The organism is Epilithonimonas hungarica, from assembly GCF_900102265.1.
GTDB classification, from domain to species: Bacteria; Bacteroidota; Bacteroidia; order Flavobacteriales; family Weeksellaceae; genus Epilithonimonas; species Epilithonimonas hungarica.
Genome location: NZ_FNBH01000003.1, coordinates 230687 through 288228, shown reverse-complemented (window position 1 = coordinate 288228; position 57542 = coordinate 230687). Strand labels below are relative to the sequence as shown.

Genomic DNA, 57542 nt, shown 5'->3' with positions numbered 1-57542 from the left:
ATGGTATTTTTTAGCTTTTTTTCGGTCGAACTAAATCCTTCTTCATAAATGTGGATATCAGTTACTCTGTTTAAATCTTCGTTTTCAATAATCTCGTCCAGCCAGTGGAGAGCATCTATAATAAGCGCACTTCTAATAGCTTCTTTTTCTAAGATTAACTCTGCAGACATCAGAATTTTTTTATAAATAGCGTCATCTAACTCCTGCCTTTCCATAATATTTGATATTTTATATTCTCTCAAATATAATTAAAATTTTTAGGCATAATTCTACTTAATTACTTTTCCCCATATTTGTAAAATAAATCATTACATAATGCAGGCATTACTTTTAGAGGACGATTCTGTCCTATCATCGGAAATTGCACTTTTTTTGGAGTCTCGGTCAATCAAAACGGATAAAGCGGAAGACGGAGAAATATTCTTGGATATTTTCTCGAAGAAGCATTATGATATTTTTCTTTTGGACATCAATGTTCCGAAAATCAACGGACTGGAAATCTGTAAAACCATTCGAGAAACCAATTCCGAAACACCAATTATCATTATTTCGGCTTATGATGGAATCGAGGAAAAAAAAGAAGCTTTCCTGAGAGCGGCGGATGATTATCTTGTGAAACCATTTTTGTTGGAGGAATTGTTGTTGAGAATCAACTCTCAAATGAGAAGACTGACTCCAAAAACAGAAGAGAAAGAGAAGATAGTTGTCGAAGATTTGATTATTTATCCGGAAGACAGCAAGGTTTTCCGTTCAGGAGAAGAAATCAATTTGACCGTGAAAGAATTTCAGTTGCTGGTTTTATTGGCAAGAGCAAATGGAAGGACGCTTTCTAAACAATATATTTCAGACGAAGTTTGGAAAAATCAATTCCAATCTACAAACAACGCTATCGAAGTTTACATCAACTTTCTCAGGAAGAAAATCGATAAAAATTTCAAAACAAAACTCATCCACACAAGACCTGGCTTCGGATATTACCTTAGTCCATTATAATAAATCTAATTTCTAAAACCTAACATCTTCCCAAAAATGTCTCTGAAACGTAGAATAGCAATTGGTCTAAGCATCGCATTTTCCCTTATTTTTGGGATTATGATGTTTATCGTTTATGTTTCTTTCAATGATTTTAGAAAAGATGAGTTTAAAGAAAGATTTCAGAAACGTTTGGTTTTCACGGTCAATTTCATTGAGAAATCAAAAGATTTTGAAAAAGAAGCGCCCATTTTTTTCGATGAAAATTCAGATAATGTTCTTCTGAATGAGAATATCATGATTTTCGGAGCAGAAAAAAACTTGGTTTACAGTACTTTAAAAGATAAAAAAATCACTTGGGATGAGGGTTTATTGAAAAGACTGGATACAGAAAAAACAATTTATAATGAACATTCGGTTCCAGAAGTTTATGCGACTCTTCGAAAAATAAATGGTGAGAATTATTACATTTTGACGAGTGCTCAGGATGTTACAGGGCAGTCAAAGCTTGACTTTTTAAAATATACTTTGATTTTTTCTTATTTCGTAAGTATTATATTGATTTGGTTTTTCAGTTATTATTTGGTTTCAAAATTCCTCGAACCATTGGAAATTCTCAAACAAGAAATCTCGGATATCAGCGTTCATAAGCTTACTTCGTCGGTTAGTGTTAAGAATTCTAATGATGAGATTGGCGTTTTGGCAAAATCATTTAATCTAATGACCAGTCGATTGGACGACGTTTTCCAGTCACAGAAAGATTTCAATTCCAGTGCGGCGCACGAGATGAGAACACCTTTGACAAGAATGGCTTTTCAATTGGAGAATCTGATTCAACTGGAGAATCATTCTCCGAAGACCACAACTACTTTGCAACAGATGTTACAGGACGTTTATCAGTTATCCGACCTTACAAAATCCTTGCTTTTACTTTCCAAATTTGATAAAGAAGGAATTGCAAGCGTTTACGAAGAAGTGAGAATCGATGAGGTGGTTTTCGATGCATTTGAAACGGTTCATCGTAATTTTCCTGAATTCAAAATGGATTTTCTAATTGATGAAGAAAGTGTTGAAGATTCAATTTTAACAGTAAAAGGAGTCAAATCTTTATTGGAAATTACGTTCATTAATTTGTTCAAAAATGCAGCTTTATATTCGGACAATCAGGAAGTTGATATTTCTATCAAGGAAACTGATTTTAGAATTATTGTGAAAGTCTTTTCCGTAGGGACTACCATTCCGGCTGAGGAAAGAGAAAAGCTCTTCGAAGCATTTATGCGAGGAAGCAATTCTCATAACAAAACAGGTTCCGGGCTTGGTCTGCGCATCGTAAAACGTATTCTGGAATATCACAGAGCAGAAATTTCCTACACATCACTTTCCGACAAAGAGAATCTCTTTACCGTGATTTTCAACAAGTAAAATATTAATTTCTCTCACATATTTTGCTAGTTCAACAGATTCCTTTTAATATTTGCAAAATCTGCGAGAGATTATTCTATCAAAATCTTTCATCTATCCGTCTATTATCTCTTATCTCAACAAACAATTAAGCTTTTTTTAAGTCCTATTTAAGTCCGTTTTAATCTCGGTAAGCCATTTTTGCAAAACCAAAACGAGATAAGAATGAACAAAATTACAACGCTGGTGTTATCCGTTTCGGCATTTGTTTGTCTTTCCGGACAACAGCAGATGTCTCTTCAGGACTGCGAACTGGCATTTCAAAAAAATAACCTCCAGCTTCTCGCCGCACAATACAATATCAATATGGCAGATGCCGATATTATTCAGGCAAAGATTTGGGAACTTCCTCAGATCAGTGGTTATGTCAATGCTGTTAATCCGCAGGACAAAAAGGTTTTCGACGTCGGGAGGGCAAAAGGCGCAGAAATCACACAATTGATTTACTTGGGCGGAAAAAAGAAAAATGAAATCCAATTTGCAAAGTCCAACAAAGAACTTTCGCAATTGCAGTTCAATCAATTGTTGGTTGACCTTCGTTCACAGCTTCGCGAGACGTATTACAACCTTGTTTACGAACAAAAAAAGCAAATCAGTATTGATGGTCAACTGAAGTATATGAATGAACTTTTAGCCGCTTATAAAATTCAAACAGATAAAGGAAATATTTCACTTAAGGATTTTGTAAGACTTCAAAGTATTGTCATTCAATTGAATAATGATAGAATCGAGATCAATAATAATATTCTTGGTTTCCAGCAGAATATGAAAGTTCTGACAGGAAGTTCAGAAAGGATCATACCTAGTTTATCAAAACCGGAAGAAAATGAAATTTTAGTTTCCCAGCCTTTCGGAGATTTGGAGATCCTTCAGGAAAAAGCTTTAGCAAACAATGCAGATTACCTCTATAATCTGAAATTGATTGATAACAGCAAGCTTTACGCACAATGGCAAAAATCACTTAATACGCCAAACCTTAATCTAGGAGCAGAATACGACCAGGCTTCCGGAACTTTCAATAATGAAATCAATCTGAAAGTAGGAATTCCAATTCCGCTTTGGAAAGTAAATAAAGGTAATGTTGAAAAAGCAAAATACGCCATTCAGCAAAACGAAAAAAACTCAGAATACCAAAAACTGAATCTCCAGACACAAGTAGAATCTGCATATCAAACCTGGAAAAATCAATATGACCAATATTTTGAATTGAAGCCAATTGATTTGGAAAACCTGGAAACGGTTTACAATGGGATTCTCAAAAACTTCCGAAGCGGAAACGTGAGTCTGATAGACTTTACAGACTTTATGGAGAGTTACAGACAAACCGTTTTGCAGGTTTATGAGATGAAAAAACAGATTATGATTTCTGCAGAACAGCTGAACCAATTAGTACAAACCAAAATCTTTTATTAATGCAACTTGAAATGAAAAAAATAATTATACCAATTATCCTATCAGCAATATTGCTTTCCTGTTCCAAAAAAGAGGAAGCAACACCGGAAGTAACAAAAGGTTTTGAGCTAAGCAATACAATGCTGAAAAGCACAACGTTCGCAAAAGTAGAAAAGAGATTTATCGAAGACGAATACAGTTTCTATGGAAAGATCTCTGCTGATAAAAATAAATATATCGACATTTTTCCTTTGGTTGGCGGTAACGTTCTCAGCGTGAATGTAGAACTAGGAGATTATGTCACCAAAGGTCAGGTTTTGGCAACGATTAGAAGTACGGAGCTGGCAGAAGTTCAGAAAGATGTCAGCGATTCCAAAACCGATTTGATAGTTGCAGAGAACAATCTTCGTGTTGCAAAAGAGATGTACGCCGGGAAACTGAATACGGAAAAAGACGTTCTGGAAGCTGAAAGCCAAGTCAAAAGAGCGAAAGACGCTTCAAGACGTTCCAATGATGTCAGTACAGTTTACAATGTGAAGAAAGGAAATATCTACAGTGTGATTTCGCCAATCAACGGTTATATCGTTCACAAGGACATCAACAAAGATATGGAGCTGAGAAGCGACAGAAGCGAGAATATCTTTGATGTTGCCAACACCAAAAATGTCTGGGCAATAATGAACGTCAATGAAGCGGATATCGATAAAATCACGCTCGGGATGAAAGCTCAGGTTTCCACATTGTCTTATCCTGACAAAGTTTTTTATGGAAAAATTGATAAGATTTTCAAGATCATAGACCCGGATACTAACGCAATGCAGGCGAGGGTAGTACTGGACAATTCGCAGGGACTGTTGATTCCTGACAGCAAAGCGACCATCAGAGTTTCTTCTTCGGAAAATGCGAAGGCATTGGCAATCCCTTCCAAGGCTGTGATTTTCGATGACAACAGGTATTTCGTGGTGGTTTACAGATCTCAGACGGATATCAAGGTCAAAGAAATTAAAATTCTCAAGCAGAATTCGGAGACGACTTACGTTTCAGAGGGACTTTCCGAAGGAGAAAGTATCGTGACAACCAATCAATTATTGATCTATCGCTCTTTGAATAACTAATATTTAAAGCTTTTCTAATAAACCCATCGGGTTTAATATCAGTAGCTGTAGGTGCAACCTATGGATAAGAATCAACATATCTTAAAGAATCCGAAGGATTCAATTTTAATAACCACAGTATTATCTGTGATTAAATATAAAATATGAACAAATTCATCAAAAATATCATAGCATTCTCGCTCAAGAACAAAGCTTTCACATTCATTTGGGTATCGATTTTGGCGGTCGCGGGATTCATCAGTTTCAAGAATATGCCGATTGAAGCATTTCCCGATGTTACCAATACCCAAATCGTCATCATCACCCAATGGAACGGGAGAAGCGCCGAAGAAGTAGAACGTTTCGTTACCACACCAATAGAGCTGGCAATGAGTCCGGTTCAGAAGAAAACCAGTGTCCGAAGTACCACAATGTTTGGACTTTCCATTGTCAAAATATTATTTGAAGACGGCGTGGATGACATCTTCGCCCGAAACATGGTCAATAATCAGCTAAGGACTGTAAGCTTACCGGAAGGTATTGACCCGGAAGTTCAGCCACCTTATGGACCAACAGGAGAAATTTTTCGATATACATTGGAAAGTAAAGGCCGAGATTCAAGAGACCTTTTAACATTACAGACTTGGGTTGTTGATAGAGCACTTCGAAGTGTTCCCGGCGTTGCCGATATCAATGTTTTCGGAGGTCAGGATAAAGTTTTTGAATTGAGTATCGACCCAAGAAAATTAGACAAATACAATCTTACACCTTCCGAAGTTCTGGATGCTGTAACCAACAGTAACCTGAATGTCGGTGGTGATGTTATCGAGAAAAGCGGACAAGCTTATGTCGTTCGTGGAATTGGTCTGGTAAAATCGATTTCGGATATAGAAAATATTACGGTTCATAGTGACGGTGGAAACCCGATTCTGGTAAAATATGTAGCCGATGTTCACGAAGGTTCTCTGCCGAGGGTTGGTCAGGCTTCATTGGATAACGAAAAAGATACAGTTGAAGGAATCGTAGTAATGCGAAAAGGCGAAAATGCACAAGAAGTGCTTCTTGCTGTAAAAGCCAAAATCGATGAGCTGAACAACAAGATTCTTCCGAAAGATGTGAAGATGAAAACCTTCTATGACCGTCAGAATTTAATGGATTTTACCACCAAAACGGTAATGCATAACCTTTTGGAAGGGATTATTCTTGTAACGGTTATCGTTCTGATTTTTATGGCAGATTGGCGAACCACTTTGATTGTTTCTATCATCATTCCATTATCATTGCTATTTGCATTTTTCTGTCTCAGAATGGCAGGAATGAGCGCTAACTTATTGTCATTAGGAGCAGTCGATTTTGGAATTATCATAGACGGCGCTGTCGTAATGGTCGAAGGATTATTCGTAATGCTTGACCACAAAGCCCACAAATACGGAATGGAACGTTTCAACAAAATGGCAAAAGCCGGTTGGATAAAACAAACCGGAACCGGACTCGGAAAAGCGATTTTCTTCTCAAAACTGATTATCATTACATCACTTTTACCAATCTTTTCTTTCCAGAAAGTAGAAGGTAAAATGTTCTCTCCATTAGCATTTACACTAGGATTTGCATTGTTAGGTGCATTGATTTTTACACTGACCTTAGTTCCGGTAATGTCGCATTTACTATTAAAGAAAAATGTAAGAGAAAAGAACAACCCATTTGTGAATTTCTGGGATAAGAGTGTAATGAAAGGTTTCAAATTCACTTTTAGAAATAAGAAAATAAGTCTTCTGGTTTCAACTGTAATCTTAGCTATTACACTATTCTCTGCCAAATTCCTGGGAACAGAATTCCTTCCTCAATTGAATGAAGGTTCACTTTGGATAACTGCAGAAATGCCGATGAGTTCATCGCTTAAAGAATCTCTGAAAACGGCTGACGTTCTCAAAAAAGATATAATGAGTTTCTCAGAAGTAACGGGCGTTCTGGCGCAAACCGGTAGAAGTAATGACGGAACCGACCCGAACGGTTTTGGTTTCGTACAGTTTGCCGTAAGTCTGAAACCAAGAGAAGAATGGAAAAGAAAAATCACTTATGATGAACTAGTGGGAGAGATTGATAAAAAGCTGAAGAATTATCAGGGAATCACCTTCAACTATTCTCAACCGATTTCCGATAATGTTGCTGAGGCTGTTGCAGGTTTCAAAGCAGAGAACGGAATCAAAATATACGGAGACAATCTTCATACGTTGGATAGATTGGCGGAAGAAGTTCTGGCTTCTATTAAGGATGTGGACGGAGTAAAAGAACCTGGAATCATAAAAAATATTGGACAGCCGGAAATAAGTGTAGTTCTTGACAGAAACAAAATGGCCGCTTATGGGGTTTTGCCAGCTGATGCACAAGCGGTTTTGGAAATGGCATTCGGTGGAAAAACAGCGTCTGAGATGTTTGATGGCGAAAGGAAATTCCCAATCCGTCTTCGTTATGCGGAAGATTACAGAAAAAATGAAGAAGACATCGCTTCTCTGATGGTTCCAACGCAGGATGGCGCCAAGATTCCGTTGAAGGAAATCAGTACGATTGAAAAAGAAAATGGTGCTGCGTTTATTTACCGAGATGATATCAAACGTTATATCGGGGTTAAGTTTTCGATTCGCGACCGTGACCTTGGAGGAACGATTGCCGATGCTCAGAAGAAAGTGGCTAAAATTAAATTGCCGGACGGTTACTCGATTGGATGGACTGGACAGTTTGAAAATCAGCAGCGTGCGACACAACGATTAGCTCAGGTGGTTCCTATCAGTATCCTGGGGATTTTCTTCCTCTTGTTCATTTTGTTTGGGAATATGAAGGATTCACTTTTGGTATTGGCTAATGTTCCTTTTGCTTTGATCGGTGCTATCATTGCACTTCATTTGACGCATATGAATTTCGGGATTTCTGCAGGAGTCGGGATGATTGCCTTGATTGGGATTTGCATCCAGAACGGTGTGATTCTGATTTCGGAGTTTCATCAGAATGTAAAGAATGGCTTATCTCTGGATACATCGATAATGGAAGGCGTGAAAGTGAGGACCAGACCGGTCGTGATGACGGCTTTGATGGCTTCGATTGGTTTGCTTCCGGCTGCATTGTCTACGGGAATTGGTTCTGAATCTCAGAAACCTTTGGCGATTGTGATTATTGGTGGACTGATTACCGCAACTGTTTTGACGCTTCTTATTTTCCCGATTATTTTCTGGATTTTTAACAGAAGAAAGAATGAGGTTATTAGCTAACACTTCGAGAGCCTCTGGATGACAGTTAAAATGCGAGATGTTTAATCAGAATTTGTCAGACCGAGGCTCTCGAAGCCATATAGAAAATTGAGTTATAGTTGTTACATTTTCTCTCTATTATTTGCGTTCCTCTAGGATTTTTCCAGAGGAACGTTTTGTTTGTCCTGAAGAAATTCAAAAAAGGTCTTGATGTTTTGATAAAAACAACTTGACCTTTTTGTGAAAACACCAAGTTGTTTTTAATGCCTTGTGCAAACGCTCTGTTCATCGGACTTTGCAAAGGTCATTTTTTGAATTTTTAATTAACTTCAATTTGGTTGAAAAGTTGATTCGGATTTGTCGGTTTCTGTTGAGCGAAGCGCACCCCGGCCTGAGTGGAGCTCTTTTTGTTTTTCTTTGGAAAAACAAAAAAGCGGGAACGGAGGACGGATAAAGGTGCCCAAATCATAAAAGTCATTGCTCAAATTCTTATCTTTGATATTAAAATTAAACAATGCGGAATTTTACTTTCCTTTTATTGCTTCTGATAGGCTTTTACGGGTTTTCTCAAAAATTTTCTAAAGAAGAAAAAGCACTCATCCTGGCAGGCGACGTGAAGACGGCACTGCCAATCTACCAAACGGATAACGAAGAGCAACACAAGGTTCTGCTGGCGCAATCAGAAGAGATCTCTCCAAAAGATAAAATACTGCCGATCTTGATTGAAAGAATGAGATTGGCTTTGGCTGGAACTGGCGGTGGTGTGGGGATTGCTGCGCCTCAGGTTGGGATCAACAGGAGAGTGGTTTTGGTTCAACGCTTTGATAAAACAGGACTTCCTGTGGAATATTTTATCAATCCGACAATCGTTTGGCGTTCGGAACTACTGAACAAAGGTCCGGAAGGCGACCTTTCCATCGAGAATTTTCGCGATGCTTTCTACAGAAGTTATGTCATCCGTCTGGAATATTATGACCTAGAAAACAAGAAACACAACGAGATGGTGGAAGGTTTCACTGCTGTGATTTTCCAGCACGAGATAGACCACCTGTCAGGAATTTTGATACCGGATAAACTGGAAAAAGAAAAGGGATCACAGTACAAAGAAATAAAAGTTTACCAGAGATCTAAATAATTAATCAGTCAAAAAACCAATTGCCAAAAATCAGTTAGGTCTGGTTTTTGAATAGAAAATGCCAATCAATAAAACCATACAACTATGAACTTTATTATCCGTTTGCTGATAACCGCCATTTCAGCATTTTTACTCAGCAAGATCCTTTCAGGTGTACATTTTGAAAGCTTTGGTGCTACTATTATTTTCGCTATCGTTTTGGGAATCCTAAACGTATTCGTCAAACCGATCCTATCGATTCTGTCATTGCCAATTACGATTATCACATTAGGATTATTTTCCTTCGTTATCAATGCATTGATGATTCTTTTGACCGATTATTTTATGGACAGTATGCAAGTGGATGGCTTCCTTTGGGCATTGCTCTTCAGTATTTTGCTATCACTGGTGACATCAGCTTTCTCAACAATATTTGAAAGCAACGATTAAAAAACAGAAAGAGTTTCAATTTCTTGAAACTCTTTTTTATTGGGCTTTTATCTCTCGTAGATTTAATTAAGCGGATCAAAGAATTTGCTCAGTTAGCTAAATCTGCGAGAATTTTTTATGTATATCTTTTATCTTTACAAAACCGTTTTCAGAATATTCCTTCGGACACGTGACAAGGTCTCTCTGGAAAGTCCTAAATAAGAAGCCACCATATGCAAAGGAACTCTATTGAAGATATCAGGATAAGTATTGATAAAATCCAGATATTTCTCTTCCGGACTGCTGCTGATGTTCATCAAGAGGCGTCTGTGGATTTCCATTGATTTTCTTGTCAGGATGTTTTCTACAAAAATATTAAGTTCAGGAATTTGTTCTCTCAGTTCGGCAAAATCTTCAAGATTGAAAGTAAAAATTTCTGAGGCTTCCATTGCTTCGATGTTGAGTTTTGAAGGCGTGCTGTTATAAAAACTTTCGGGGTCGGTTGTCCAGGACATTTCATTCACGAACTGGAGAATATGTTCGTTGCCATCTTCCGAAGTAGAATAAGTACGCAAAAGTCCTTTTGCAACAAAGATTTTCAAATTGCAAACATCACCTTGTTTACAGACGATTTCCTTACGTTGAAGTTTTATCAATTGACTTTTATATAAGATGAAATTGAACTTTTCATCTGTGAAATCGGGAAGAACTTTATGAAAGTAATTTTTAAGAATCTCTGACATTTTCAAAACTGAAATTATATTTAAAATTAATTCTTTTTATTGAATTAATATAAAAATTGCGTCAAATGACCTCGTTTTTGCTATTGATTCAAAGCTAAATTTGTATTAGAAATTTTAAAAAAAACAAAATTAAAAATATGAAAGTATTTGTAACCGGAGCTTCAGGATTTGTAGGCTCAGCAGTCGTAAAAGAATTGTTAGCAAATGGCCATCAGGTAGTTGGATTGGCGCGTTCAGAGGAATCTGCAAAGTCTGTGAGAGAAGCAGGAGCAGAAGTTTTGATGGGAGATTTAGACAGTCTTGATATTTTACAAAAAGGCGCAAGAGAAGCGGATGGCATAATTCACACGGCTTTTATCCACGATTTTTCAGATTATCAAAGCAATGCGATTAAAGACCAGAAAGCAATCGAAGCAATGGGAGAAGTTTTGAAAGGAACCGATAAACCAATTGTTGTAACTGGCGGAACTTTAGGATTACCATTGATTGATGGAAAAATTACGGAAGAAAGTAAAGCACCAGCAGAATCAATTAGATTCTCCGAAAAAGCCTTTCTGGATTTGTCCGAATCTGGAATTAATGCATCAATCGTTCGTCTTTCACCAAGTGTTTACGGAAATTCAGAACTTGGTTTCAAAGGTGGTTTTGGTGTAATGCTGGCAGAAATGGCTAAAGCTAAAGGATTTTCAGCATATATCGGTGACGGAAGTAATGTTTGGCCAACTGTTCATCGTTTAGACGCAGCGAAGTTATTTCGATTAGCTCTTGAAAAAGGTGAAAAAGGAGCGAGATATAATGCTGTAAATAATGATAAACAATTGTCAATGAAAGAATTTGCAGAATTGATTGGTGAAAAACTTGATATTCCCGTAAAATCTTTATCTGCGGAAGAAGCTCCAGAATATTTTACTTGGATGACGTTTTTTGTTGGTACAAATTGTCCGGCGACAAGTTTGCAGACTCAGGAAGCATTAGGATGGAATCCTACTGGGAAAAGTTTTGTTGAGGAATTGAATCAATATTTCTTCTAAAAAAATAAAAGCAGTCTTACTTTTTAAGTAAGGCTGCTTTTTTATTAATTCTTTACACTTTTAATAAAGTTCTCTGATTTTGCTTCCCAATCTTTATTCTCAAGAAGAATCTTCACAAAAGCGGTTCCGATAATGCCGCCTTGTGCTTTCTCGGTCACATTCTCAAAATCCGATTTATCTTTGATTCCAAATCCGATGAAAACTGGATTTTTCAAATCTAAAGAAGCCAATCTGTCAAGATAATTCTCATTTTTTAAAACTGCATTTTCGTTTCCCGTTGTTGAAGAAGAACTGACTGCATATAAAAATCCCGAACTCAAAGAGTCCAGATATTTGATACGCTCTTCCGAAGTTTCGGGCGTTACTAGGAAAGTGAAATTCAGATTGTATTTCTTTAGAATTTCTCCGTATTTATTTTCAAATTCAATAGGAGGCAAATCAGGAATAATCAATCCTGAAACGCTGACCTCTGCACATTTCTGACAAAAGTTTTCAAACCCAAATTGAAGAACAGGATTCAGATAACCCATTAATATTTTAGGAATCGTAACAGAATCTTTGATCTCTGCCAATTGTTCGAATAGTTTTTTGATAGACATTCCGTTTCTCAAAGCCAAAGAATGCGCATCCTGAATTACTGGCCCATCCGCAACAGGGTCAGAATAAGGAATGCCAATCTCCATCATATTAGCTCCCGATTCCTGAATTAGCTTGGCAATTTTTCCAGTATCTTCCAAAGATGGAATCCCTGCTGTGAAATATATGTTTAGTTTTTTCATATTTTTTTTGCTAAATGTATTCCTCCAATTTTATAAGCTAAATCTATTGGAATTATTTTTTGATTTAAATAAAAATTATTGTCCTGATACTTTACAATCCTTTCATCAACTAGAAAAATATAATATTCTCGGTCGTTCAGATTATGAAAACTATCATCTGTTATATCTTCAATATTGAGGTATTGGATGATGTTACGTTTCTCCAAATCTTGAATTTCCAAACGATTTTCATTTTCTGTAAAGCAGAACTTGGTTCCTAATCCAGGCATTCCAAACCAAGGCATTGCTTGTGCAGATTGCATTTGTATAGTTTGGCTTTCTCCAACAATGATAAAGTATTTTACAGGCATTTTTTCAAAATGAGGAGGAAGTGATTTTTTCTCGAAAGTTTCTTCTGCATTCCAAAAGAAAACAGTTTGATTTTCTCTTTCAGGATGATGGATATCTAATTGTTCAACATTGTCAGACAAATAATGTGAATATAATTGTCCTACAAATAAAGGAATTGTTGACTGCACAATTTTTTCGCTCAAATCTGGTGATAAGCTTCTTATTTCCTTATAGAAAGTTTCATTGTCAGCTGAAACAAGAATTTCACCTTTTCGTAAAGTTTCCTTTTTATCTTTGTTAAAGATATTATTAATGAATTTTTTGAACATAATTTATAGATTATAAATGTTTCAAATAAGTCTCCATATCCTTATCGCCACGACCAGAAAGGCAAATCACGACAATATCATCTTTTTCAAATTTCTTTTTGTCCAGAACTGCCAAAGCATGTGCGCTTTCCAAAGCTGGGATAATACCTTCAATTTTTGTCAGTTCAAAAGCCGATTTCAAAGCTTCGTCATCATTAATACTGAAAAATTCTGCTCTTTTTTGGTTGAAAAGATTGGCGTGCATCGGACCAATTCCCGGATAGTCCAAACCAGCAGAAATAGAATGCGGTTCAATCACTTGTCCATCTTCTGTCTGCATTACCAAACTTTGACTTCCGTGCAAAATTCCTAAAGTTCCAAGAAAAGTAGTCGCAGCAGATTTCCCTGAATCAACGCCAAAACCACCAGCTTCCGCTGCAATGATTTTTACACTTTCTTCATTTACGTAATGATAAAAAGTTCCTGCTGCATTACTTCCGCCGCCAACGCAGGCAATCACATAATCAGGATTTTCTCTACCGATTTTTTCGTTCAGTTGTTCTTTGATTTCTTTCGAAATAATACTCTGAAATCTCGCTACCAAATCCGGAAATGGATGCGGACCAACCACACTTCCGATAATATAATGCGTCGTAGAAGGATTATTGATCCAATCTCGCAAAGCTTCATTCACAGCATCTTTCAATGTTTTTGAACCGGATGTTGCAGGAATTACAGTTGCACCAAGCATTTTCATTCGGGCAACATTTGGCGATTGTCTTTGGATGTCGATTTCGCCCATATAAACTATGCATTCCAAGCCTAACAAAGCACAAGCTGTTGCCGTTGCGACGCCGTGTTGTCCGGCTCCGGTTTCTGCAATGATTCTGTGTTTTCCTAATTTTTTAGCCAATAAAGCTTGTCCTAAAGCATTGTTGATCTTGTGCGCTCCGGTGTGATTCAAATCTTCTCTTTTCAGATAGATTTGAGTCTGATATTTTTTGCTCAGATTTTTTGCGAAATAGAGTGGAGTAGCACGCCCGACATAGTTTTTCAGCAAATCCTGAAATTCATTTTGGAATTCTTCAGATTCGATGATCTGTAAATATTTTTCCTGTAATTCTGCAACGTTCGGATACAGCATTTCTGGAACGAAAGCGCCTCCGAAATCGCCGTAATAACCGTTTTTATCTGGGGTTTGAAAGTTCATTTATTTTTAAGTTTTCTAAATCGTTATATTAAAATTGCTTTATTCTGTTCATTCAGATTTTGCAAAATATTGATGTTTTCTTCAGAAGTATTGATGATTAAAATATCATCGTCGTCAGAATCTATCCATTCATTATTTTCAAATTCTGTTATGAAAATTCCCTTTCCATACAGGATTTTTATGTTATTTTTTTCATAGAATTGTCTTAAATCCATTTTGCAAAAACCTATGGTTTCAATTTTTCTTTCAGTTAGATTCGCTACTATTTTATTAAGCAAAAAACTACCATATCCTTTCATTTTTTCTATAGAAACAAATCCTACAAATTCAGCAAAGTTGTACAGATTCTTTTGGATTTCAAGTTTAAAATCAAAATTGATTCTTGCCAACGAAACAATTTTGCTATCAATTTCTAAAAGATGAAATTCAGAATTTTGAAATTTTATTTTAAAACTCGAAGCATCTAAATCAAGCCAATTTTCTATTTCCCAAGATTTCAAAATTAACTCAATTTCTTTGTCTGATAAATCTTTTGAGCGTTTAACAGAATATCGCATTTTCAAACTTATTTTGCTGTTATTTCTGGCTGATGCTCCACTTCAAAGTTCAAAGAATTGGCAATGAAACAATATTCATTCGCTTTCTGATGAAGTTCAACCGCTTTTTCAATCATTTCTTTTTCAGCAACAATAATCTTTGGTTTTAAAGTAATTTCACTGAATTTTCCACTTCCGTTTTCATTCTCAACCATTGTTCCTTCTGCAAAATCTTCATATTCCAAAACCAAAATTTTGTTCACAGAACAAAGATGAAGATACCACAATAGATGACACGAAGAAACCGAAGCCAACAACAGATCTTCAGGATTGTGAAGTTCTGGATTTCCTAAAAATGCTGGGTCTGATGAACCTAAAATATCACTTTTCCCATCAACTGAAATCGTATAATTTCTTTGATATGAACGATAGTTTTTTGTGGATTCGCCGGTGTTTCCAGTCCAGACTATTTTACTTTTATATTGATGATGTTTCATTTTTTATTAATAATAAAAATTCTTTTACTTTTTCTAAATCTTTTTTTCCCGGCTCGATTTCAAATTTTGAATTAATATCAAGAGAAAATGGTTGATAATTGAGGGTTGATAGTTGATGGATATTTTCGGTTGAAATTCCACCACTTAAAAAATATGGAAATGGAATTTCTATTTCATTCAAGATATTCCAGTCAAAGGTTTTTCCTGTTCCGCCAAATGCTTTGGAATCTGTGTCGAATAGGATATAATCGATGGTTGATGGTTGATGGTTGATGGTTTTTTGCAATTCATCAGGAGTTTGATTTCCTATTCTAATGACTTTTATAATCTTAATGTTCTCACCTATTATTTCTCTTAGGCGCAATATGAATTTATCATCTTCATTACCGTGTAATTGAATGATATCAAGTTGAGCTTCCGAAGCAACTTCAACAATTCCTTTAACACTTTCATTCACAAAAACGCCAACTTTCCTCTGATGATTGATTTCAGAAATCTGCTTTAAACTCAAATGATCCAGAACATATCTCGGAGATTTTTCATAGAATATAAATCCCAAGAAATCAACATCCAAATTAATCAGTTCCTGAATCTGATCAAGTTTTGTTAATCCGCAAACTTTTAGTTTTAGTTGAGTCATAAATTCATTATTAATAAAGAGTGTTTTTCGGATTTGAGCATTTCAAATCGAATTGTTGACAGATCTTGATAATCTCATCTGTATTTTTTTTATACACCAAGAATAGTGTCAGATCATCACCAAAACTTTTTCCAATTTCAAGAATTTCTTCGTTGCTTTCGGACAAAATATCATCTAACCAGATAAAGTATTCTTTGGCAGTCATTTTTTTGTCAAAAGGAAACTCGGGTAAGTCCTCAATAATATCACTGATTTGGTCGTGTATTTCATCTATTTTATCACCAATTATTACTATTTCATTAATTTCCAACGGAATTATATAGTCCAATGAAAGCGGATTGATCTCGTTCTCCTCATAAAGCCATAATAGGTCATTTTTTTCAGCGTAGTCATATGGATGATGAATTGCATGACCCAAATTAGATACAATATCGTTTAAATGTTCTACTTCATAACCTTCGGTTATTAGTTCCACCAACTTTTTAATATTCTCACTTCTTTTATTTTCCATAGCAATTATTGAATAATTAAATTCTCATTTTTGAAACAAATTCTCCGAATTTCTCTCCAGGATTTTCATTCTTCATAAAATATTCGCCCATCAAAAATCCATCAAAACCTTTTTCTTTCAGGAATATGAAATCTTCTTCATTGTAAATTCCGCTTTCTGCTATTGAGAAAATATCTTTTGGAAGTTGATTTTTCAAATCTACTGAATGTTGCAGGTCTACTTTGAAATCTTTCAAATTTCGATTGTTGATTCCAACAAAATCAACATTTTTATTAATATGTTTTAATTCTTCTTCAGAATGGATCTCCAGTAAGACTTCGAGATCTAAAGAATGTGCTAATTCTGTAAATTCCGAGACCTGAGTTGGCGAAAGACAAGAAGCGATCAGCAAAACAACGTCTGCTCCAATTGATTTTGCCTCATAGAATTGATATTCATCAATCATAAAATCTTTTCTCAAAATCGGGATATTAATGTGATTTCTGACACTCAAAATATCTTCAAAACTTCCACCAAAAAAATATTTATCTGTCAAAATAGAAACCGCACTTGCTCCGAATTTTTCATATTGGGAAACAACTTCCAAAGGTGAAACTTTATTGTTGATAATGCCTTTGCTCGGTGATTGTCTTTTGAATTCGGTAATGATTCCGGATTTAGATTTCAAAGTTTTTTTCAGGGAAAGAGTTGGTCTTCCGAAAAACTCCGAATCTTTCAGTTGTTCAATGGAAATTTTGGATTTTGCTTCTGTAACTTCCTGTTTTTTTCGTTCTATGATTTTATCGAGAATGTTCATTTTGTTTATTTTTTGGATTTTGTCATTCAGAGCGAAACGTAGTATAGCGAAGAATCTTTTTAGATTTTACACTTTGTTCGAAATGAAATTATATTGACATTTTTATTAGAAATTTATTCAATTTTATCATTCCAAAAATCCCAATTAGGATTAATATTGTTAATGAGATTTTCTTTCTTCATTCTTGAATAACCTTTTATTTGTTTTTCTCTTGCAATTGCTTGGTCTACATCTTGGAAAAATTCGTAATAAATTAAAAAGAAGCATTTATATTTATAAGTGAAGTGATTAGTATGAGATTCAGGATTAATATGCCAAAACAATCTGCCTTTCAAATCATTAGTTATTCCTGTATAAAGAACTGTTTTGTTCTTATTTGTCAGTATATAAACGTAATAATTATGTGTTCCTAAAGTTTTCATATTTTATTTAAAAGATTCTTCACTCCGCGATGCTACGTTCTGAATGACAAACTTTAAAGTTATTTAATAATACTTTTTAAGCAATTCAACGCCTTTCCACTTTCCAGACTTTCCTTTGCTAACTCAAGACAATCGTCATAACTTCCATATTTTCCAGTATTTTCCAAAGCAATAGAGGCATTAACAAGAACTACTGAATTTTGTTCTTCGGTTCCATTACCTTCCAAAATATTGATAAATAATTTCGCTGCGTCTTCTTTAGTTTCACCTCCGAAAATACTTTCTGGAGATACATTTTTGAATTTCAAATCTTCTGCGGAATAGATTTTTTCTCCAATTTTGCTAAAGATTTTAGTGTCTCCAGTCAAAGAAATTTCGTCATAACCATCCAAAGCGTGAACGATCATAAACTCGCTTTTCTGCTTTTGTAAAAGATATTGATAAACGCGTGCAATTTCCAGATTCGCCACGCCAATCATAGTGAAATTTGCACGAACCGGATTAACTAAAGGCCCGAGAATATTGAAGAAAGTTTTCAGACCAAGCTGTTTTCTGAGAGGCGCAACCGATTTCAAAGCGGGATGGAACAACGGTGCATGAAGAAAACAGATATTTCCTTTTTCCAGATCGGTTTTCAAATCCTCGGAATTATCCTTGAATTTGTAACCCAATTCTTCCAAAACATTAGACGAACCAGAAATAGATGAAGCTCCATAATTGCCTTGTTTCGCAACTTTTTGTCCAGTTCCGGCAACAATAAAACTTGCTAAAGTCGAAATATTGAACGTGTTTTTTCCGTCTCCACCAGTTCCAACGATGTCAACCAAATCTTTGGTTCCCAAATCGACAGGTTTTGCCAATTGCAAAAGTGCTTCACGAAAGCCTTCGAGTTCTTCCAAAGTAATTGTTCTCATTAGGAAAACGGTGATGAACGAAATGACCTCGCTTTCGTTGAATTTATTTTGTGAAATTTCAATCAAAATGGCTTTGGCTTCGGCTTTCGTCAAAGTCTGATGATTGAAAAGATATTGTAGGATTTGTTTCATAATATTGGTCCGAAGTCATATGTCTGAAGTCGGAAGTATTTGTGCGTTATTTTTATTCTTCTGACTTCTGACTTCCAGCATTCAACTTCAAAAAGTTCTCTAAAATTTGTTTTCCATTCGGAGTCAGAATACTTTCCGGATGATACTGAACCGCGTGAACATCGTACGATTTATGTTTTAAACTCATAATCATTCCATTTTTATCAATGCTTGTGATTTCTAATTCGGCAGGAAAATCATCGGGATTCACTGCCCAAGAGTGATAGCGACCAACTTCCAAAGTTTCCGGTAAATTATTGAAAATTTTATGCTCATTGGTTTGATTGGCCTCGGTCGCAACACCGTGATAGATTTCTGAAAGATTAATCAAACTTCCGCCGAAAGCTTCCGCAATGGCTTGTTGTCCCAAACAAACTCCGAAAATAGATTTTGTAGGGGCATATTTTTTTATCACATCTAATAAAATCCCTGCTTCCTCGGGAATTCCGGGACCAGGAGAAAGAATGATTTTATCATATTTTTCGATGTCTTCCAATGGGATTTGGTCATTTCTGTAAACATCTACTTTTTCGCCAACAATCTGCTCAATGATTTGAACAAGATTGTAAGTGAAGCTATCGTAATTATCAAAGACTAAGATTTTCATTTTCAAATTTTTTTAACATTTCTAAACCCTCTTTCCATTCTCCAAACCCGGAATCAGCATTGATATGTCCTGCATTTCCAATGTTTATAAATTCACTTCCCCAATTCTCAGCCAAAAATTTCGCTTTTTCCAAACTTACCCATATATCATCAGAACTAGCGACAACTATGGATGTAAAAGGTAATTTTTCTAAAGGGATAGGAGAAAAACCTGTTGCTGGAAAAGTATAAATAGGGGATTCTATATCACTTGGAGCAACCATTAGAGCTCCTTTAATTTGTTTTTTATATTTTTCAAACCATTTTACAATTGTCGTACAACCTAAGCTATGACCTATTAAAACGACATTTGAAGTTTCAAATCTTGAAATTGTTTCTTCTATATTGTCAATCCAATCTGTACAATCTGGTGCATCCCATTCCTTTTGATTTATTCGGTGAAAATTTTCACCGAATGTTTCGAAATAACTTTGCCAATGTTTTGGCCCAGAATTTCCCAATCCGGGAATAATGAAATATTGTATTTTATTTTCCATTTTTTAAATGTTATTAGCTTTTAATATTGCTTTCTTCAGAGCACCAAGTTTGTTATTCACTTCCTGCAATTCGCTTTCAGGATTAGATTTTGCTGTGATTCCGGCTCCGGCCTGATAGAATAAAGTGTTGTTTTTACTTAAAAAAGTTCTTATCATAATCGCCTGATTACAGCTTCCGTCAAATCCAACAAACCCGATACAACCTGCGTAATAACTTCTGGAAGTTTTCTCGTGTTCATCAATCAATTGCATTGCCCGGTATTTTGGAGCGCCGCTCAAAGTTCCTTGTGGGAAAGTGGTTGCAATCATTTCGTAAGGATTTTGGTCTTCTTTGACATCGGTCACCACTTCAGAAACCATATGAATCACGTGTGAGAAAAAGTGGATTTCTTTCAATTTTGAAACCGTTGTATTTTTCCCGTGGATGCTCAAATCATTTCTTGCCAGATCCACCAACATCGTGTGTTCCGCATTTTCTTTCGGGTCTTTTTTGAGCTCTTCTGCAGATTCCAAATCTCTTTCTATGTTTCCGGTTCTTTTGAAAGTTCCTGCAATGGGATGAATAATCGCTTTTCCATTTTTGATTATCAATTGGCTTTCCGGACTGGAACCCATTAATTTGTAATCGCCGTAATCGAAAAAGAACAGGTAAGGAGAAGGGTTGATATTTCGCAAAGCACGATAAACATTGAACTCGTCACCCTGGAATTTCTGTTCAAATCTTCTGCTCAAAACCAACTGGAAAACATCGCCGCGGAAACAATGTTTCTTCGCAAATTCTACCGATTCCAAAAACTCTTTATCAGTCAGATTTGAAGTTTCTTCTGAAGTAATTTCAAACGGAAAAACGGGTGCGTTTTTTTGATTGATGATACTTTCAAGTGTAGAAAGCTCTGATTTTAAACCGTTGATTTTGTTCTCGATCAGGAACATCTCATCATTGTGATGATTGATTGCAATCACGTATTGATAAAGGCGATAACGCATCAATGGAATTTTATTTTCCTCCGATTGTTCCTTGAATTTGATATTCTCAAAAAACGGAATCGCATCATAACTTGTATATCCGAAAAATCCCTGTGCTTGCTTTCCAATCTCGTGGTTTGGTTTTTCACATTTGAAACAATTGGAGAATTCCTGCATCAAATCAGATAATTTCTCATTTTCTAAATCGATTTTCTGAGGATTTTCAAGAGGGAATTTCAATTCAGCTTCGTCATAATTTCGAATTTCTATTCCTGCGATTGCATTGACACAAATAAACGAAAACGAATTTTCAGAATTCTGATTTCCTGCGCTTTCCAGAAGAATCGTGTCACGAAACTGGTCACGAAGACGAAGATAAATTCCAATCGGCGTGTAAAGATCTGCTAAACGGGATTTAACAGAGGTTTTTATATTGATTATATTATTTAATTTCATACGATTTAATTTTTTCCTAAAATCCTTCGACTCCGTCCAGGATGACAATTTTTAAAGCTAAATTCTGTCAGACTGAGACTCTCGAAGCCTTAAAATAAAAAAGACTTCAACAAAATTTGTCAAAGTCTATTATGATTGAGTTATAGTTAGTTCACAATTTAGAACACCGATAATCCTTTCAGACCCGACAAAGAGTTTGAAAGCCACCACCAGTTTTTGTTGTTCGTTATTTTCATAAGAGCAAATTTAGAAATGATTTTTAATTCTGCAACTATTTTTTTTCAAAAATCTAAAAATTGTAACCTAACTATTTGAAAATTATTTTATAACCTTCTGACTTGTAACCGATTCGTTGGTCTCAATTTTTACCAAGTAAGAACCTTTCTGATAATTTCTGAAATCAACTTTATTGTTATTTCCTTCAACTTTTTTGATTAATTTTCCGTCGATTGCGTAGATTTCTACAGATTTAATTGTATCATCAGTCTTGATATTCAAGAAATCAACAACTGGATTTGGATAAGTTTTGATATTATTTTGATTAACATCAGTTACTGCCAAATTGCTTTTTGTGAAACTAACATTATCCAGCCTCAAAGCAGTTGTCGTAGTAACTTTTTCTGTGGTATTACCGAATCCGATATAATAGACTTGGTCGGCAGTTGCTGTGTAAGTAACTGTATGCTCACTGTATGTTTGTTGGGAAACGGTGTGTATACTTAGATTTTCAATGATGTTATTTTTGTCCGGAGCACTTGCTACAGCAACTTTCAAAATTGCTGGGTCTGCAGATTCGTTTCCAATCGACGTGTAATATTTTGCCGTAACCGTTTCGCCATTTTTCAGATAGATTGGATAAGAAAAAATCCAGTCATTTTTTCCAGCAGCAGAAGTACTTGTATTGTTATAAGCGTAACCACTTCCGTTTTGAGCAACAGCTCCATTTTCTCCCATCAACCAAGTTGTAGAAGTCCAACCGTCTGAGTCATATTCGCCATAGTTCTCAACTGTTTTTTCGAAATCATAGGAATAGGGAAGTTCTGTAGGTGTCCAAACCGATTTTGGTCCGGCCCAGCCAGAACCACAATCTGCATTTTTCAGGAAGAACTGATATCTTTTTCCAGACTGCAAATTATCAAAATTCTTAGTCGTAGAAGAAGTAATTCCTTTGGAAGATACAGTTGTATCGAATGTCGTTATACCTGTATCATAATTGTTAATTCCGCTGGTTGATGACCAATCGATTTTTACGGAGTTTGGTTTAAGGTCAGAAACTGAAAATCCATCCAATAAAGGCATTACACAATTTGCAGATTGGCTGATATACAAATCATCCAAAGCCAGATAAGTTCCGCTATTGGTATTATTAACGAAAGCTAAATAAATTGTTTTTCCTTTATAATCAGAAAGGTCCAAAGAATGACTTGCATAATCGAAAGGCTGTTCCGCATCAATCTGGGTCAATGTTGAAAAAGATTCCATATTGTCATTCGTTTCCGAAATTTTGACGGCATAAGAATCCGTGTATTCGAAATCATAAGATTTTCCTTTCCAGTAAAGCGTTGGTGTTCCTGTATTTGGAATGGTGATCGCAGGTGTGATCAACCAATCGTTGGCCTGACCTTCTGGGACGTAATAAGACGTACTGAAAGCAATTTTGTTGTCATAACCATCATAGAACTGAATCCACGCTTTCTCATTAAAATCCTGGACCTGTGCCCATTCCGGAACTGTTAATCCGTCTGCATTGATTGTTTTGAATTGTGATAAAGGTGTGCCGTTGTTGTTCTCGAAACCTGCATTGAAAACCTGCGCATTGATATTAACCACTAATGATAAGGCTAATAAACTGATAATTTTTTTATTCAATTTAATAAATTTATAGATCCAAGGCAAAATTATGTATTGTGGTTCGGATATAATAAATCAGTTTATCAAAATGTATTCAATTTATAACGATTATGAATTGATATTCTTCAAATTATCAATTGTTAAATAACAAATCTCATTTTTATAGAAATGGTTTCATCTCGTCTTCTATATCCCGACGGAGGTTCATTAGTTTTATGGCGTATTCCTGCATTTGGATTTCCTGTTCTGATGTTGGAATCCATTTCGGAACCTGAACAGATTTTCCGTTTTCGTCAACGGCTACAAAAACAATGATGCAATGTGTTTTCTTTTCGAAGGTCTTTTCTTTGATATTTCGGGAATAGACATCTATGGCAATATGCATACTTGTGCTTCCTGTGTAAATCACCTTGGATTCTAACTTGACAATTTCTCCAATTTTAATCGGTTGGTAAAAACGGATTCCGCCAACGTAAACTGTCACACAGTAACTGGATGACCAATTGCTGGCACACGCATAACCAACCTGGTCTATCCATTTCATCACGCTTCCACCATGAACATTGCCTCCGAAGTTGACATCGGTAGGTTCGGAAATAAACTGGAAAGTAATAGGTTTGTTGTCCATTTTCTGAAATTTTGTATCAAATGTAAGGTTTTTGATGGGATTAGAAACTTCGATCAGAAGACAAATCGTGGTTTTATGCAGAATCTGCAACCTGGCCTGAACGGACTCTTCGAGAGCCTCAGAGTGACAAAGCGAGAGTGGAGGACAGATAAAGTTGCCTAAATCAAATCCTTAAAGAAAGTTAAAGTTTTGTGTTTAAAGCACAGCAGATGAGAACCTGCTTTGGGCGTAATATAAGATAAGTCCGCGACATAGCCAAGATGTGGAAGATAAAACGTACTTTTGCAAAATGAAAAAAGTATTTTATCTTAAAACTTGCGATACTTGTAGAAAAATATTAGGACAATATGATACAAGAAATTGGGAACTGCGTGAAATAAAAACCAACCCGATCACTGAGGAAGAAGTTGAAGATATGTACAAACTTTCTGGTTCTTATGAAGCACTTTTCAATAAGAAATCTACGCAGATAAAGTTGCAGGAAATTGATCCAAAAGCCTTGCAGGAAAAAGATTACAAAGAATTACTCCTTGACCACTATACGTTCCTGAAACGTCCTGTTTTCTTGACCGGGAACGAGATTTTCATTGGTAACGACAAAGCCAATCTTGGTAAATTAAAAGAATACTTCTTCTCTCTAAAAGAGGATTGATTATAAAGAATTTTTGCTTAAAATCATCTTATTTCTTGGCTTTGGCTTGAGGAATAAGATTTTTTTTTGCTTAAATTTATCATTCAAAAATAGAAAATGAAACGTTCCGGAACTGCAGATTTGCCACTTCATTACGGTCAGGTTCCGCCCTGGCTTTATGAGCGTATGTCCACACTTGGGCTCGCCATCGTGGAAGTGATTCTTGCAGATTACGGAAAAGATGAAGTCCTACGACGATTGGCCGACCCGTTTTGGTTCCAGAGTTTTGGAGTAGTGATGGGAATGGATTGGCATTCGTCCGGCATCACGACCTCTGTGATGGGTGCTTTGAAACGAGCCATTAATCCGAATTCTAAATCTCTAGGAATCTATATTGCAGGAGGAAAAGGAAAATTCTCCAAAGATGCACCGAATGAACTGTTGAAAATTGCAGATTCAACCGGACTTGACGGGAATGAGTTGGTGCGTTGCAGTAAGTTGTCTGCGAAGGTTGATAACACGGCAATTCAAGATGGTTACCAGCTTTATCTGCATAATTTTATTTTGTCTGACCAAGGGAATTGGGCGGTTGTTCAGCAAGGGATGCACGATTCTGATGGAACGGCGAGACGTTATCATTGGCTTTCTGAGAATGTCAGTTCTTTTGTGAATGAGCCTCACACAGGGATTTCCGGCGTGAATCGTGGGAATATTCTTAATCTGACTTCTGCCCAAGCGGAACAAAGCAGAAACGGCATTGTTGATATCACAAAAACCGATTCTGAGAAGTGGATGCAGGATTTCCAACGGTTGATTTTGCCGGCGCATCACGAGGTTTTGGCAAGTGATGTGGATATGAAAAAGCTCGGAAATATTCTTTGGCTGGCGAGGGAAAATCAGCCTGAGAATTTTGAGGAACTGCTGATGCTGAAAGGTGTTGGTCCGCGAACGATGCAGTCTCTGGCTTTGGTGAGTGAAGTGATTCACGGTGCGCCATCACGATTTACAGACCCGGCTCGTTTTTCTTTTGCGCACGGGGGAAAAGACGGTCATCCGTTTCCTGTTCCTACCAAAACTTATGACGAAACGATTTCTATTTTGCGAACCGGAATTGAGAAAGCCAAGTTGGGGAACACGGATAAGAACCAAGCGATTAAAAAGTTACACGAGATTGCCGTAAAAACTGAAGAGAATTTCACGCCGGATTTTAGTGTTGAAAAAGTAATAGAAGAGGAGCGACAAAACTCCTGGCGATTTGGTGGGAAAACTGTTTTTGGTGATGCTAAACCGCCGAAACCGAATGACGGGATTCAGTTGAGTTTGTTTTGATTTTCAATTTTTTGTTTTAATATTCTAAAACATTTTATTCTTTTTGTTTCACTTTAGTGAAACTTTGTTATTTTTGTATTGTAAACACAAATATGAAATACAGAAGAATAACATTTTTCAAAAGCTACTTTCAAGATTTCTTCGACAAACAAAATTTAAAAGTAAAAACCAAAATTGTTTGGACTTTTGAGTTGATAGAAGATTTGCAAAGAGTTCCGGAAACTTATCTTAAACATCTGGAAAATACGGATGGACTTTACGAAATCCGTGTGCAAGTAGCAAGTGATATTTTTAGGATTTTCTGTTTTTTTGACGAAGGTAAACTGATTGTTGTTGCAAACAGCTTTCAAAAGAAAACTCAGAAGACACCTAAGAAAGAAATAGAAATGGCATTAAAAATCAAAAAGGAATATGAAGACAGCAAATAAAAATCTAACTACTCTGGAAGACTTCAAAGAGAAGAATTTTGGTAAGCGTGGAACCAAAGAACGTGATGAATTGGAAGCTGGTTACGACAATTTTAAAATTGGTGCGCTCATCCACGACACCCGTTTGGAGTTAGGAATGACACAAGAAGAATTGGCGGAAAAAGTTGGAACAAGCAAATCTTATATTTCTAAAATTGAAAATAATCTGAAAGAAGCAAGGATTTCTACACTTCAAAAGATTGTTGAATTGGGGTTTGGTGGTAAGCTGGAGTTGAGTATTAAGATATGATTTTTTTACTCTTTAGTGTAGGTACGAGCAAGATGCTCGCACCAGCGTGTGGGGAAGATTCTTTTCAGCTTAATAATGATAATATTATTCTAAAAGATATTACTGGAACGAGATATATCATTTTTGATGGTAGAATATTATAGATTTAAGTTTTTTATTTATGAAATATTTTTAATTGCTTTTATGAAAACAAACTTTGTAGAACTGGACTTGAATCAAGAAAATATTAAAAATATTTCTGTTGATAGTTTTAATAATTTCATTGCAATAACTTCTCAAAATAATATTATTGGGAATGATTTCAAAATTTCGTTAAATCAAAATTTTGGATTTCCCTTGATAAGAATAGTTGATAATGAAAAATTTTTAATTGTTGACGATAGCTCAAAACTAAAAGAAAATGCTTTTTTGATTGATTTTTTTGGAAATGTTTTATGCAAATTTTATGTTGGAATATGCATTCAGGAAATTAAAATTGCTAAAAATAAAATTATTGTTTCTTATTTCGATGAAGGTGTATTAGGAAAATCAGGACCAAATAATGATGGGATTTCTGTTTTTGATTTTAACGGAAATCAGATTTTTGGATATAAATCAAAATTTTCTAACAATAAATTCATAGATTGTTATTGTATGACAAATTATGGAAATAATAAAATTATATTTTATGGTTATAGTGATTTTCAACTTCACGAATTAAATTTAGAAAATCTAACAATTTCTGATTTTGATTGTCCATCAGATTTTTAGGTGCAAGTTCGATTTCAACAAAAGGCGAGAACATTATTTTTCATTCTTCTTATCGTGATAAAACTTCATTTTTCGTTTGGAATTTGAAGCTAAAGACATTAGAGAAGATTGAATCAAATGAAAAAAGTCTTATAGGAACGGATAATGGAACATTTTTCAAGTTCAATAAAAAATCTTTTATACTTATAAAACCATTAGAATAGTTATATACAATAAAAAAAACCTCAGAGATTCTGAGGTTTTTATTTCAATTAAATTGATTCTTAGTAAGAACCTTTCTCAATAAAATGAGCGGCAATTTTTCTGTCAATGCAATTGATGATGGACAGAAAATAGGCTTATTTTTGGTATTAAATCATTTACCGTTTTCTACAAAAAAGGAGGTGTAAGTTTATGTTTATGAGATAATAAAACCAATCCTGTTTTTGAGCTGATATTGAATTTTTCGAACAGATTATTCCGATAATAGTCTACGGTTTTTATACTGATATTCATTTTGGATGCGATTTGTTCATAAGTATATTCTTCTTCACAGCAAATCCATTTTATCAGTTCCAGTTCTTTTTTACTAAGGAAGAAAATCGGACTGAATTCAGGGTCATTTTTTCTCAATGTTTTAATATTTTCCTGAAGATTGAAATATCCGGTGTTGATGATTTGTTCAATAGCTTCTTTTAGTTCTTCTCCTGTGCAGGTTTTAGATAAGAAGCCTCTGGCGCCCAATTTATAAAATTGGGATTTGATATTTACAGAATCATTTTGTGTAAGGATAAGAAATTTTTCTTCGTTAATTATAGGTTGTAGCTCTGTGAGGATTTCTATTCCGCTTTTTTTAGGAAGAGAGTGGTCTAATATAAAGAGGTCTGTTTTTTCTTTGAGAGTCCCGAAATTCCGAAGCAGTTCTTCACCATCATTAAGTTCAGCGAGAATATTGTAATCGCCGAGGTTTTTTAGAAGTTTTATAATGCCTTGTCTCAGAATTTTATGGTCATCAGTGATTACTAGGTTTATCATTTTTGTAAATTGAGATTTTGGTTCCTTTTTCCGGATTAGATTGTATTGTACAAGAAAATCCAATGAGAGTTGCTCTTTCTTTTATATTCTTGATGCCGTTTCCGAATTGGTTGTTGACATCAAAACCATTTCCATTGTCTTCAATGCTAATCGATATTATATTTGTGTAATCTATTATTATATTTATTTGAGAAGCATTAGAATGTTTTAGGATGTTATTAATACTCTCCTGAAAACATCTGTAAAATATAATGTTTTCTTCTGTACTGGTTCCATAGTTTTCTGAGGAATTATTTATTTTTTCAAAATTAATTTTTATAATGTTTGTTTTTCTGATACGTTCCACCTCATTCAGTATTATTTCATCAATGGTATTTTTACCAATACTGAAGTCATTTAGCCAATGACTAAGGTCTCTTACAGAATCCGATATTTCCAAAATAGAACTTCTTATCTCGTTAATTGATTCTTTAGAGGACACTGCAAATCTTAGATTCTCCACAGAGAAATTAATAATGCTTAGCTTTTGCCCTATATCGTCGTGTAGGTCTTTGGAAAGGCTTTTTAGAAGATGCTCTTGAGATTCCAGGATGCTTTGCTTGATTTTTTCTTCCTCCATTTGTTTTATTTTGCTGTTTTCTTCTTCCAGTTTCAGCTTATCTTCCAGAGTTGATATATATTGTGATTTGATTTTGCGATAGCTGTATGCTATGGCAATTCCCATTATAAAAATCTCCAGCAACAAAACATAATAAAAGTAATTGGGATGGCTAATTTCATATATTGTCAAAATTCGGGAATAATTAAAAAAATAAGTTACAGGATTGATCAAGCCGAATAATACTGCTGCCAGAATACCTAGCGATGGTCTCTTATTTTGTAATCCCAGCCAGATTAATATTGTTATCTGTATCAGAACCGCCAGAGCAGAGAGCCCAATTGAAATATCCCAGATACCATTATAGATAGGATTGTCAAAGGTTGTATTGGCGTAATCTATATAAAACCAAAGACTGGCAAGAATCCCAAATGTAACATAAAAATCAAAAATTGTATTGAGTATTCTGAACTGCCCACCATTGTTTTTTCTAAAATCCAGAAAGCCTGTCATAATCTTCATACTCAGCCCCATTGCGATGACAAGCAAAAAGAGAGAATTGGTTTTCAGAATTGAATAGTATAAGAAAGGAACTTTGATAATGTTAATAAAAAATTCTTCCCTGACTACAATTATAGCAATCAAAACAAGATATAAAGAATACAAGAAATAAAATCTCCGCCTCAGAATAATGCCCACCACTAAACTTAAAACCGCAATTATAAAGGTAACACCAATGACAAAACCTATTTCCCAATAAAATCCATTCTCCCAAAAGAGGTTTTCAACAGGTGTGGTAAAATCCGAATAAATATTTTGATAGTAACGTGGATTCCGTATCTCCATATAGATTTCTGCAATTTCGCTCTTATTAAGTACGAAGGGAACATAATGAAACCGAATATCCGGAATATCCTGCTTATTAGCGTAAGAAATATTATATTTTTTTAAAAGTACAATACCTTGTTCTGTTTTTCTATATACATTAAGAATATCCAGTTGAGAATATATTCCCAGCCAATAATCTTTTCTGTTACCAGTATTTTTTATGTAAGCATGTACCCAAACTGTTTTGGTCTGCTTTTTCAGAATAAGATTGGAAGGATGGTCTACTTTTCTAAAATTATTATTGATTTGACTAATCTGAAAAACATTTTTTGAGTTGCTGCTGTCAATATAGTATGAGGACTTAGAAAAAAGAGGAATCCAGTTACCACCATTTACAAACATTGTATCGGCTTTCATTTGGGAAGTAATCCAAATTCCAATAAACAAGAACATTACAATAAGTAGATTTTTCATCATCAATCAAATTTACAAATAAATTTTTCGTGGACGACTAGGAAAAATCCTAGGATTTTTTTAGGATTTTGTATCAAATGATAAATAAGAAGGTGAGGTAATTTTGGAGCATTAATCAAAAATTACAATAAGATGAAGACAATTAATTCAATACCACATTTTGGGGATAAATCAGAAGATGTGAAAACGATTCAACAAATCCTAGCAGAAAAAGGAATTGCTAATTTAACCATTGACGGAATATTTGGAAATCAAACCCTTAAAGCCCTAAAAAAACTCCAAGAAAAAGAAGGCTTAGTAATAGATGGTATCATTGGCAAAAATACAATGAGGGTGATGGAAGTAGAATTGAGAAAATATATTGACCATAGTGGCAAAGTAACACTTTCCTGGGACAGGCAAGGCATTGACAGAAACTGGACGGAAATTACCTTAAGGAGTATTGAAGAACTATTTGATACTTCCTTTTCCAAATGTGATGATATTTCCGATTTCAGAAAGGACTATTATAGTTTATCAAAAGAACAGCGGATTATAGTCTGGGGTGAGCTTATTTGTGCAATGGCAAAATTTGAAAGCAATTGGAAAACGATCTGTAGATATCAGGAAACAACACAAGGTATTGATAGTGTAACAAAAAGACCAGTATATAGTGAAGGGTTGCTACAACTTTCTTATCAGGATAAACCAAATTATCATTTTTTGCAGTGTGATTTTAATTGGGAGCAAGATAAAAATCTAAAGGATAATGATCCTGCAAAAACAATTTTTAATGCCCAATACAATCTGGAGTTTGGAATAAGAATTCTTGCCTACCAAATCAGAAGAAAAAACAGTATTGCTCTTAGTAGCGGACTGTACTGGGCGGTTTTGAAAAAAGGAGGAGAAAGAATCTCCCAAATAGCAGCAATGGTAAATAATTTAAATTTTTAAACTATGAAAAAAACAATTTTGCTATTGATATTACTTTTTTGCTCGTTTGCTTTTGGACAAAAAGAAGGTTATGGAAAAACAAATTGGTCAAGTTGGTCTTCTTTGTCTTGCTTTCCTAATGTACAGTTTTCTATGAAATCTAACGGTTGGTCTTCATCTGTTAAAAAATATGAATATCGCTTTAAAATTAGAAATACAGGTTCGCAGAATATTCATTTTAGTACAGAGGGACATTTATCTAATGGTGAAAGATTTTTTTCCGGAAGATTCGGCCTAAAAGCAAATGGTGGAGAATATAATAATGGTATGGATGGAACTTTTAGTGACTTTCCTCCTAACCAAATTACGGGTTTTACTTTTACCGTTAGAAGATATGTAGAGAATTCTAAAGATGATTGGGGAATTCCATCTTATACTTGTAGTGGTGGACAAAAAGTTTGTGATGCTAATTGTAAAAATTCTAATAATAACCAAAATGGAAACAACCTCTTTGGGAATTCTCAAAACACCAATACAAGTAATACATCAAATCCTCAGAACAATAATTTAAATTCTGGACTTTCTTCGGTTGAAGAATATGATAAATATTGGAGAAGAAGAGAAGAACTTTGTCAAAAAATTCCAGATTTGGACAAAAAGGCAAAATATGTGTTGAGAAGCGATTATCCTTGCAATACAAGAGAAACAATCAATGATAATGAAAAAAAGTCTTATGCTGTTGATGCCTTAAAAAAAGACTGCCACAAACTGGAAAGTATTTTGGAAGAATTGCAAGGTTCATCAAAACAGGAGGAAGAAGAAAAACAACGCCTTGCCCAAGAAAAGCAGGAAAGATATAACTCCTACATAGAACAAGGTGACCAGGCTATGCGAAGCGAAGACTACGCTTCTGCAATGAACCATTACCAAAACGCTAAACAATATGCAAGCACTAATATAGAACGTTCTACCGCTGAAAACAAATATAACCAAGCTTTCGAAGCCAAAAAAACTGCAGAGAGAAAAATAAGAGTAGCCGAGCAGAAAAAAAGAGATGAACAAGAAAATATAGCGTATGCCTCTGGCCTCACAGCTACGGCAGGTGCAATGGCTCTTTTGCAAGATAAACCGAGCCTAGGTTTCACTTCTGGTAAAATATATTTGGGACTTAATATGGAGCAAATACCTATGATTTCCAACAACACAAACTCCTACCACGCCAACAAATCTTATGTAGAAGCACCGTTCAGACCCGGTTTTGATTTGGGTTTGATTTTCGGAATTGCTAACAACAAAAAAGTATCACTTTATCTAAATCCAAAATTGAGTTACAATATCAGCGCATTCGCTGCCGGAGTAAGCGGCTCAAGTATAGAATACGGCGGAACAGCATTGGTTCTCGGAAACTGGAATAAAGAATTTCCATTGAAATTTTATGCAGAAGCTAGCTATTTCAAGCGTGTTGGAGATTACCATTATGATGCAGATGCGGCAGCTCAAAGCTCAGGTGCTACCACAGCTACAGATGATGTGAGGGATGGCGAATATAATTATTCTGTAATACGATATGGAGGTGGGCTGATGCTTCATCAGGCAGATGACCCCGAAGAATTTTATGTCAAAGCTGGTGTCTTCTTTGATAAGCCATCTTTCTATCCAAATGGTATCAAACCAAATCTTGGATTTACTTTGCAAGGGATGTATAACCAAATAGGAAGTCTGGAATTTTATTATTCTCCAAAATATTTCATAGGTGGAACGGTAATGTATCCATCAACTCTGGAAAGAGCAGACAAATCTTATTTTGGAATCAGATTTACAAGAACCGGAAGGCTTTGGTAATGTCAAACTAAAAACACTATTAAAAATGAATACTTACATCAATAAAATATTTTTCTCTATTTGCTTAACAATCCTAATCGGCTGTAGTGACAGAAGTCAGATAGAAGGATTAGTTTTCAGTGACAAGGTTCAAACTGTAGATGTTAACAAAGAAATCACAGTTTCTAACAATAACAGCCAAAGTTATATAGGGACATTGAGAATCAATGATACAGATTACAATTATACTATATCCTATTACAAAATATTATATAATAACGGAACTATTCAGCAATATTTGGTGTCTGTTCTTATCAATCCACCATTAGGATTTGCCAAAAGCAATGGCGGTACAATTTATAGTGTTCCTGAAGGTATTAGTATTAATTCGGGAATGGGATATTTTTCAGGTTCACTTCCTATTATTAACTATTACAATAATACCAATAATGCAGCTAACACAGTTAAACTTGATGAAACTTTTTACATAGGCTTCAACATTGGGGGCAATACAGAATTTGCTTCTTATGGCTGGCTAAAGCTGTTGATTTCAAAAGATAAAATCACCATTTTCAATTACGGATACAAAACAGGAAATCCAATTAACGCCGGAGAAAACTAATTTTATTTTTCATATTAATAATTAAACCTTATCACTTAAGATGGCAAGGTTTAGTTTATTAAATGTCAATTTAGAAATTTCTAAAGCAATATTTGGTATATTTAAATTGATTTCAGTAATACTCTTTCTCAATAAAATGAGAGGCATTTTGTCTATAGGAACAGTAGCATTGGAGAAAATCATTATTTTATAAGCCAATAAAAAATAATGGAACGGCACACTCGGGCGGGGGTGGCACTCTGTATCGCTCGAAGGTGACGGTCACATAAATAAAACCCGCCTCAGAGATTTTCTGAGGCGGGTTTTGCGTATAATTAAATTGATTATTAATAAGAACCTTTCCCAATAAAATGAGCGGCAATCTTTTCGGCCAAGGCAATTGGATTTGGCGTGTTCACGTATTTTGTAAAACGTCTTAGTCCGGCTAGCATCATTCTTTGCTCGTCGCCTTCGGAGAAAGAAACGATGCCTTCTTTGGCGTTGGTTGCGATGATGTCAACGGCTTTGTAAAGATTCAGTCTTGCCATTGCTGCTTCTACAGAATCTGTATCGAAATGTTTCTCCGCTCTCAGGATGGCAGATTCTGCCATATAGATTTGGTTCAGGATTTCGGAAGCGTTCAGGAGAAGGTGCTGTTGTTTCTCGATGTCCATCATATATTTTTGAAGGGCAGAACCGGAAACCATCAGGAATACTTTCTTCAGATTTTTGATGACCTCTTTTTCCTCAGACATATATTCTGAATAATCCGGAATGTCGAAAGACGGAATTCCCATCAATTCTTTTCCTACATTTTTTGCAGGCGTCAAAAGGTCGATTTTCCCTTGCATTGTACGCTTGATGAGCATTCCAACGGCCAAAAGTCTGTTGATTTCGTTGGTTCCTTCGTAGATTCTGGAAATCCTTGAATCTCTCCACGCGGATTCCATTGGTGTGTCTTCTGAGAAGCCCATTCCACCAAAAATTTGAATCCCTTCATCCGCTGAATGCTGCGCTAAATCTGAAACGAAAACTTTCAGGATAGAACATTCTACAGCGAATTCCTCTACGCCTTTCAGTTCCGCTTCTTCGTGATTCATTCCGCCAGCAACCAATTTCTCGATTTTGTTTTCGACATCTTTTGCACCACGGTAAGAACCAGCCTCACTCACGAAAGCGCCAGTCGCCATCTCCGCCAACTTCTTGCGAATTGCGCCGAAAGTGTTGATAGAAACGCCAAACTGTTTTCTCTCTGTAGAATAAGTCAATGAATGGTTTAGGATTCTTCTTTGTGCATCCAGACACGCCGCCGCCAATTTGATTCGGCCAACGTTCAAGGCATTAAGAGCGATTTTGAAACCGTTGTTTCTTTCACCCAAAAGATTCTCCACCGGAACTTTCATATCATTGAAGAAAACCTGACGTGTAGAAGACGCACGGATTCCCAATTTATGTTCTTCCTCTCCGAAAGTCATACTCTCAGGATTTTCTAATTCTGAACGGTTGATGACAAATCCGGTGATGTTTTTGTCATCGTCAATCTTGGCGAATAAAGTGAAAGTATCTGCAAAACCTGCGTTGGAAATCCACATTTTCTGTCCGTTGATGATATAATGTTTGCCGTCTTCGGAAAGTTTGGCTCTTGTTTTTCCGCTGTTGGCATCAGAACCTGCATCTGGCTCAGTCAAACAATAAGCGCCGAATTTGGTTCCAGCCGCTAGGTCCGGAAGATATTTGTTTTTTAGATATTCGCTTCCGTAAAGTAGGATTGGTAAAGTTCCAATTCCCGTATGCGCGCCATAAGCCGTTGCCAATGAACCTGTAGAACCGGAAAGGTAATCGCAAGCCAGCATTGTGGTCACGAATCCCATTCCCAAACCGCCGTAAGCTTCCGGAACAGCAATTCCCAGGAATCCCATTTCACCGATTTTACGCATTACTTCTTCCGTATAAGCGTAATCTTTTTTCTCGAATCTTTCCTTATTCGGAACCACTTCTTTATCGATGAATTCCTTTGCAGAATCCCGAAGCATCTTTTGTTCTTCGGACAATTCCTCGATGCTGAAAATTTCCTGAGCAGTAATATCCCTTACTAGGAATTCGCCGCCGTCTAATGTTTTTGTATCTGTTGACATATTATTGTGATTTTAAATTTTAGATTATAAATTTTAAATGTAAGATTCGCTGTTATAAATTTTCAGATGAAGTTTTGATGATTTTAGTTAGAATATTAATGATGCTTTCGATTTCCTTTAAATAAGAATCAACCTCAATCTCTACAAGATTTGATGACTGATAAAGCTTTAACCAATATCTTGTTTCTCTTGCCTCTTTGTTTGCAATAGAAAGTTTTGAAATAAAATCTTTTTTAGATTGAGCAGCAATTGCTTCTTCTACATTTGCACCAATCGAAGCTCCACAACGAAGAATCTGCTTTGAAAGAATAAATTCATTCTGAGATTTACAAATCGCATAAAATTTAATTATACTTAATGCAAATTCAAATGTTTTATGTTGAATCAAATTATCTTCTTTGAAGCTCATCTCATCTAAAATTTATAATTTAAAATCTATAATTATTAAAGTAGTTCAAATACACTCGCTGCGCCCTGACCAGTTCCTACGCACATTGTCACAACACCATATTTGCTGTTTCTGCGTTTCATTTCGTCAAGAAGCTGAACAGTTAATTTAGTTCCTGTACAACCAAGTGGATGTCCAAGAGCGATGGCGCCTCCGTTTACGTTGACGATGTCTGGATTGATGTCCAATTCTCTTAAAATCGTCACTGATTGAGAGGCGAAGGCTTCATTCAATTCAAACAAATCAATATCAGATTGTTTAAGTCCAGCTTGTTCCAACGCTTTTGGAATGGCGAACATTGGTCCGATTCCCATAATTCTTGGCGGAACGCCGACAGTCGAATAGGAGAGAAGTCTCGCAACCGGAGTCAAGTTCAATTCTTTTACCATTCTTTCGGACATTACCATTGTGAAAGCAGCACCGTCAGAAGTTTGAGAAGAGTTACCAGCTGTTACAGAACCATTGGCCGCGAAAACCGGACGAAGTTTTGCCAAAGCTTCCACCGAAGTATCAGCTCTTGGACCTTCATCTTGTTTGAAGGCGTATTCTTTGGTCTGGATTTTTTCCTTTTCATCAAGGAAATTATATGCGACATCAATCGGAACAATCTGATTTTCAAATTTTCCTTCCTTGATGGCTTTCATCGCTTTCTGGTGCGAGTTGTAAGCAAATTGGTCCTGCTCCTCACGACTCACTTTGAATTCGTTGGCAACCGCTTCCGCAGTCAATCCCATTCCCCAATAATAATCGGGATGTTTCTTGGCCAAATCCGTATCAGGAATCGGTTTGTAACCGCCCATCGGGATATAAGACATACTTTCTGCACCACCAGCAATGATGCATTCCGCCATTCCAGCTTTGATTTTAGCTGCCGCAATCGCAATCGCTTCTGAGCCTGATGCGCAATATCTGTTGACTGTCACACCCGGCACTTTGTCCGTATCCAATCCCATTAGTGAAATCAGTCTTGCGACATTTAGTCCTTGCTCTGCTTCCGGCATTGCACAACCGACAATCAAATCGTCGATGCGGGCCGGGTCAAGATTTGGAACATCTTTCATCAGATGTTGTATCACAGTTGCCGCCATATCATCTGGTCGGGTAAAACGCAAAGAACCTTTCGGCGCTTTACCAACTGCTGTTCTGTATCCTGTTACTATATATGCTTCGTTCATAGATTTAGAGATATTTAGACAAGAGATTTGAGACTCTTGTCAGATTTAAATATTAATGTTTTTCTTGAGATTTTCTTTGAAGACAAAAAGCATTTTTTGAATTTCATCCAACTTATTTAGCAGTGATTCATTTACTTCTATGGATATGAAATTTAATCTTTCACAGATAATAAGTTGGGTTTGAAGTTCGTACGAAGAACCATAAGCGATATTTAAAAAATGATAAAATTCTTTTTCTCTTTCTCGTCCAGCACCTTCTGCAATATTCGAAGGAATAGAAACTGCACATCTTTTGATTTGAGAAGACAAACCATATTTTTCTTCAATCGGCATAGTCGCTAAAGCCTTATAAACTTCAATTACTAAATCAATAGAATCATTCCAGATTTTTAATTTTCTAATATTGTGCATATTCTAATTGTTTTTTATCAGCCTCTTGTCTCCGGTCTTAAAATCTCTTATCTAGTTTCTGAGTGGTTTTCCAGTTGTCAACATCGTCTGAATTCTTTCAAGCGTTTTTCTCTCGCCGCAAAGTGAAAGGAATGCTTCTCTTTCGAGGTCTAAAAGATATTGTTCGGAAACTTCAGTCGGTTCGGAGAGATTTCCGCCGGTCATTACGTAACCGATTTTGTTGGCAATCAATCTGTCGTGTTCTGAGGCGTAACCGCCGGCAACCATTTGGTCTGTCCCAACATAGAACATTCCCATTGATTCTTTTCCTAAAACTTTAATTTTCTCAGGAACTGGTGGTGTGTAGCCTAATTCGTCCAAAACAATCGCCTGACGTTTTGCTTCCGCAATCTGGCGGTCTTTGTTGACGACGATGATATCTTTGTCGGTCAAAATTCCCATTTGCTTAGCTTCGTGAGCAGAAGTTGCCACTTTTGCCGTCGCAATGTTCATAAAGTAATTTCGCAAATGATTTGTTTTAACATCGTCTGGAAGTGCACCTTTCAAAGCTCTTAAAGCGAACTCTTTCGTTCCGCCACCGCCTGGAATCAAACCAACACCAACTTCCACCAAACCGATATAAGTTTCTGCAGCTGCAACAATTTTATCTGAATGCATCGAAAATTCACAACCGCCACCAAGCGTCATTCCGAAAGGTGCCGCAATAACTGGAATTGATGAATATCTTAGTTTCATTGATGTTTGTTGGAACAAGTTAATGGCCATATTCAGTTCGTACCAATCCTGCTCAACAGCCATCATCATTACCATTGCTAAGTTGGCTCCAACAGAGAAATTATCAGCCTGATTTCCAACCACCAAACCTCTGTAATCTTTCTCAGCAATGTCAATCGATTTATTAATGCCTTCCAAAACGCCTCCTCCAAGAGAATTCATTTTTGAACGGAATTCGAAGTTCAAAATGCCGTCACCTAAATCAATTAACGCAGATTCTGAATTCGACCAGATGGTTTTTTCTTTTCTGATATTATCAAGAATAATGAACGCATCCAAACCTGGAATTGGTTCGTAAGTTTTTGTATTTTGATTGTAGAATAACTGCTTTCCGTTTTCCAATTTGTAGAAAGATTCGTTTCCGGAAGCCAGCATTTCCTTAACCCAATCAGCCACTTTATAACCTTCGCTTTCTACCAAATCGATTCCTTTTTGAATTCCTAAGAAATCCCAGTTTTCGAATGGTCCATATTTCCAGGCATAACCGGTTTTCATCGCATCATCGATAGAATAGAAAACATCGGTAATTTCAGGAACTCGCTGAGAAACATAAGCGAAAAGTGAAGCATAATGTTTTCGAATCAATTCGCCGGCTTTGGTTTGGTCTTTCAACAAAATTGGCAAACGATTTTTCAAACTTCCGGCTTCTTTCGCCGCCTTTACGATTGGAAGTTTTGGTTGTTTCGTCGGTTCATAACCAAGCGTTTCATAATTAAGAACAAAACGGTTGACATTTCCGCCAGCATCTTTTTCTTTATAATAGAATCCTTTTTTAGCTTTATCGCCAAGGAATTTATTTTCAATTAAATGATTCAAAGTTTTGGAATCTTTAAGCGCCTGAACCATTTCATCATTTTTAAGATTCGCCTGAAGTCCTTTTGTTACATTGAAAGCTGTGTCCAAACCAACCAAATCTCCCAATTTGAAAGTTCCGGTTTTTGGACGATTAAGCAAATCACCTGTCAAAGAATCTGCTTCTTCAATAGTCAAACCGATTTCCTCAGTCAGCTCCATAATTTTCGCCATCGAATAAACACCGATTCTATTTCCTATAAAGCCTGGAGTATCTTTACAAAGTACGGTTGTTTTTCCAAGGAATTTTTCGCCGTAAGACATAAAGAAATCAATCACAGATTTATCCGTTTTCGGACCTGGAATTACTTCAAATAATTTCAAATATCTTGGTGGATTAAAGAAGTGAGTTCCACAAAAATGCTTCTGGAAATCTTCTGACCTTCCTTCTGACATCAGATGAATCGGAATTCCTGATGTGTTAGAAGTTATCAAAGTTCCCGGTTTGCGAAGCTTATCAACTTTCTCGAACATCGATTGTTTGATGTCCAATCTCTCAACAATCACTTCAATCACCCAATCCGAATTTTTGATTTTCTCCAAATCATCTTCGAAGTTTCCAACGGTGATTCTGGAAGCGAAAGATTTATCGTAGATGGGCGAAGGATTGCTTTTCAGAGCGGTATCAAGATGGCCTTGAGCCACGCTGTTTCTGAATTTTTTACTTTCTGGATTTACGCCCGTCGCTTTGTCTTTTTCGGACAACTCTTTCGGAGGCATATCCAACATCAAAACCTGAATCCCGTTACCAGCCAAATGACAGGCAATTCCGGAACCCATCACGCCGGAGCCGAGGACTGTAACGTGTTTTATTTTTCTGTTCATTATTAGAATTATTTTTTATGATTAAGTTCGTTTGCTATTTTCAGAATGTCTGTCATCACTTCTTTGAAAACTTCAAATTTCTCAGGAGCAATTCTTTCCAAAACTTTTTTATTGAAATTAAGAACTACTTCTTTTGATAAGTTTCTGGAATTGATACCTTTATCAGTTAATTTGATAATGACTTCCCGCTTATCAGTTGTGGTTTTTTCTTTGTAGATATAACCATTGTCTTCAAGAAGTTTGATGATTCTTGTAAGGGAAGTAGGTTCTATAGCCATTTTGGGACCAAGGTTTGTACTTCTCGTTCCTTCTTTCGGGTCAATTTTAAGTAATGTAAGTGCTTGAACTGCAGTTGAGTTATACAGAGATGCCTGATCCGAATACATTTTCGAGACCGCTAACCAAGCCGACTTTAACATCAAGTCAATACTTTCGACTTTTTCTGAATTTTTCTTTTCCATAACTGGCATATTGAAGTGCTTTATACAAATATAAAAAAAATACTATGCATGCATAGTATTTTGATATTAAGTTATTTAAAGTGTTGATTTACAGATAATTAATTATTATGCAAATCTTATTAAATAAAATTAATGAAAATCTATTTAGTAGGAAATACTTGTTTTAATCAATGTTTGCAGAGACTGTTTAATTTCTTGAAAACTATGACAATTATCATGAAAATTCTCCGAATTCAGTTCCCAAAATTCATTTTTAAACGTCAATTTAAATTTTCGCAAATCCTGAGAGAAGTTTTTTTGTAAAAAAGAAAACATCATTTCTTTCTCTAATTTCGGTGCATCAATTTCCGGAGAATGAAAAGTTTTATTAAAATCTAAAATTTTCGGCGTTATCAATTCAGAATTGTTAAGAATCACTTCTTCAGAAATTCCACTGACGAGTTTTTGGCCTCTTATCCACCAGATTTTATCGGAAAATTCTTTTGCCAGTCGCCAATCGTGGGAAGAGAAAAGAATCAACTTGTTTTCAGATTTTGCTAGATTTCTGAGAAGTGATAAAATCATTAATTTGTTTTCTTCATCTAGATGTGTTGTCGGTTCATCCAAAATAATAAAAGGTGAATTCTGGGCCAATGCTCTTCCAATAAAGGCTTTTTGGAGATTTCCGTCTGATAACTCGCTTAATTTTTTGTTTTGATATTCTGATAGATTGAGGTTGTTGATGATTTCAGTAATTTCCTGTTTATCAATTTCATTTAACTTAAAATAATAAGGATAATGAATGTATTTTCCGAGCGAAATTAAATCAATGACAGTATAATTATCCGGAATTTCAGCTTTTGAAAAAACAATGGCAATCTGAGACGCTATTTCGTTTGGATCAAGTTTTTGAATGGACTTTCCATTGATAGAAATTTCGCCTTTCAAAAGCTTGTTTTGTCCAAGAATAGATTTGATTAAAGTCGTTTTTCCAATTCCGTTGTTTCCCATTAACAGGCAAACTTCGCCTAATTCCAAAGACGAATCAATCTCCGAAACCAATGGGTTTGAATAGCCAATTGTTGCTTGTTTTATTTCTAAGAAATACTTCATATTCTTTTATCGCAAAGGCGCAAAAGTTCTTTATTGTATTATTTTTAAAAGTCGCAAAGATTTATCTTCGATAAGTTTTATATGTTATTTACAACTCTTTTTATTCCGTTTTTATAATAATCTGTTCTGAAATTCATTAATAATCCTAATTTACAATTCGTCATTTTGAGATAAGTTAGAATTTGTGCTTTATGCACATCATTCAGATAATCAACAGTTTTTATTTCTAAGATTAATTTATTTTCTACTAATAAATCAATTTTAAAAGCATTCTCAATAACCAAATCATCATAGATTATTGATAATGATTTCTGTTTTTCAACTTTTAATCCAATTTTTTTGATGTCGTGGAAAAGACATTCTTCATATACGCTTTCAAATAAACCTGCACCGAGTTTTTTGTAAATTTTAAATCCTAAATCAACGACAATTTTTGCCAATTCATTTTCATCCATTGTGTGTTTTTTTATCGAAGATAAAAAACTTTGCGACTTTCATCAGTTTTAAAATCAATTTTTTGTGCCTTTGCGATAAAAACTATTTATTATTTTTCATCAACATCAACAATATCACAGGAATCCCAAAAAACGTCGTGATTATATTAATCGGAAACTGACTCAACTCAGAAATAATCGAAAAAATCTGCATTATAAAAATGCCCAATATCATATTCAGAATCCATTGATGCCAAAGTTGCGCTGGATTCCAGATCATTCTGCAAAAATGAGGGACGACAACACCAATAAATAAAATCGGTCCTAAAAAAGCCGTAACCGAAGCAGAAAGTAGGGAAGAAGCTACAATAATGCTGATTTTAAGCTTGGATTGACTGATTCCAAAACTTTGTGCATAAGCTGTTCCAAGCGCGTTTCCAATTAATGGTTTTATGGATTTGAAAGTGAAAATAAGTCCAATGATAATTAAAACTGTAAGAATCAGAATTTGAATCAAATTTGCTTGATTATTTGCTCCAAAAGTCCATAAAATATAGTTTTTCAAGCTTTGACTTTCCACATAAAACTGAAGAAATGAAACCACAGCACCAGCCAAAGCCGAGATCAAAAATCCGAAAATAATGATGAAACTTTTATCACGAAATCGATTTGAAAATAACAGCAAAATCATCATTAGAACAATACTTCCTATGATCGATGATAAGCTGATGAAACTATTTTGTAGAAAATCAGGAATCAGAATATTCTGTGAAAAGAAAATATAAAAGGCAACAAACAAACTGGAAACCGAAGTGATTCCTAAAACATCCGGACCGGCCAAAGGATTCTTGAAATATTCCTGCAAAAGGAATCCACTTGTCGGAATCGCAATTCCTGTCAAAAGCATTGCCAAGGCCCTATTGATCCTGAATCCTGCAATCTGAAAATTCTCGGACCCTGAATTGATAAAATCAGAAAAACTGAGTTTTGCAAAACCAATATTGAGATTGATGAAAAACGCAATAATCGCAAAGAGGATTATTAAAATCACCAAAACAGGAAAACGTTTCATCAAAAATTAATTATTATTTCAAAGATTTTTTAGGACTGGAAATCATTGCTTTTTCTTTATTATCAATAACTTTCGCAGAAGTATTATTGGCTAAAAGTTTCTCGATTTTCTGATTCAGCATTTCTTCTGTCATAGAACCAACGGTTTCATCAGACTTATCACCTTTTCTGATTAAGGTAAAAGGAATGGCTTCTCCGTTCCAGGATTGGAAATTTTGCTTGAAAAAATCTTCCTTCAAAAGCATTCCGTCCAGAAGAATGACATTATTTCTGATATCATATTCATCGGCAAAATCGCTGACATCCGTTGCCCAATCTGTTTTGTTGTCAAGGCTCACAAAAGTGAACTTTACAGGTTGATTGGTCAATTCCTCCATTTTTTTTCTGAAATGCGGAATTTCCTGCATACACGGTCCGCACCAGGTCGCGAAAAAGTTGGTCACATAAAGTGTATCAGAATGATTGGACTTTAAAACTTCCGTGATTTTTTCAGGAGAAAGTTCCGTCAGCTTTGCAACATCAGCTTCCGGTTTTGTTGGCTCAACTTTTATCGAATCTTCTTTTGCCTCGACTTCAGCCACTTTTTCATCATTTTTTTTACAAGCTAAAAGGCTGAGTGATAAAACGGAATATATCAGGAATTTTTTCATAGATTATTTTATTTAAAGTTGAAAACGAAGCTTTGCTATTTAGATTTTTTCTTTTCTCAAATTTGATTAAATTTGATTCTTGACAATGGAGAATCAATTAACAATCGCAAATCAACCTCAGTTTCACAGGCTAAAAATAGCTAAAAAACGGCAACTTACCAAAAATGCGTTTGCGTTGGAATTAGCGATTCCTGCGGAGCTGAAACTGCAATATCAATATCAAGCCGGGCAATATGTGACGCTGAAATATCACTTCAACGAAAAAGAAATTCAGAATGATTATTCTTTCACATCTGCACCTTTTGAAAATAAAATTGAATTGGCCATCAAAATCAATGGCGATGAAAGCTCAACCAACTTTTTATTCGAAAGTTATCAGATTGGTGATGAAATATCTGTGAGTGAACCTCTTGGACGATTTTTCATTCCCTCAAGACCGAACGAAAAAAGAACAATTCTGGCTTTCGCATCCGGAATTGGAATCACTCCGATTTTCAGTCATATCAAAAATATTCTTTACGAAGAGCAATTTGCAAGAATCTTTCTTTTTTATGGGAATAAGAGCTATGAAGATATTGTTCTGAAGCAGGAATTGGAAGATCTACAGAAAGAAAATGTCGGAAGATTCCAAGTTTATTATTTTCTGTCACAAGAACCTATTAAGGACAAACTTTTCCAGGGACGATTGGACGAGAGGAAAATTTCTTTGATCATCAATCAGATTCTCCATTTGGATGAAGAGGATGAAGAATCGACAATTTGGGACAGTACAGACAAAGTTTTGATCTGTGGTCCCGGAGCAATGATAAAATCCGTTGCGAATGCTTGTTACAATCACGGGGTCCCGAAGAAGAATATTCATTTCGAATTGTTTGAGGCTTTTAATGAAGATATTTACCCAACTGAAAAAGAATTTCCTCTGATTGAAAATGTGAATGTCAAAATCAAATTCAATCATATTGAAAAAGACGGAATTATTCTGAAAAATAACGAACGAAAAATCCTTCAGCAATTATTGGATCTGGGTTACAAACTGCCTTATTCCTGCAAATCGGGAATCTGTGGAAGCTGTCTCTGCTATCTGAAAAATGGAGAGGTGGATATGACAGAAGACGAATATCTGACCGAAAATGAGAAACTTCAGGGGAAAATTTTGCCTTGTGTTTCCATAGCGATGAGTAAAGACGTATATTTAGATTTTGATTTGCATTAAAATATGTTCAAAGCGCTTACAAATATTTTAAAAGTCCTTTTCAGACTTTTGGAGCTGGGGATTTTGCTGATGGTTTTAGCGAATTTCTGGGTGTATGCGCTTACCAGTGGAAGAACTTATACCAAAATCAGCAAAGTTCCGCCGAGAGATTGCGCTCTGGTTTTGGGAACTTCCCCAAAGATGCGTTCAGGTGTCGCAAATCCTTATTTTGTGGCGAGAATGGATGCTGTTGGAACGCTTTATCATCACGGAAAAATAAAAAAAATCATCGTAAGCGGAGAGAAAAGTGAAAATTATGACGAAACCGAAGCAATGACGAGATTCCTTGTTTATAATGAAGGTGTTCCGGAAAATATAATTGTCAAAGATCCAAAAGGTTTCAACACGCACAAAAGCATTTTGCGTTGTAAAAATGTTTACAAACAGAAAAATGTCATCATCGTCTCACAAGGTTTTCATAATCTGCGAGCATTGTTCTTTGCCCGAAATAATGGAATGAATGCGCTTGGATTCGATGCGCAGGATGTCAGCAAGAATGAGAGTTTCTACAGAAACCATACCCGTGAATTTTTTGCCAGAGTTTTGGCAGTTTTCTATTATGTTTTGGGAATTTCTCCTGAAGAATAGTTTCTATCAATCAAGACCATTTCTCTGTAAAATTTCACACAATCCATCTTGGCAGATTCTTTGTAACTTATATATTGAAAAGTATAAAGGTCAAAGAAATGAAAAATTCAATCAAAATATTAATGACAGTTTTTGCAATGAGCTTGGTCTCGTGTGTTGCAACGACAGATTCTTATGGATATAACGACCCTTACTCACAAGGATATTCAGATGGTTACAGAGCGGGATATTATCAGTCTCCAGATGGTTACTGGTATGCTCCAAACATAGTTTATTATGATTATAACGGAAGTTACTATAGGAATGGCAACGTTTACAATTACAATAATAGAAGCAGAAATACGGTAATTGTTTCTCCAAGAAGAAGTTCTTTGCAGAATCAAATCCCAAATAGCGTACGTTCTCAATCAAATAGTATAAGAGTTCAACCCAATAATGTTAGAACTCAGCAAAATAATAACATCAGGGTTCAACCAAACAACATAAGAACTCAGCAGAATAATAACATTAGGGTTCAACCGAACAATGTAAGAACTCAACAGAATAATAACATTAGGGTTCAGCCGACTAGAAGAGAGTCTAATAAAATCAAAGTTGCACCTCAGAAGCAGGAACAGTCACAACCGCAAATCAGGAATAATGATAATTCTGGAAGAAGATAATAAAGAAAGCTGTAAATCACAGCTTTTTTTGTGGAAGGAATTTTAAGTTTTATTTGATCCCGAAAAAAAAATTATACTATTTTTGTAAAAAATGTAGAGATGCTCGTGATAGGAATTGCCGGAGGAACAGGTTCCGGAAAAACAACCGTTGTTAATAAGATTCTTCAACAACTTAATTTAGAAGGTGTTAATGTACTTTCTCAAGATAATTATTATCACGACAATCCCAACCTTACTTTATCTGAAAGAGAAGTTCTCAATTACGACCATCCAAAATCAATCGATTTTGAGCTTCTGTTAGAACACGTTAAAGCCCTGAAAAATCATCAGAGTATAGAACAGCCGATTTATTCTTTTGTGACGCATTCCAGAACGGGCGACCATGTTACTGTGGAACCAAGAAGTGTTCTGATCGTGGAAGGAATTTTAGTTTTGACAAACAAAGAATTACTGAAAGAATTTGACCTGAAAGTGTTTGTGCACGCAGATTCAGATGAAAGATTGATCCGAAGAATCCGCAGAGACACTCAGGAAAGAGGAAGAGATTTGCAGGAAGTCCTGCATAGATATCAGACAACTTTGAAACCGATGCATCAGGAATTTATCGAGCCTTCTAAAAATGAAGCAGACCTGATCGTTCCTAATATGAAACAAAATTCTGTTGCAATAGATTTTTTAACGACAGTGATTAACAATTCACTTAAAAAAGTTCATTAATCTTAAATCATTCATTATGAAAGAACTAATCAAAGATATCAAGAAAAAATCGCCGACACTTAAGTTTTTCCAGACTTACGTGTTCAACAAATATGTGTTGACATTGGTTGGATTTTTGGTCTGGATGATATTTTTTGATAGCACTTCTTTTCTCGTTATCAATGAGTTGAATGGTGAAATCAAACGCTATGAAAACCAACGCGAATTCTACAAGACAGAATACGAAAAGAATGACAAGTTCTACCGTAAACTGATGAACAACAAGCAGGAAAAAGAAAAATATGCCCGTGAAAATTACTTTATGAAGAAACCTAACGAGGAAATTTTCATCTTAGTAGTTGACAGTTCTAAAATTGCAAAAAAATAAACAAAATGAGTTTCATAGAAAATACTTTAGAAGATTGGGAAAAGCTTGTGAAAAAGCAGCTCAAAACAGAAAATATTTATGAAATTCTTTCTAAAGATAATCTCGAAAACATTACTGTAAAGCCTTATTATCAAAATAATTCTGAAACCAAAATCCTTCCGAAATTTGAAGAAAGCACACATCTTGTTGCAGAGTATCAGGATGGTCTGGAAGAACAGGCTTTTGCTTTTCTTTTGAATGAAAATGTTGAAAATCTTGAAGAAAAAGCAATTTTTATCAACAATCAAGATTTGGCAGAACATATTTTAACGGTAGATTCCAATCGGTATTTTTCTTTGATCGATATTTTTTCTGATGACAAAGCTGCTGAAATTGATGAGCATTTGGCTGGCGAATTATTATCAAAAACTTTCGAAAGACAGATTGGCGTTGATGTAAGTCTGCATCAAAATGCTGGGGCTTCTATCATTCAGCAATTGGCTTTTGCATTGGCAAAATCTAAAGAATTAACAGAGAAATTCGGTTCGGAAATTCTTGAAAAATTGGTTTTCCGGTTTGCAATTGGTTCCAATTATTTTTTCGAAATTGCTAAAATCAGGGCTTTCAAATATCTGTTCAATCAGTTGTCTAAGGAATTTGAAAAAGATTTGATTCCTTATATTTTTACTGAAACTTCATTTAGAAATAAAGCTAAAAATGATGCGGACAATAATCTGATTCGTTCAACTTTAGAATTGGCTTCTGCAATGATAGCTGGTGCAGATGCTGTTTTTTCTAATGATTATAAATTTGATGATTCGTCAGAACTTTCCAAAGAAATTTCATTCAAACAACAGATTGTTCTGGCTTACGAGAGTATCATCAATGTTTTTGAAGATGCGTCTTCCGGAAGTTATTTCGTGGAAGATATTACACGGCAATTCGCTGAAAGATCTTGGAAATTGTTCCTTGAAATCGAAGAAAAAGGTGGTTATCTTGAATCATTAAAATCAGGAGAAATTCAAAAAATGATCTTCCAACAGGCTGTGAAAGAACAAAGCTGGGTAGAAGAGGGGAAGATCAAATTGATTGGTGCCAATCTTTATCCCAAATTAGAGGCGAAGAAAACAGCTAATGAACTTTATAATGTTGATGAAATCAAGAAAGTTCGTTTGGCAGAAATGTTTGAATGATGAAATCGCCATTCATCAAAGCGGATAAATAAATACCAATGAAGATTGAGGCGATACTAAAAATAATAAGTATTTACATATGAAAGAACATTTCATTGATTTATTAGAATATAATTCTCATTTTAATCAGTTGTTGATCGAATCCTATCTTGAGAACAAAGATTCTTTTAATGAAAAAATGATCTCGCTTATCAACCATATTCTCAATGCGCAACAGATCTGGAATTCCAGGATTATTATTGGACCTTCATTCGGAGTTTGGCAAATCAATCCTGATGAAAAACTTTTGGAAATCAATCAATCAAATTTCAAAAACAGCATCAAAATTCTAAACGAAAGAAACCTTGATGAAATCATCGTTTACAAAAATTCAAAAGGAGATGATTTCCAAAATTCTATTCAGGGGATTTTATTCCATTTTATCAATCATTCTACTTATCACCGCGGTCAGCTTGCGATGCTGATGAAGCAAGCTGGACTAGAACCAATCAATACAGATTATATTTTTTACAAGAGAAATTAGAATTCCATTATTCTCAATTTTCGTAAATATTAGTTCATAATTCGTAACTCTTAACTAAATCACTATCTTTGCAAAAATTTTAGAAAATGAGCGGAGACGGAAATCAATCAGGTAGAAACAAAAAACCAAGAACTTCTGGAGGTAGCAGACCTTCCGGAAACTCCCGTAGCTCCAGCAATAGCAGAGGTAATTCTGGCAGTGGAAAATTTTTCGGAAATTCTCGTGGACCTAAGACGACAAGAGGTGGCGACCGCTTCGACAGTAGAGATAAATACGAAAATGGTGATAGAAAATTCGGTCCGAAAAAACCTTTCAACAGAGCCGAAAGAGATGAAGATAAAACCAAATCTTTTATCCAAAAGAGAAGATTTGAGAAGATAAATAAAGAGGTTTTCAAAGATACCATCAGACTTAACAAATATATTGCGAATTCTGGAATTTGCAGTAGGAGAGAGGCTGATGAGCTCATTACACAAGGTCTTGTGGAAGTTAACGGAAAGGTGGTGACTGAAATGGGTTATCAGGTTCAGAAAACGGACAGAGTGGTTTTTGACGGACAAAATATCACGCCGGAAAAACCAGTTTATGTTCTGTTGAACAAACCAAAAGGTTATATCTCTACAACAAAAGATGATAAAGCGAGAAAAACGGTAATGGATCTGACTGCGAACGCTTCTCCATATAGGATTTTCCCGGTTGGAAGATTGGACAGACAGACTACTGGTGTTATTCTTTTAACGAATGACGGTCATATGACAAAGAAGCTGACACATCCGTCTTTCAATATGAAGAAAATCTATCATGTCACACTGGACAGAAAATTATCAATCGAAGATTTGAAATCGATTGGTGAAGGAATTCGTTTGGAAGAAGGTGTTGCAGAAGTTGACAGTATCTCTTTCATCGAAGGGAAACCTAAGAATGAAGTGGGAATCGAGATCCACATCGGTTGGAACAGGGTTATCAGAAGAATCTTCCAAAAACTAGGTTACGAAGTGGAAGCACTGGACAGAGTAATGTTTGCTGGATTGACCAAGAAAAACATCAAACGAGGACACTGGAGAATCCTTACGGAACAAGAAGTGAACAACTTGAAAATGTTATAAATTAAAAGACTGAAAAATTTCAGTCTTTTTTTATATTTATGTATGAGTAAAATTTATGTTTTCAGTGGTTTAGGAGTTGATGAAAGAGTTTTTAACAATATTGACTTTGGAACTTTGGATGTTGAATTCATAGATTGGATTCAACCCTTGGAAAGGGAAAATTTGGAAAATTATGCGCTTAGAATTTCGAAGAAAATTACTGCTGAAAATCCTATTCTGATCGGTTTGTCTTTCGGAGGAATGCTGACTGTCGAGATCTCAAAAATCATTAAAGTTGAAAAGTTGATTCTAATTGCTTCTGCAAAAAATAAGTTTGAACTTCCATTTGTTTATAGATTATTTGGAAGACAGAATCTCGTCAAATTAATTCCAAAAAAGATTTTCAAACAACAAAATTCCCTTACCAATTGGATTTTTGGAATCGAAACTGATTCTGAAAAACAACTTTTAAAAGAAATTTTACAAGATACAGAACTTGATTTTTTCTCTTGGGCAATCAATGAAATCGCAAATTGGAAGAATGAAAGTATTCCTGAAAACTGTTTTCATATTCATGGAAATAAGGATAGAATAATCCCTATCAAAAATGTGAAAACTGATTTTGTGATTGAAAATGGAGGACATTTTATGACCGTAAATAAAGCAAAAGAGATCCAGGATATTATTTTAAGTTTAATTTAAAACAAAAAAACTTTCCAGAATAGGAAAGTCTTTTGTCCATAATTATTTCACTTCATTATAATAAAGAAGTTTGTCATCCTTGTCAAAACTTATGATTGTGATTTCTCTGTTTTTTGCTTCATCATTATTGAAGAATATAGCTCTCGCAGGAAGTCCAGATTCTGGAGTTAAATTTGGATTCCAATACAGAAGTTCACGCGTGTCTTTTTCAACCTTCCTGTAAGCATCACTGGTAATGTCTGGCTGTTCAAATTCAGTTGCTTTATCATAGCCTCTCAGAATGGTTTTGTTGGTCTGTTCTTTTTTATCGTCTTTCTGGTCGGCCAACATATTTCCTCTTTTTGTGTAAATAGCAACTGCATCACCAACCAGACCATCGTTTTTCAGGATTTTTACCATTGCAATATTGCTGACAGGAAGTGAATTGATCATACTTGCGTCAACAGGCATTTCATCCAAAAATAACTTCGCTTGTGAACCACGGATGCTTGGGACATAATTTCCGGAATTATCCATTGTGAAAGTCAATCCCGCAGCTCTGCCTTGCAACCATTGCATAATATTAAGGGAAGCTTGGGCATCTTGATTCTCATTGACCAGATCAAAAATAGTCGCATTCATACTGCTGAATCTCCCACTGGATAGTTCTTTATCCAATTTTTCTTTTAGATCGACTTTCTTTGCTGTTACCTTAACTTCTTCAATTAGGGTTTCCTCGTTAGCGGTTTTAAGGATCTGTTGATTTTTTTTGTTTTGAAGTGCTTTGGCAACATCAGAACCCACTTGGGAATTCTGCCCAGGATCTACCAAACGATAATTGGTAGGTGGTAAATTACTTTTGTAGATAATATTGTTTGTCAAAGGCTGGAAATAGATATTCACATTGTCAGATTCTGAAGCTTTATTCTTCTCCTGATTCAGGTAATAAGAAACCGTCAAAGGCTCATCAAAATAAATATTATTGAGATAAATAAAACCATTATCATCTGTTATAGCCTGAGAAATTCCTTTATCTGTTCCACCTGCATTGAATAATAAATTGACGCTTTTGTTTGGAATTGCACGACCATTGTTGGTAACTTTTCCTTTGAACGAAAGATTAGATTCCGGTTTGTATTTGATTTCCGGGGTTTTTCCAGCCAGAAGAGAATCCCAATCAAATCTTTTCCAACTTTCTGAAATCAACAAAGCATCTAAAGCATCAGTATTAGCATTTTTTGAAAAATACCGAGCCGGTGAAAAAATGGAAGAAGGAAAATCGCCTGTCAGCCAAAGTGCGCTCAAGATATTATTATCATTTGTGCTTTCAGTCTTTGTATTTTCTTTGACTAACACAGTGTAGCTTGGGTAATCTGTATCTGGTTCTAATTCAAAGCTGTTGAAAGAACGCGGGTCATTATTGAGAGACATTGAAACAAAGGTCGGTTGTTCGATGATCAGATTTTTTGGCTTAACGAAGCAAAGCCTTTTGGCAACAACTTCTTCTTTATCATTGAATATAACTAACTGCAAGACTGCATTTTTATCATCGCTTATTTTCGTCGGAATTTTACTTGAAATTTCTGCTGAAGTATTTTTGATGTTAGCTCTGTAGACCATTTGATTATTAATGATCCCAACAATGCTGTGGCCTTTCAAACCTTCTGCAAGATTATTACTTTTTAATGCATAATTGATTCCGTCGTTATCACTCGCTATCTGAAGATTAACTCCTGAATTAGAGACAGCTGGCAAAGCAATGGTTTGTTTAGTTCCTTTATTATCCTCAACAATTACTTTGTAAGTTTTTCCTGCTTTTGGCGTAAGATTGAAAGCGCTCACATTTTGGTCAAATCCTTTGAAACTGACCAATTTTTCGGCTGGCTTTTCCGCATCGATAATGTAACCGCTCCAGCTTGCAGGCGGAATGCCTTGAGAGAATAATCTTACAGCAATTTTCGTATTGATATTCTCAATAAAAGTTCCACTTTCCGGAAAAGCATTGGCGGTCCATTTGATATTCTTATCAAGTACCAATTTTTGTTCAGATTTTGGATTGTAGATTGGGACAGGCTTTATAAAATTGAATTCCTCAGGGAAATTTGCCATCCAAGCTGTGTAGGCACGAAAGAAATAAATATCTTCTTTCAAAGCTTCGGTCAATACAAAAGAGCCATCACCTTCGCCGTTTTTGAGCGCAATTGTTCTTTTGTCTACCAGATTTTTGTTGTGGTCGTACAATTCTACAAATAGTGTATTAGAAATGGTTGAACGCCTGTAACCATCGAAAACAAAAGATTTGAAATAGATATTGTCCCCAACGACATAATTGTCTTTGTCTAATAGAACATAGACTTTTTCCTGCGTGTAATTCTGTTCCAGATTCTGAATAGCTTTGTCTATTCTTCCCTGAGCTTTAAACGTCAAAATCCCAACAACATAAATAAAAAAAATAAAGATTTTTTTCATATCAAAAAGCTTCATAAATGTTAATTTTAGTTTCTCTCTGCAATTTAATTAAACAAAGGAAAACCCTTAGCATTTGCCAAGGGTTTTATATAATTTTTAACACGGCTCTTACAAAATCATTCCACCATCGATTACGATTTCAGTTCCGGTCATAAAACTTGCAATATTGTTATCCGACAGATAAACGACAGCCTTTGCAACATCTTCAGGATTTCCCATTTTTTTAAGGGGAATTAGCTCTGTCAACCAATCATTCAGTCCTTCCAAAGTTTTCGAATCCAATCCGGCCTTGGTCATGATTTCTGTTTTGGTTGGGCCCGGACTTACGATGTTCACTCTTATCTTTCTTGGAGCTAATTCCACGGCGGCTGTTTTTGCAATTGAATTAAGTGCGGCTTTACTTGCCTGATAAACAGAACTGTTGGGCTTATAAATTGAAGCAACAATTGATGATAAAAAGACAACAGATGCACCATCATTTAATAAGGGAATGAATTTGCTTAAAGTAAAATAGGCACCTTTGAAATTAATATCGATCACATTATCAAAGTTTTCTGAACTCATATTTTCTATGGAATCTGATTTTCCGGTAATTCCAGCATTAATAAACAAAATATCAATTTTTCCGAATTGACTTTCAATTTCATCTTTTAAAGATATTATATCTTCCAATTTTCCTTGGTCTGCAACAAAAGGAATTGCTCCCAATTCTTCTGCCGCTTTTTCAATAGCTTCCTTCCTTCTTCCTGTAACAATCACATTTGCACCTTCTGCGATTAATTCTTTTGCAGTTGCATAACCTATTCCGCTATTTCCACCGGTTACGATGGCTAGTTTGTCATTGAACTTGTTCATTGTTTTAAAATTTTTGACAAAGTTATTTCAAATTGATATACTTTTGTAACCAGTATCACAGAGTATATCAGTATAATTCATTATATCATTTAACTTTGCAACTATGGAAAGAGACCAGACCGAAGAACGGAGAGCCTTGCAGGACACCTTATATTTCATTGGTGGAAAATGGCGAATTCCCGTTATCAATTCACTCTGCAATGGTAACAAACGTTTTCGTGAAATCGAAAGAAGTATTCCTGGAATCACAACAAGAATGCTTTCAAAAGAATTGAAAGATATGGAACTGAATAAATTGGTAAAGCGAAATGTCTATCCAGACATACCCGTTTTAATCGAATATGAAGCTACAGAATATTGCAGAACTTTCGGAAAAATAATCGGGGAAATGATCAATTGGGGAAGAGAACACAGAAGAGTAATTGTAGAAGATAAAATCGGGTGATATATTATACTAAAAAAGCCCCTGAAAAGGAGCTTTTAAAATTTATTGGAAGAATTAATTAAATTCCGTTGACGATTTCATTAAGCGTTGCAGAAGGTCTCATTGCTTTATCCGTTTTATCAAAATCAGGTCTGTAATAACCATCAATTTCCTGAGGTTTACCTTGAGCACCAATTAATTCCTCATTAATCTTGCTTTCGTTTTCTGTCAAAGATTTTGCAACTGGAGCAAATTTAGAAGCAATATCAGCATCTTTAGTTTGATTTGCTAAAGCTTCTGCCCAATAAGTTGCCAAATAGAAATGTGAACCTCTGTTATCGATTGTTCCTAATTTTCTTCCTGGAGATTTATCTTCTGCTAAGAATTTAGCATTCGCTTCATCTAAAGCATCAGCCAAAATCTGAGCTTTTGGATTATTCTGAGTCTGAGCCAAATGCTCCAAAGAAGCTTGCAACGCCAAGAATTCACCTAGAGAATCCCACCTCAAATAACCTTCTTCGATAAATTGTTCGATGTGTTTAGGCGCAGAACCTCCAGCTCCGGTTTCGAACAATCCGCCACCATTCATCAATGGAACGATTGACAACATTTTTGCAGAAGTTCCCAATTCCAAAATAGGGAATAGGTCGGTCAAATAATCTCTCAGAACGTTTCCGGAAACAGAGATGGTATCTTTACCTTCTCTTGCTCTTTTAAGCGTTTCTGTCATTGCATCTTTCACATCTAGGATTCTGATGTCAAGTCCGGTTGTATCGTAATCTTTAAGATATTTCTCAACTTTTTTGATGATTTCTCTGTCGTGCGCTCTTACTTTATCCAACCAGAAAATTGCAGGCGTATCAGATAATCTCGCTCTGTTTACTGCTAATTTTACCCAATCCTGAATTGGCGCATCTTTGGTCTGGCACATTCTGAAGATATCGGATTTTTCCACTTTTTGCTCCAAAAGAACGTTTCCGTTTTCATCAAGGACTTTAACAGTTCCATCAGCTTCAGCCTGGAAAGTTTTATCGTGAGAACCATATTCTTCAGCTTTCTGAGCCATCAATCCAACGTTTGGAACAGAACCCATTGTCGTAGGGTCTAGCTTTCCGTGTGCTTTCATATCATCAATCGCTGCTTGATAGAAACTCGCGTAAGAACGATCTGGAATAATTGCAACTGTATCTTCTTCAGCCCCAGCTTTATCCCACATTTTTCCTCCGTTTCTGATCAATGCAGCCATAGACGCATCAACAATAATATCAGAAGGCACGTGGAAATTCGTGATTCCTTTGTCAGAATTTACCATCGCCACTCTAGGTCCGTTTTCAAGAACTTTATCGATGTCAGCTTTGATTTCAGCTTCCTGAGGAATTCCAGCAATTTTATCGTAAAGGTTTTGTAATCCGTTATTTGGATTGATATCTAAAGACTTGAAAGTCTCAGCATATTTAGTAAATACATCTTTGAAGAAAGTCTCAACAATGGCACCGAAAATAATTGGGTCAGAGATTTTCATCATTGTTGCTTTCAAGTGAGCAGAAAGAAGAACGCCTCTTTGTTTTGCTTCTTCAATTGCTTCTTGAACAAAAGCTTTCAACGAATTGATATTCAAAACAGAAGAATCAATTACTTCACCTGCTTTCAGGTTCGCGAAATCTTTCAGAACTTTCTCAGAACCGTCATTTCCGAAGAACACGATTTTGAATTTAGAATCATTTTCAACTGTTGTAGAAGTTTCCGTTCCGTAGAAATCTCCGCTGGTCATATGAGCCACATCTGTTTTGCTGTCAGATGCCCAAGCTCCCATTTTGTGAGGATTAGCTTTAGCATAATTTTTAACAGCTTTTGGCGCACGTCTGTCTGAGTTTCCCTCTCTTAGAACAGGATTTACAGCAGAACCTAGAACTTTAGCATATTTAGCTTTGATTGCTTTTTCTTCTTCAGTTTTTGGTTCAGCAGGATAATTTGGAACAGCGAAACCTTTAGCTTGTAATTCTGCGATTGCTTCTTCTAATTGAGGCGCAGAAGCAGAAATGTTTGGTAATTTAATAATGTTTGCTTCCGGAGTTGTAGCCAATTCTCCAAGTTCTGAAAGAGCATCTCCAATTTTTTGGTCATCAGTCAAGAACTCTGGAAAGTTAGCCAAGATTCTCCCTGAAAGTGAAATGTCTTTTGGAACGATGTTAACGTCTGCAACCGAAGTAAAAGCCTTAACGATAGGCAAAAAAGAATGTGTTGCAAGCATCGGCGCTTCATCCGTAAGCGTGTAGATAATTTTTGATTTTTCTGACATTATAGTAGTTGATTTTATTTACTGTTTTTTCAAAACATACAAATTTAGTGTTTTTATAATAATTTTCTAATATCAGAGATATGATTTTTGAGTGGTTTTCTTGTTAACTAAAATAAAAAAGACTGCTTATTGCAGTCTAATTGTATTTATTGTTTTTGAATCGAATAACTTGATGTATTAAAATCTAATTTTACAGAATAATTGCCAGGTTCTGGAACACTAATAAAACCTTGACCAGCAAGTGTTAATATATTATTTTGTCCTCCGTATTGTATTGTTCCATTTCCAGTATATGAATCTGTAAAATATATCACCGCAGGATTAGTAGTGGTGAAATATCCTGTAAATATATTCGAAGATGAAGACATAGTTATTGATTGATTTCCTACTGTTCCATCAGTGTAGTAAACTTTTGTATAAAGAGTTGCAGGAGGTGTGAAGGTCTTAACAGTCTGATAAGTTCCGGAGCCATTAAAATTAATTTTTGTTTTCAAAACATTACTTGTCGGAGTATATATATCTGATCCATTATAATCTAAACTTCCATCATTCAAATTGTCTCCAAAAGTATATGTTCCTAATTTTATAGAATTGTTGATGGTCGTAGTGGAAGTATTTCTATAATTAAAATTAGTGGAAGTATAATTGGTATAGTCATAATTCATAGTTACACCTCCATACGAAATATTTATAGGAGAAATCTGATAATAATTACTTTGGCTTACCGAAATATTATAGTATCCATTAGAAGGAATATTGATGGCATTACCGTTTTGAGTTAAATTTCCGGATAATCCATCACTACTACCT

Annotated in this window: 60 protein-coding genes (2 of these 60 running past the window's edge); 27 read left to right on the top strand and 33 right to left on the bottom strand. The window is 35.4% G+C overall.

The window, feature by feature from the left end; all coding sequences use genetic code 11:
• Positions 1-215, bottom strand: the beginning of a protein-coding gene (locus BLT30_RS13165; protein ID WP_089873999.1) for a hypothetical protein. The gene continues 388 nt to the left of window position 1, outside the view; only the first 215 of its 603 coding nucleotides appear in the window; the start codon lies at positions 213-215; its stop codon lies off the left edge, out of view.
• A 100-nt stretch (positions 216-315) separates the two neighbouring features.
• Between BLT30_RS13165 and BLT30_RS13160 the strand changes: the two genes are divergently transcribed.
• From BLT30_RS13160 to BLT30_RS13125, 7 genes are all read left to right on the top strand, one after another.
• On the top strand, positions 316-993 hold the full coding sequence (locus BLT30_RS13160) for a response regulator transcription factor (protein WP_089873998.1): 678 nt from the start codon (positions 316-318) through the stop codon (positions 991-993).
• 36 nt (positions 994-1029) lie between these two features.
• Positions 1030-2394: a sensor histidine kinase gene (locus BLT30_RS13155; RefSeq protein ID WP_089873997.1), complete on the top strand. Its 1365-nt coding sequence runs from the start codon at positions 1030-1032 to the stop codon at positions 2392-2394.
• A 204-nt stretch (positions 2395-2598) separates the two neighbouring features.
• Positions 2599-3846, top strand: a complete 1248-nt coding sequence (locus tag BLT30_RS13150) for a TolC family protein (RefSeq protein ID WP_175487190.1) — start codon at positions 2599-2601, stop codon at positions 3844-3846.
• An 11-nt stretch (positions 3847-3857) separates the two neighbouring features.
• Entirely contained in the window at positions 3858-4940 is a 1083-nt protein-coding gene (locus BLT30_RS13145) for an efflux RND transporter periplasmic adaptor subunit (RefSeq protein ID WP_089874347.1), read from the top strand.
• Between the two features lie 143 nt (positions 4941-5083).
• Positions 5084-8182 carry an efflux RND transporter permease subunit gene (locus tag BLT30_RS13140; protein ID WP_089873996.1) on the top strand — a complete coding sequence of 1033 codons (3099 nt, stop codon included), beginning with the start codon at positions 5084-5086 and terminating at the stop codon, positions 8180-8182.
• A gap of 493 nt (positions 8183-8675) precedes the next feature.
• A complete protein-coding gene (locus BLT30_RS13130) occupies positions 8676-9296 on the top strand; it encodes a peptide deformylase (RefSeq protein ID WP_089873995.1) in 621 nt (206 codons plus the stop codon).
• 84 nt (positions 9297-9380) lie between these two features.
• Positions 9381-9725, top strand: a complete 345-nt coding sequence (locus tag BLT30_RS13125; RefSeq protein WP_089873994.1) for a phage holin family protein — start codon at positions 9381-9383, stop codon at positions 9723-9725.
• A 134-nt stretch (positions 9726-9859) separates the two neighbouring features.
• Here BLT30_RS13125 and BLT30_RS13120 read toward each other — a convergent pair whose 3' ends face one another.
• A complete protein-coding gene (locus BLT30_RS13120; RefSeq protein WP_089873993.1) occupies positions 9860-10447 on the bottom strand; it encodes a Crp/Fnr family transcriptional regulator in 588 nt (195 codons plus the stop codon).
• Between the two features lie 137 nt (positions 10448-10584).
• Here BLT30_RS13120 and BLT30_RS13115 point away from each other — a divergent pair, with 137 nt between their 5' ends.
• Positions 10585-11478: an SDR family oxidoreductase gene (locus tag BLT30_RS13115; protein WP_089873992.1), complete on the top strand. Its 894-nt coding sequence runs from the start codon at positions 10585-10587 to the stop codon at positions 11476-11478.
• A 44-nt stretch (positions 11479-11522) separates the two neighbouring features.
• Here the strand turns inward: BLT30_RS13115 and trpA are convergent, their stop codons facing one another.
• The 15 genes from trpA to BLT30_RS13040 form a co-directional block, all read right to left on the bottom strand.
• Positions 11523-12257, bottom strand: a complete 735-nt coding sequence (trpA, locus tag BLT30_RS13110; RefSeq protein ID WP_089873991.1) for a tryptophan synthase subunit alpha — start codon at positions 12255-12257, stop codon at positions 11523-11525.
• Positions 12254-12916 (bottom strand): glycohydrolase toxin TNT-related protein, encoded by a 663-nt coding sequence (locus BLT30_RS13105; RefSeq protein WP_089873990.1) that lies wholly within the window; start codon positions 12914-12916, stop codon positions 12254-12256. Before BLT30_RS13105 ends, trpA begins: the two co-directional genes overlap by 4 nt.
• Before the next feature lie 10 nt (positions 12917-12926).
• Complete coding sequence (gene trpB, locus BLT30_RS13100; protein ID WP_089873989.1) at positions 12927-14105, bottom strand: tryptophan synthase subunit beta; 1179 nt, start codon at positions 14103-14105, stop codon at positions 12927-12929.
• Between the two features lie 23 nt (positions 14106-14128).
• Positions 14129-14662 carry a hypothetical protein gene (locus BLT30_RS13095; RefSeq protein ID WP_089873988.1) on the bottom strand — a complete coding sequence of 178 codons (534 nt, stop codon included), beginning with the start codon at positions 14660-14662 and terminating at the stop codon, positions 14129-14131.
• 8 nt (positions 14663-14670) lie between these two features.
• Complete coding sequence (locus tag BLT30_RS13090) at positions 14671-15138, bottom strand: OsmC family protein (protein WP_089873987.1); 468 nt, start codon at positions 15136-15138, stop codon at positions 14671-14673.
• Positions 15119-15778, bottom strand: a complete 660-nt coding sequence (locus tag BLT30_RS13085; protein ID WP_089873986.1) for a phosphoribosylanthranilate isomerase — start codon at positions 15776-15778, stop codon at positions 15119-15121. Before BLT30_RS13085 ends, BLT30_RS13090 begins: the two co-directional genes overlap by 20 nt.
• Positions 15779-15788: 10 nt before the next feature.
• The gene (locus tag BLT30_RS13080; protein WP_089873985.1) at positions 15789-16289 is read right to left on the bottom strand and encodes a hypothetical protein; all 501 of its coding nucleotides are present in this window, start codon (positions 16287-16289) and stop codon (positions 15789-15791) included.
• A 16-nt stretch (positions 16290-16305) separates the two neighbouring features.
• Complete coding sequence (trpC, locus tag BLT30_RS13075; RefSeq protein WP_089873984.1) at positions 16306-17085, bottom strand: indole-3-glycerol phosphate synthase TrpC; 780 nt, start codon at positions 17083-17085, stop codon at positions 16306-16308.
• A gap of 113 nt (positions 17086-17198) precedes the next feature.
• Positions 17199-17507 carry a GIY-YIG nuclease family protein gene (locus BLT30_RS13070; RefSeq protein WP_089873983.1) on the bottom strand — a complete coding sequence of 103 codons (309 nt, stop codon included), beginning with the start codon at positions 17505-17507 and terminating at the stop codon, positions 17199-17201.
• 59 nt (positions 17508-17566) lie between these two features.
• Positions 17567-18553 (bottom strand): anthranilate phosphoribosyltransferase, encoded by a 987-nt coding sequence (gene trpD / locus BLT30_RS13065; protein ID WP_089873982.1) that lies wholly within the window; start codon positions 18551-18553, stop codon positions 17567-17569.
• A 52-nt stretch (positions 18554-18605) separates the two neighbouring features.
• On the bottom strand, positions 18606-19199 hold the full coding sequence (locus BLT30_RS13060) for an anthranilate synthase component II (RefSeq protein ID WP_089873981.1): 594 nt from the start codon (positions 19197-19199) through the stop codon (positions 18606-18608).
• Positions 19180-19734, bottom strand: a complete 555-nt coding sequence (locus tag BLT30_RS13055) for an RBBP9/YdeN family alpha/beta hydrolase (RefSeq protein WP_089873980.1) — start codon at positions 19732-19734, stop codon at positions 19180-19182. Before BLT30_RS13055 ends, BLT30_RS13060 begins: the two co-directional genes overlap by 20 nt.
• A 3-nt stretch (positions 19735-19737) precedes the next feature.
• Positions 19738-21156: an anthranilate synthase component I family protein gene (locus BLT30_RS13050; protein WP_175487189.1), complete on the bottom strand. Its 1419-nt coding sequence runs from the start codon at positions 21154-21156 to the stop codon at positions 19738-19740.
• 318 nt (positions 21157-21474) lie between these two features.
• Positions 21475-23025: a T9SS-dependent choice-of-anchor J family protein gene (locus tag BLT30_RS13045; protein WP_139166662.1), complete on the bottom strand. Its 1551-nt coding sequence runs from the start codon at positions 23023-23025 to the stop codon at positions 21475-21477.
• A 142-nt stretch (positions 23026-23167) separates the two neighbouring features.
• Entirely contained in the window at positions 23168-23635 is a 468-nt protein-coding gene (locus BLT30_RS13040; RefSeq protein WP_089874345.1) for an acyl-CoA thioesterase, read from the bottom strand.
• Between the two features lie 289 nt (positions 23636-23924).
• Here BLT30_RS13040 and BLT30_RS13035 point away from each other — a divergent pair, with 289 nt between their 5' ends.
• The 6 genes from BLT30_RS13035 (at position 23925) to BLT30_RS13015 (ending at position 27062) form a co-directional block, all read left to right on the top strand.
• Complete coding sequence (locus tag BLT30_RS13035) at positions 23925-24287, top strand: arsenate reductase family protein (RefSeq protein ID WP_089873978.1); 363 nt, start codon at positions 23925-23927, stop codon at positions 24285-24287.
• A gap of 96 nt (positions 24288-24383) precedes the next feature.
• Positions 24384-25595, top strand: a complete 1212-nt coding sequence (locus BLT30_RS13030; RefSeq protein WP_089873977.1) for a DUF763 domain-containing protein — start codon at positions 24384-24386, stop codon at positions 25593-25595.
• A gap of 92 nt (positions 25596-25687) precedes the next feature.
• On the top strand, positions 25688-26023 hold the full coding sequence (locus BLT30_RS13025; RefSeq protein WP_089873976.1) for a type II toxin-antitoxin system RelE/ParE family toxin: 336 nt from the start codon (positions 25688-25690) through the stop codon (positions 26021-26023).
• Complete coding sequence (locus BLT30_RS13020) at positions 26007-26312, top strand: helix-turn-helix domain-containing protein (protein ID WP_089873975.1); 306 nt, start codon at positions 26007-26009, stop codon at positions 26310-26312. The genes BLT30_RS13025 and BLT30_RS13020 overlap by 17 nt, the downstream gene beginning before the upstream one ends.
• Positions 26309-26455 carry a hypothetical protein gene (locus BLT30_RS18205; RefSeq protein WP_175487188.1) on the top strand — a complete coding sequence of 49 codons (147 nt, stop codon included), beginning with the start codon at positions 26309-26311 and terminating at the stop codon, positions 26453-26455. Before BLT30_RS13020 ends, BLT30_RS18205 begins: the two co-directional genes overlap by 4 nt.
• 40 nt (positions 26456-26495) lie before the next feature.
• Positions 26496-27062 carry a hypothetical protein gene (locus BLT30_RS13015; protein WP_139166660.1) on the top strand — a complete coding sequence of 189 codons (567 nt, stop codon included), beginning with the start codon at positions 26496-26498 and terminating at the stop codon, positions 27060-27062.
• Positions 27063-27431: 369 nt separating this feature from the next.
• Here the strand turns inward: BLT30_RS13015 and BLT30_RS13005 are convergent, their stop codons facing one another.
• Together BLT30_RS13005 and BLT30_RS13000 are read right to left on the bottom strand one after the other, a co-directional pair.
• Entirely contained in the window at positions 27432-28076 is a 645-nt protein-coding gene (locus BLT30_RS13005) for a response regulator transcription factor (RefSeq protein WP_089873972.1), read from the bottom strand.
• Positions 28054-29979, bottom strand: coding sequence for a sensor histidine kinase (locus tag BLT30_RS13000; RefSeq protein ID WP_089873971.1), 1926 nt, complete (start codon positions 29977-29979; stop codon positions 28054-28056). Before BLT30_RS13000 ends, BLT30_RS13005 begins: the two co-directional genes overlap by 23 nt.
• Positions 29980-30108: 129 nt before the next feature.
• Between BLT30_RS13000 and BLT30_RS12995 the strand changes: the two genes are divergently transcribed.
• The 3 genes from BLT30_RS12995 to BLT30_RS12985 are packed head-to-tail and all read left to right on the top strand — an operon-like array spanning position 30109 to position 33331.
• Positions 30109-30909 carry a peptidoglycan-binding domain-containing protein gene (locus BLT30_RS12995; RefSeq protein WP_051230379.1) on the top strand — a complete coding sequence of 267 codons (801 nt, stop codon included), beginning with the start codon at positions 30109-30111 and terminating at the stop codon, positions 30907-30909.
• A 3-nt stretch (positions 30910-30912) separates the two neighbouring features.
• Positions 30913-32730 (top strand): hypothetical protein, encoded by a 1818-nt coding sequence (locus BLT30_RS12990; RefSeq protein ID WP_089873970.1) that lies wholly within the window; start codon positions 30913-30915, stop codon positions 32728-32730.
• A gap of 25 nt (positions 32731-32755) precedes the next feature.
• Positions 32756-33331, top strand: a complete 576-nt coding sequence (locus tag BLT30_RS12985; protein ID WP_089873969.1) for a hypothetical protein — start codon at positions 32756-32758, stop codon at positions 33329-33331.
• A gap of 326 nt (positions 33332-33657) precedes the next feature.
• On the opposite strand, the gene BLT30_RS12980 is transcribed toward BLT30_RS12985, so the two are convergent.
• From BLT30_RS12980 to BLT30_RS12935, 10 genes are all read right to left on the bottom strand, one after another.
• The gene (locus BLT30_RS12980) at positions 33658-35445 is read right to left on the bottom strand and encodes an acyl-CoA dehydrogenase family protein (RefSeq protein ID WP_089873968.1); all 1788 of its coding nucleotides are present in this window, start codon (positions 35443-35445) and stop codon (positions 33658-33660) included.
• 52 nt (positions 35446-35497) lie between these two features.
• Complete coding sequence (locus tag BLT30_RS12975) at positions 35498-35854, bottom strand: four helix bundle protein (RefSeq protein WP_089873967.1); 357 nt, start codon at positions 35852-35854, stop codon at positions 35498-35500.
• A gap of 35 nt (positions 35855-35889) precedes the next feature.
• Positions 35890-37068: an acetyl-CoA C-acyltransferase gene (locus BLT30_RS12970; protein ID WP_089873966.1), complete on the bottom strand. Its 1179-nt coding sequence runs from the start codon at positions 37066-37068 to the stop codon at positions 35890-35892.
• Between the two features lie 45 nt (positions 37069-37113).
• Positions 37114-37479: a four helix bundle protein gene (locus tag BLT30_RS12965; RefSeq protein WP_089873965.1), complete on the bottom strand. Its 366-nt coding sequence runs from the start codon at positions 37477-37479 to the stop codon at positions 37114-37116.
• A 51-nt stretch (positions 37480-37530) separates the two neighbouring features.
• Positions 37531-39930 carry a 3-hydroxyacyl-CoA dehydrogenase/enoyl-CoA hydratase family protein gene (locus BLT30_RS12960; RefSeq protein WP_089873964.1) on the bottom strand — a complete coding sequence of 800 codons (2400 nt, stop codon included), beginning with the start codon at positions 39928-39930 and terminating at the stop codon, positions 37531-37533.
• An 8-nt stretch (positions 39931-39938) separates the two neighbouring features.
• Complete coding sequence (locus BLT30_RS12955) at positions 39939-40391, bottom strand: MarR family winged helix-turn-helix transcriptional regulator (protein WP_074235605.1); 453 nt, start codon at positions 40389-40391, stop codon at positions 39939-39941.
• A gap of 144 nt (positions 40392-40535) precedes the next feature.
• On the bottom strand, positions 40536-41483 hold the full coding sequence (locus tag BLT30_RS12950; protein WP_089873963.1) for an ABC transporter ATP-binding protein: 948 nt from the start codon (positions 41481-41483) through the stop codon (positions 40536-40538).
• Between the two features lie 77 nt (positions 41484-41560).
• Positions 41561-41938 (bottom strand): GxxExxY protein, encoded by a 378-nt coding sequence (locus tag BLT30_RS12945; protein WP_089873962.1) that lies wholly within the window; start codon positions 41936-41938, stop codon positions 41561-41563.
• 82 nt (positions 41939-42020) lie between these two features.
• Positions 42021-42989 carry a FecCD family ABC transporter permease gene (locus BLT30_RS12940; RefSeq protein ID WP_089873961.1) on the bottom strand — a complete coding sequence of 323 codons (969 nt, stop codon included), beginning with the start codon at positions 42987-42989 and terminating at the stop codon, positions 42021-42023.
• 13 nt (positions 42990-43002) lie between these two features.
• On the bottom strand, positions 43003-43638 hold the full coding sequence (locus tag BLT30_RS12935) for a TlpA family protein disulfide reductase (RefSeq protein WP_089873960.1): 636 nt from the start codon (positions 43636-43638) through the stop codon (positions 43003-43005).
• Positions 43639-43723: 85 nt separating this feature from the next.
• Here BLT30_RS12935 and BLT30_RS12930 point away from each other — a divergent pair, with 85 nt between their 5' ends.
• From BLT30_RS12930 to BLT30_RS12890, 9 genes are all read left to right on the top strand, one after another.
• The gene (locus BLT30_RS12930) at positions 43724-44851 is read left to right on the top strand and encodes a 2Fe-2S iron-sulfur cluster-binding protein (protein ID WP_089873959.1); all 1128 of its coding nucleotides are present in this window, start codon (positions 43724-43726) and stop codon (positions 44849-44851) included.
• Positions 44852-44920: 69 nt separating this feature from the next.
• The gene (locus BLT30_RS12925) at positions 44921-45478 is read left to right on the top strand and encodes a SanA/YdcF family protein (protein WP_089874344.1); all 558 of its coding nucleotides are present in this window, start codon (positions 44921-44923) and stop codon (positions 45476-45478) included.
• Positions 45479-45576: 98 nt separating this feature from the next.
• Positions 45577-46140, top strand: a complete 564-nt coding sequence (locus BLT30_RS12920) for a hypothetical protein (protein WP_089873958.1) — start codon at positions 45577-45579, stop codon at positions 46138-46140.
• Between the two features lie 99 nt (positions 46141-46239).
• On the top strand, positions 46240-46857 hold the full coding sequence (udk, locus tag BLT30_RS12915) for a uridine kinase (protein ID WP_027382217.1): 618 nt from the start codon (positions 46240-46242) through the stop codon (positions 46855-46857).
• A gap of 16 nt (positions 46858-46873) precedes the next feature.
• Positions 46874-47224, top strand: a complete 351-nt coding sequence (locus BLT30_RS12910) for an FtsB family cell division protein (RefSeq protein WP_089873957.1) — start codon at positions 46874-46876, stop codon at positions 47222-47224.
• Positions 47225-47229: 5 nt separating this feature from the next.
• Positions 47230-48396 carry a methylmalonyl-CoA mutase family protein gene (locus tag BLT30_RS12905; protein ID WP_089873956.1) on the top strand — a complete coding sequence of 389 codons (1167 nt, stop codon included), beginning with the start codon at positions 47230-47232 and terminating at the stop codon, positions 48394-48396.
• A 79-nt stretch (positions 48397-48475) separates the two neighbouring features.
• Positions 48476-48919: a DinB family protein gene (locus tag BLT30_RS12900; protein WP_089873955.1), complete on the top strand. Its 444-nt coding sequence runs from the start codon at positions 48476-48478 to the stop codon at positions 48917-48919.
• An 86-nt stretch (positions 48920-49005) separates the two neighbouring features.
• Positions 49006-50025 (top strand): pseudouridine synthase, encoded by a 1020-nt coding sequence (locus BLT30_RS12895; RefSeq protein ID WP_089873954.1) that lies wholly within the window; start codon positions 49006-49008, stop codon positions 50023-50025.
• Positions 50026-50067: 42 nt separating this feature from the next.
• Positions 50068-50706 carry an alpha/beta fold hydrolase gene (locus tag BLT30_RS12890; RefSeq protein ID WP_089873953.1) on the top strand — a complete coding sequence of 213 codons (639 nt, stop codon included), beginning with the start codon at positions 50068-50070 and terminating at the stop codon, positions 50704-50706.
• Between the two features lie 42 nt (positions 50707-50748).
• Here the strand turns inward: BLT30_RS12890 and BLT30_RS12885 are convergent, their stop codons facing one another.
• Both BLT30_RS12885 and BLT30_RS12880 read right to left on the bottom strand, forming a co-directional pair.
• On the bottom strand, positions 50749-53154 hold the full coding sequence (locus BLT30_RS12885) for a hypothetical protein (protein ID WP_089874343.1): 2406 nt from the start codon (positions 53152-53154) through the stop codon (positions 50749-50751).
• Between the two features lie 108 nt (positions 53155-53262).
• Positions 53263-54009 (bottom strand): SDR family oxidoreductase, encoded by a 747-nt coding sequence (locus tag BLT30_RS12880; protein WP_139166658.1) that lies wholly within the window; start codon positions 54007-54009, stop codon positions 53263-53265.
• A gap of 103 nt (positions 54010-54112) precedes the next feature.
• Between BLT30_RS12880 and BLT30_RS12875 the strand changes: the two genes are divergently transcribed.
• Entirely contained in the window at positions 54113-54454 is a 342-nt protein-coding gene (locus BLT30_RS12875) for a winged helix-turn-helix transcriptional regulator (RefSeq protein WP_089873952.1), read from the top strand.
• 58 nt (positions 54455-54512) lie between these two features.
• Here the strand turns inward: BLT30_RS12875 and BLT30_RS12870 are convergent, their stop codons facing one another.
• Positions 54513-56732, bottom strand: a complete 2220-nt coding sequence (locus BLT30_RS12870) for an NADP-dependent isocitrate dehydrogenase (protein WP_089873951.1) — start codon at positions 56730-56732, stop codon at positions 54513-54515.
• Positions 56733-56878: 146 nt separating this feature from the next.
• On the bottom strand, positions 56879-57542 hold the final stretch of the coding sequence (locus BLT30_RS12865; RefSeq protein WP_089873950.1) for an autotransporter outer membrane beta-barrel domain-containing protein. It continues 680 nt past the right edge of the window; the window shows 664 of its 1344 coding nt (coding positions 681-1344); the start codon falls outside the window, past its right edge; the stop codon is at positions 56879-56881.

What these genes read in the sequence shown, in the direction of transcription:
- BLT30_RS12975 (WP_089873967.1), bottom strand. Translation starts at nt 35,854, where the DNA reads ATGAGCTTCAAAGAAGATAATTTGATTCAACATAAAACATTTGAATTT.
- BLT30_RS12910 (WP_089873957.1), top strand. Translation starts at nt 46,874, where the DNA reads ATGAAAGAACTAATCAAAGATATCAAGAAAAAATCGCCGACACTTAAG.
- BLT30_RS13020 (WP_089873975.1), top strand. Translation starts at nt 26,007, where the DNA reads ATGAAGACAGCAAATAAAAATCTAACTACTCTGGAAGACTTCAAAGAG.
- BLT30_RS13055 (WP_089873980.1), bottom strand. Translation starts at nt 19,734, where the DNA reads ATGGAAAATAAAATACAATATTTCATTATTCCCGGATTGGGAAATTCT.
- BLT30_RS13015 (WP_139166660.1), top strand. Translation starts at nt 26,496, where the DNA reads ATGAAAACAAACTTTGTAGAACTGGACTTGAATCAAGAAAATATTAAA.
- BLT30_RS13025 (WP_089873976.1), top strand. Translation starts at nt 25,688, where the DNA reads ATGAAATACAGAAGAATAACATTTTTCAAAAGCTACTTTCAAGATTTC.
- BLT30_RS13040 (WP_089874345.1), bottom strand. Translation starts at nt 23,635, where the DNA reads ATGGACAACAAACCTATTACTTTCCAGTTTATTTCCGAACCTACCGAT.
- BLT30_RS13060 (WP_089873981.1), bottom strand. Translation starts at nt 19,199, where the DNA reads ATGAAAATCTTAGTCTTTGATAATTACGATAGCTTCACTTACAATCTT.
- BLT30_RS12980 (WP_089873968.1), bottom strand. Translation starts at nt 35,445, where the DNA reads ATGTCAACAGATACAAAAACATTAGACGGCGGCGAATTCCTAGTAAGG.
- BLT30_RS12930 (WP_089873959.1), top strand. Translation starts at nt 43,724, where the DNA reads ATGGAGAATCAATTAACAATCGCAAATCAACCTCAGTTTCACAGGCTA.
- BLT30_RS12905 (WP_089873956.1), top strand. Translation starts at nt 47,230, where the DNA reads ATGAGTTTCATAGAAAATACTTTAGAAGATTGGGAAAAGCTTGTGAAA.
- BLT30_RS12935 (WP_089873960.1), bottom strand. Translation starts at nt 43,638, where the DNA reads ATGAAAAAATTCCTGATATATTCCGTTTTATCACTCAGCCTTTTAGCT.
- BLT30_RS13120 (WP_089873993.1), bottom strand. Translation starts at nt 10,447, where the DNA reads ATGTCAGAGATTCTTAAAAATTACTTTCATAAAGTTCTTCCCGATTTC.
- BLT30_RS13115 (WP_089873992.1), top strand. Translation starts at nt 10,585, where the DNA reads ATGAAAGTATTTGTAACCGGAGCTTCAGGATTTGTAGGCTCAGCAGTC.
- BLT30_RS12955 (WP_074235605.1), bottom strand. Translation starts at nt 40,391, where the DNA reads ATGGAAAAGAAAAATTCAGAAAAAGTCGAAAGTATTGACTTGATGTTA.
- BLT30_RS13160 (WP_089873998.1), top strand. Translation starts at nt 316, where the DNA reads ATGCAGGCATTACTTTTAGAGGACGATTCTGTCCTATCATCGGAAATT.
- BLT30_RS13000 (WP_089873971.1), bottom strand. Translation starts at nt 29,979, where the DNA reads ATGATGAAAAATCTACTTATTGTAATGTTCTTGTTTATTGGAATTTGG.
- BLT30_RS12885 (WP_089874343.1), bottom strand. Translation starts at nt 53,154, where the DNA reads ATGAAAAAAATCTTTATTTTTTTTATTTATGTTGTTGGGATTTTGACG.
- BLT30_RS13035 (WP_089873978.1), top strand. Translation starts at nt 23,925, where the DNA reads ATGAAAAAAGTATTTTATCTTAAAACTTGCGATACTTGTAGAAAAATA.
- BLT30_RS12920 (WP_089873958.1), top strand. Translation starts at nt 45,577, where the DNA reads ATGAAAAATTCAATCAAAATATTAATGACAGTTTTTGCAATGAGCTTG.
- BLT30_RS12995 (WP_051230379.1), top strand. Translation starts at nt 30,109, where the DNA reads ATGAAGACAATTAATTCAATACCACATTTTGGGGATAAATCAGAAGAT.
- BLT30_RS13050 (WP_175487189.1), bottom strand. Translation starts at nt 21,156, where the DNA reads ATGAAATTAAATAATATAATCAATATAAAAACCTCTGTTAAATCCCGT.
- BLT30_RS12965 (WP_089873965.1), bottom strand. Translation starts at nt 37,479, where the DNA reads ATGCACAATATTAGAAAATTAAAAATCTGGAATGATTCTATTGATTTA.
- BLT30_RS13140 (WP_089873996.1), top strand. Translation starts at nt 5,084, where the DNA reads ATGAACAAATTCATCAAAAATATCATAGCATTCTCGCTCAAGAACAAA.
- BLT30_RS12950 (WP_089873963.1), bottom strand. Translation starts at nt 41,483, where the DNA reads ATGAAGTATTTCTTAGAAATAAAACAAGCAACAATTGGCTATTCAAAC.
- BLT30_RS12895 (WP_089873954.1), top strand. Translation starts at nt 49,006, where the DNA reads ATGAGCGGAGACGGAAATCAATCAGGTAGAAACAAAAAACCAAGAACT.
- BLT30_RS13030 (WP_089873977.1), top strand. Translation starts at nt 24,384, where the DNA reads ATGAAACGTTCCGGAACTGCAGATTTGCCACTTCATTACGGTCAGGTT.
- BLT30_RS12900 (WP_089873955.1), top strand. Translation starts at nt 48,476, where the DNA reads ATGAAAGAACATTTCATTGATTTATTAGAATATAATTCTCATTTTAAT.
- trpC (WP_089873984.1), bottom strand. Translation starts at nt 17,085, where the DNA reads ATGAACATTCTCGATAAAATCATAGAACGAAAAAAACAGGAAGTTACA.
- BLT30_RS13155 (WP_089873997.1), top strand. Translation starts at nt 1,030, where the DNA reads ATGTCTCTGAAACGTAGAATAGCAATTGGTCTAAGCATCGCATTTTCC.
- BLT30_RS13125 (WP_089873994.1), top strand. Translation starts at nt 9,381, where the DNA reads ATGAACTTTATTATCCGTTTGCTGATAACCGCCATTTCAGCATTTTTA.
- trpA (WP_089873991.1), bottom strand. Translation starts at nt 12,257, where the DNA reads ATGAAAAAACTAAACATATATTTCACAGCAGGGATTCCATCTTTGGAA.
- trpB (WP_089873989.1), bottom strand. Translation starts at nt 14,105, where the DNA reads ATGAACTTTCAAACCCCAGATAAAAACGGTTATTACGGCGATTTCGGA.
- BLT30_RS12880 (WP_139166658.1), bottom strand. Translation starts at nt 54,009, where the DNA reads ATGAACAAGTTCAATGACAAACTAGCCATCGTAACCGGTGGAAATAGC.
- BLT30_RS12870 (WP_089873951.1), bottom strand. Translation starts at nt 56,732, where the DNA reads ATGTCAGAAAAATCAAAAATTATCTACACGCTTACGGATGAAGCGCCG.
- BLT30_RS13130 (WP_089873995.1), top strand. Translation starts at nt 8,676, where the DNA reads ATGCGGAATTTTACTTTCCTTTTATTGCTTCTGATAGGCTTTTACGGG.
- BLT30_RS13090 (WP_089873987.1), bottom strand. Translation starts at nt 15,138, where the DNA reads ATGAAACATCATCAATATAAAAGTAAAATAGTCTGGACTGGAAACACC.
- BLT30_RS13005 (WP_089873972.1), bottom strand. Translation starts at nt 28,076, where the DNA reads ATGATAAACCTAGTAATCACTGATGACCATAAAATTCTGAGACAAGGC.
- udk (WP_027382217.1), top strand. Translation starts at nt 46,240, where the DNA reads ATGCTCGTGATAGGAATTGCCGGAGGAACAGGTTCCGGAAAAACAACC.
- BLT30_RS12960 (WP_089873964.1), bottom strand. Translation starts at nt 39,930, where the DNA reads ATGAACAGAAAAATAAAACACGTTACAGTCCTCGGCTCCGGCGTGATG.
- BLT30_RS13070 (WP_089873983.1), bottom strand. Translation starts at nt 17,507, where the DNA reads ATGAAAACTTTAGGAACACATAATTATTACGTTTATATACTGACAAAT.
- BLT30_RS13150 (WP_175487190.1), top strand. Translation starts at nt 2,599, where the DNA reads ATGAACAAAATTACAACGCTGGTGTTATCCGTTTCGGCATTTGTTTGT.
- BLT30_RS12890 (WP_089873953.1), top strand. Translation starts at nt 50,068, where the DNA reads ATGAGTAAAATTTATGTTTTCAGTGGTTTAGGAGTTGATGAAAGAGTT.
- BLT30_RS12875 (WP_089873952.1), top strand. Translation starts at nt 54,113, where the DNA reads ATGGAAAGAGACCAGACCGAAGAACGGAGAGCCTTGCAGGACACCTTA.
- trpD (WP_089873982.1), bottom strand. Translation starts at nt 18,553, where the DNA reads ATGAAACAAATCCTACAATATCTTTTCAATCATCAGACTTTGACGAAA.
- BLT30_RS13105 (WP_089873990.1), bottom strand. Translation starts at nt 12,916, where the DNA reads ATGTTCAAAAAATTCATTAATAATATCTTTAACAAAGATAAAAAGGAA.
- BLT30_RS18205 (WP_175487188.1), top strand. Translation starts at nt 26,309, where the DNA reads ATGATTTTTTTACTCTTTAGTGTAGGTACGAGCAAGATGCTCGCACCA.
- BLT30_RS12985 (WP_089873969.1), top strand. Translation starts at nt 32,756, where the DNA reads ATGAATACTTACATCAATAAAATATTTTTCTCTATTTGCTTAACAATC.
- BLT30_RS12925 (WP_089874344.1), top strand. Translation starts at nt 44,921, where the DNA reads ATGGTTTTAGCGAATTTCTGGGTGTATGCGCTTACCAGTGGAAGAACT.
- BLT30_RS12990 (WP_089873970.1), top strand. Translation starts at nt 30,913, where the DNA reads ATGAAAAAAACAATTTTGCTATTGATATTACTTTTTTGCTCGTTTGCT.
- BLT30_RS13145 (WP_089874347.1), top strand. Translation starts at nt 3,858, where the DNA reads ATGAAAAAAATAATTATACCAATTATCCTATCAGCAATATTGCTTTCC.
- BLT30_RS13085 (WP_089873986.1), bottom strand. Translation starts at nt 15,778, where the DNA reads ATGACTCAACTAAAACTAAAAGTTTGCGGATTAACAAAACTTGATCAG.
- BLT30_RS12940 (WP_089873961.1), bottom strand. Translation starts at nt 42,989, where the DNA reads ATGAAACGTTTTCCTGTTTTGGTGATTTTAATAATCCTCTTTGCGATT.
- BLT30_RS12970 (WP_089873966.1), bottom strand. Translation starts at nt 37,068, where the DNA reads ATGAACGAAGCATATATAGTAACAGGATACAGAACAGCAGTTGGTAAA.
- BLT30_RS12945 (WP_089873962.1), bottom strand. Translation starts at nt 41,938, where the DNA reads ATGGATGAAAATGAATTGGCAAAAATTGTCGTTGATTTAGGATTTAAA.
- BLT30_RS13095 (WP_089873988.1), bottom strand. Translation starts at nt 14,662, where the DNA reads ATGCGATATTCTGTTAAACGCTCAAAAGATTTATCAGACAAAGAAATT.
- BLT30_RS13080 (WP_089873985.1), bottom strand. Translation starts at nt 16,289, where the DNA reads ATGGAAAATAAAAGAAGTGAGAATATTAAAAAGTTGGTGGAACTAATA.